Here is a 57,075-nt window from a genome sequence, read left to right as displayed (position 1 = left end):
GCTGCAGGAGACGGCGTTCGGCGTGCGGGTGCTGATCGCGGACGTGCGGGGCAAGGGGCTGCAGGCGGTCGGGGCGGTGTCGGTACCGGGAGGGTTCCCGGTGGCGCCGTCCCGTCGTCCCGCCCTGGCGCCGTCCCGTCACGGCGCCCGTCCCCTCGTCCCGTGCCGGTGCCCCCCGGCCCGGCCGCCGGGTGGGGGCCACCGCCGCGCCGTGGGACCGCGGGGGCGGTGCGGCGCCCGTCGAGAAGCGACCCGTCGTCCGTCGCCCGGCCGCCGGCCGGACCGTCCCCGCCGCGGTAGCGGCCGCGGGCGAGCCGTCCGCTCCGGCACGAGCACGGCCGCGGGCGAGCCGTCCGCTCCGGCACGGTCGCCCCCGGCGCCCACCCCCGCGGCCCACCCCGCCCCCGGGAACCACGAGTGCCCCGCGCCGGTGGCCGGCGCGGGGCACTGCGGGCGGACCCTCACGGACTCAGGGGTTCAGCACCCAGGCGGAGTGGTGGGCGGTGAAGCCGATGTGCGGGTAGTACTCCGTCGCGGCGGGGGCCGACAGCAGGACGATCTTGGCCTGCGGCGCCTCCTTGCGGGTCGCCTCGATCAGCTCCCGCCCGATGCCGGACCGCTGGTGGCTGCGGACGACGGCGATGTCGGACAGGTAGGTCACGTAGGCGAAGTCCGAGACGCTGCGCGCGATGCCCACGAGCTCGCCGTCGACGCGGCAGGTGACGACCAGGTTCGCGTTGCGCACCATGGCCGCCATCCGCTCGGTCTCGTCGACCGGTCGGCGCTCGCCGAGGCCGGACTCCCGGTAGACCCGCAGAACCTCCTCGAGGTCGAGGTCGGGACCGCTCTCCCGCTCAATGCTCCAGCTCACGAAGGCTCTCCAGTCGCTTGTAGATGACGTCATGGTGGACCAGGAAGCGCTCCGGTCCCAGGTGGTCCGTGGCGACCCCCTCGGCCCTGAGCCGGCCGAGGAAGTCCTCCCCGTTCGCGGCGTCCTGGATCATCCGGTAGGTCCGCTCCCGCTCGCTCCCGCCCTCCAGCAGGTCGGCGAGCACCGCCGAGCTGTACACCAGCCCGTTGGTCCGGTCGATCGCGTCGCGCATCCGGCCGGGGAAGACCTGCAGGCCCCGCACCAGGTCGGTCGCCGAGGTCACCTGGTAGTGCGCGACGGTCATGGCGTCCGGCAGGACGACCCGTTCCACGGAGGAGTGGGACAGGTCCCGCTCGTGCCAGAGCGCCACGTTCTCCAGCATCGTCCCGGCGTACCCGCGCAGCAGCCGGGCCAGCCCGGTGAGGCGCTCGCCGGTCGTCGGGTTGCGCTTGTGCGGCATGGCGCTGGACCCCTGGTACGCGACGGTCCGGGGCTCCTCCACCTCGCGGACCTCGCTGCGGGACAGCAGCCGCACCTCGACGGCGATCTGCTCGACGCAGGCGCCGAGCGTGGCGATCGCCGCGACGAGCTGGGCGTGCCGGTCGCGGGCCACGACCTGGCTCGGCGCCGGCTCCACGCCGAGGCCGAGGGCCGCGCACACGTGCTCCTCGACGAAGGGGTCGATCAGCGCGTACGTCCCGACGGAGCCGGAGATCGTGCCGACCGCGACCTGCTCGCGCGCCTGCCTCAGCCGCCCGACCGAGCGGTCGACCGCGAAGGCGAAGCCGGCCAGCTTGTGGCCGAAGGTCGTGGGCTCGGCGTGCATGCCGTGGGTGCGCCCGATGCACGGGGTGTCCCAGTGCTCGACCGCCCTCTCCACCAGCACCCCGCGCAGGCGGGCCGTGGCGCCGATCAGGACGTCGCAGGCCCGGGCCAGGGTGGACCCTAGCGCGGTGTCCACCAGGTCGTAGCTGGTCATGCCGTGGTGGACCCAGCGGGCCGAGTCGTCCGGCAGGTCCTCGCAGAACGCGGCGAGGAAGGAGAGGATCTCGTGGTCCCGCTCGCGTTCGAGCTCCGCGACGCGCGCCGCCGACGGCACCCGCGCCCGCCGGATGTCCGCCAGCGCGCCCTCGGGCACCCGCCCGAGCAGTGCCTGCGCCTCGGAGGCCAGGACCTCCACCTCGGCCCAGGTGGTGTACCGGGCCTGGTCCGACCAGAGCTCCGCCATCTCGGGCAGTGAATAACGGGGTATCAAGACCGACGTACCTCCTCGGGGATGGCCACCGGGCCCCGCGGACGCGAAGGCACGGCGCAGCGGCTTGCTCAGGCGGCCTTGCGGACGATCTCCACGGCCTTGCCGTCCAGGAGGGTCTGCACGGCGTCCTCGCCGGCGATGTCCATCTCCATGTCGTGCAGGCGGCCCAGGACGAACTGGATGACCTTCTCGGTCTGCGTCTCCTCGGTGCCCTCCCAGACGAGGTCCGGGAAAACGGTCAGGTAGACCTTGTCGTTGCCCTGCGAGTAGATGTTCACTTCCATGATGTCGCGCAGCGCCATGCGAGCGTTGTAGATCAGGCTGTTCATGGGTGCCACCGTCTTTCGGTATCGGATTTCCTGCGGCTTCGTCGCCACACGCGGTGACCCCATGGTGGTGGGCCGCCGACGGTGCTGACTTCTTCGATGTTGCCATCGTCGACCCCGTGAAAACGAGGCCCGCGTTCATCCCGTTCAACTGCGCGAAATCCGCAATCGAACACCGCCGCCAATTGCCGGTGATTGACAGAAAAAGCCGCCACTGGGGAACATCGATGCAGCCCATAAATGCGTCAGGCCGTCTCACAAAAAGCATCCGGAGTGCCATGAAAATCCTGTTCATCACCACAGGCAGCCAGGCCACCTACTACGCCGCCGCCCCGCTGGCGACGGCCGCGCGCAACGCGGGCCACCAGGTCATCCTGGCCGCCCACGAGCCGTGGGTGGAGACCGCGGAGGCCATCGGCCTGCCCACGTTCTGCTTCACCGTCGACCCGATCCGGCACTTCATGCGGATCACCAACCCGGGCCGGGGCCTGCGCTTCCCCCGCGAGCTCGGCGACCAGGAGATGATCGGTCAGGGCCGCGGCTTCGCCCGGATGGGTCTGGCCGGCGTGGAGTCCCTCCTGGAGCTGGCGAAGGACTGGACCCCCGACGTGGTGGTCGGCAGCTCGCAGAGCTACGCGGCGATGCTGCTCGCCGCCCACCTCAAGGTCCCGTACGTCCGTCAGGTCGAGTACCTGGGCATCCCGCTCACCGGCATCGACCCCGGCGCCGAGGAGGAGCTCCGCCCCGAGCTGGAGCGCCTGGGCGTGGACGGGCTGCTCAAGCCCGACCTGCTGCTCGACTCGACCCCGCCGTCGCTGCGCCCGTCCCACGACCCCGCCGCCCAGTCCGTGCGCTGGATCCCGAGCAACCCGCAGCGCCGGCTCGAGCGGTGGATGTACACCAAGCCCGAGGGCCGTCGTCGCGTGCTCGTCACCTCGGGCTTCCGCAGCCTGATGTTCCGCGACCCGGGCTGGTCCATGCCGCTGCTGGTCAGCGAGCTGGACAAGCTGGGCGCGGAGGTCCTGATCGCGGCCTCCCCCGGTGCCGCCGAGCGCTTCGGCTCGCAGCTGGGCGACGCCCGCGTCGGCTGGATCCCGGTCGACGTCGCCGCCGCCACCTGTGACCTGGCGGTCCACCACGGTGGCGCCACCACCGCCACGACCCTGATGGCGAACGGCGTGCCGCAGCTGATCATCCCGGAGAACCCGCCGGAGTTCCCGCCGAACTACCACCGGGAGGCCATCGCCAAGGCCATCAGCGACTTCGGCGCCGCCAAGACGCTGTGGCCGCAGGAGCAGGAGCCCGACAAGGAGCCGGGCGCCGTGATCGCCGCGGCCTGCAAGGAGCTGCTGGAGACGCCCAGCTACACCGAGCGGACCCAGTTCCTCGCCAAGGAGATCGCGTCCCTGCCGACCCCCGGCGAGATCGTGCCCAAGCTGGAGGCGCTCGTCTGACCCACCCGGCGGGTTCGCCCCCGGTGACCCGGATCGCCCCGAGACCACGGAGCCCCCTCCGTCGGCTTCGGGGCGATCCGCGTTTTCCCGGCCCGCGCGCCGACGGCGGCCCGTCAGCCCGTCAGCCCGTCAGCCCGTCAGCCCGTCCGGGCAAACGGAATGCCGGCCGGTGAGACTACCGGCCGGCATGGCGACGATCTGGTGCACGGGATCAGGGGGCGACGAGGGCCTCCAGCTCCCGCAGCACCTCGGACGGGGTCGGCAGCGACGCACTCTCCTTCGCGAGCAGCCGGGTCCGCTCGGCGAAGCGCGGGTCCGAGAGGATCTCCCGGCAGCCGGCGGCGATCACCTCGTCGGGGGTCCGGCCCGGTTCCGGCCGGTGCTTGTCGACGATCAGGGCGGCGCCGAAGTCGCGGACGGCCTCCGCGACGGCCTTGCCGTAGCCGTTGTCGGGGATGATCAGCTGCGGCACGCCCGCGTTGATCAGCGTCATGGCGGTGGTCGCGCCGCCGTGGTGGACCGCCAGGTCGCAGGTGGGGGCGACCACGTCCAGCGGGATCCAGCCGATCCGGACGTCGCCGAGCTCCGCGCCGAACTGCTCGGCGGCCTCGGGCAGTGCCGCGATCAGCACCTCGGCCCCGGCCGCGGTGAGCCCGTCGACCAGCCCCCGCAGCGAGCTCCCGGCGGCGTCGAGCACGAGGTTGCGGGTCCCGGCGGTGATCAGCACCCGCTTCCGGCCCTCGGGCCGGGTGTACATCCAGGGCTCGACCCGGCGCTGGCTGACCCGGGGCACCCAGCGCATCGACCGGGCTTCGGGGGCGCCGGCCGGGCGGACGGAGGGCGGGCAGAGGTCGATGAAGAGGTCGGGGGCCGGGAGCTCGGACAGGCCGAGGCGCTCCAGCTCCGGCTGCAGCTCCTCCACCGCCTTGCGGTCGCGGCGCGCCATCGGGGCGATGTGCCAGATGTGCCGGACGTAGGGGACCTTCAGCTTGGCGGCGAGCGCCCGCGGGACGTGGGAGAGGCCGCCGACCACGAGGTCGGGGGTCCAGGCCCCGGTCAGTTCCAGCAGGGCGTCGATGCGGGCGGTGGCGGTCATGGCCTCCTGGCCGTACCGCATGCGCTCGGGGGTGATGCAGACGGCGGGCAGGCCGACCGAGGCCGCGGCGGCCATCAGCGGCTCGTCGGCGGCCACCAGGATCTCGTGGCCGGCGTTCCGGGCGGCCGCGGCGAGCGGGGCGACGCCGAAGACGGCCGCCTGGCTGCCCCCGACGGTGAACAGGATTTTCACGGCGATCGAACCTCTTTCGGTGGGAGGGGAATTCGGTGTTCCGGGACCCCGCTCGGTCAGCCGGCCTGCGCCATTTCCATGATGTATTGGCCGTAGGACGATTTCGCGAGGCGGCTGCCGAGCCGGAAACAGGTCTCCTGGTCGATGTAGCCCATGCGCCAGGCGATCTCCTCGAGGCAGGCGATGCGCACGCCCTGACGGTGTTCCAGGACCTGCACGTAGTCCCCGGCCTCCATCAGCGCGTCGTGGGTCCCGGTGTCGAGCCAGACGAATCCGCGGCCCAGCGGGATGAGCGTGGCCTCGCCGCGCTCCAGGTAGACCCGGTTGAGGTCGGTGATCTCCAGCTCCCCGCGCTCGGACGGCCGGAGTTGCCGCGCGATGTCGACGACCTGGTTGTCGTAGAGGTAGAGCCCGGTGATCGCCATGTTGGTCTGCGGCTTCTCGGGCTTCTCCTCGATCGCGACGAGCCGGCCGCGCTCGTCGACGGTGCCGACGCCGTAGCGCTCCGGGTCGCGCACGGGGTAGCCGAAGAGGACGCAGCCCTCCAGGTCCTGCGCGGCCCGCTGGAGCATGGGCCCGAACTCGTAGCCGTGGAAGATGTTGTCGCCCAGCACGAGGGCCACCGAGTCGTCGCCGATGTGCTCCTCGGACACCAGGAAGGCGTCGGCGAGCCCCCGGGGCTTGTCCTGCTCGGCGTAGGTGAGGGTGATGCCGAGCCAGGAGCCGTCGCCCAGCAGCCGGCGGAACATCTCCTGGTCCTCGGGGGTGGTGATGATCTCGATCTCGGTGATCCCCGCCAGCATGAGGGCCGACAGCGGGTAGTAAATCATCGGCTTGTCGTAAACCGGGAGCATTTGCTTGGAGACACCGAGCGTGATCGGATGGAGCCTCGTACCATTGCCGCCGGCCAGGATGATGCCCTTCACCGTGCCGCCTCCTCAGTGGATTCGTGCCAATTAGGCGAATGACCGCACTTTATATCGGGGGAAGTGGCGACCGAAAGAGACCTTGCGACCCGGGGCCGCGTTTATCCGCGGGTGTTGACGGACAAAGCGGCGGCTACCTACGCTGACCTCATCCCGATTCAGGCACGTGAATTCCTCTTGTCGCTTAGGTGGACCTGTGAAAATCGAAGATCTGTCACCCGTTCACGAATCCGAGCGGGGCCCCGGCATCGGCATCATCGGGTGCGCCGACATCGCCGTCCGGAGGGCCCTGCCGGCGATCCGGCAGTCACCGTTCCACCTGGTGGCGGTGGCCAGCCGCTCCCAGGAGAAGGCCAAGAGCGTCGCGGCCCCGTTCGACTGCGAGGCCGTGGCCGGCTACGACCGGCTCCTCGAGACGCCCGGCGTCGACGCCGTCTACATCCCGCTGCCGAACAGCCAGCACGCGGAGTGGGCGCACCGGGCGCTGAGCGCGGGGAAGCACGTCCTGATCGAGAAGCCCGCGGTGCCCAGCGAGGAGACCGCCCGGTCCCTCGTGGCGCTCGCCGAGGAGCGCGGACTGCTCATCATGGAGAACTTCGCGTTCCTGCGGCACCCCCAGCACGAGCTGGCGCGCTCCCTGCTGGCCGAGGGGGCCATCGGCCGGCTCCGGGCCTTCAACGGCGCGTTCGGCATCCCCCCGACCGACCCGAACGGGATCAAGTACCAGGCCGACCTCGGTGGCGGGGCGCTCTGGGAGGTCGGCTGTTACCCCGTCCGCGCGGCCCAGGAGTACCTCGGGGACTCCGCGCGGGTCCTGGGCGCCGGGCTGGAGTTCGACGGCGGCCTGGGCGTGGACGTCTCCGGGGTGGCGCTGCTGCGCGGCGACGACGGCGTCACCGCGAACTGCTCCTTCGGCCTGTCGCACAGCTACCGGTCGACCTACGACCTCTGGGGCAGCGAGGGCCGGCTCGTGCTGGAGTGGGCCTTCACCCCCTCCCGGGACGCCCGCCCCGTCCTGCGGCTCCAGCAGCGGGACCGCGAGACCCTGATCACCGCCCCCGCCTCGGACCAGTTCCTCGGCGTCTTCACCGCCTTCCACGACGCCGTCCGCGACCCGGCGGCGCGGCCGGCCCACCACCACGAGCTGGTGCGGCAGGCCGCCCTGATGGCCCGGATCCGCGAGCACGCCCTGGGCCAGGAGGGCCCGGTCGGCGGGACCGGGTGAGGCGGTCACGGGAAGGGGAAAGGGAACGGCAGCCGGAGTCCGCGGACTCCGGCTGCCGTTCCCTTTGGCGTCGTGCTGGCGTCGTGCGCCTGCCCGTCCCGCGGTCGTGCGGATGCTCGTGGTGCGGGCGCGTCCCGGTCGGTGGCCGTCCGGCCGGCGGGGTGCTCCGGCGTTCCGGCACGGCCGCTAGCGGCCGCCGTTCACCAGCGCGGGGAAGGGCCGGGGGAGGCACTCCTCGTAGGTGGGCAGCAGGCCGGCCGCCGCCGCCTCGGCCAGGGTGGGCGCCGCGGCGTCCTTGTCCGAGCGGATCGGCTCCTCCTTCAGGTCCCAGGGCAGGCCCAGGGCCGGATCGAGCGCGTCGACGTCGATCATGGTGCCGTGCACGTACTCCTGCGAGCAGAGGTAGCTCATGCAGGTGTCGTCGCTCAGGGCCAGGAAGGCGTGACCGATCCCGTCGGGCAGGTACACCGCCGTCCCCGTCTCCGGGCTCTGGTACGTGACGTCGTAGTGGCCGAACGTCGGCGACCCCACCCTCAGGTCGACGGCGATGTCGAGCGCGCTGCCGCGCACGCAGGTGACGAACTTCGCCTGGCCGGGCGGGACCTTGGTGCCGTGGATGCCCCGGAGGGTGTTCCGCCTCGACACCGAGTAGTTGACCTGGCGGACCGCGAACTCCCAGCCGCTGGCGGCCAGCAGGGCGCTGGTCTTCACCGACTCGAAGAAGTACCCGCGGCGGTCGCTCAGGGTCTCCGGCTCGACGCGGTACGCGCCGGGGACCGTCATTTCCGTGATCAGCACCGAATGCTCCCTCGCTGGCTCAACCGGTCGGGGCCGGACCGGCGCCGGCCGCCTGGGCGATCCGCTGCCGCATGGCCGCGGAGTCGTTGGCGTGCGGGAAGTCCTCCTCGGGGACCTCGACGCCGAGGAAGGCGCAGAGCGGCTCCCACCCCTGCTTGACGTCGTACACGAGGACGTTGTCCGCGCCGAGGGCCCGCACGACCTCCTCGTTGTGCCGGTGGTACGCCTCGATGGCGTGGTCCTTGTCGGTGAACCGGCCGCCGAAGATGCCGTCCCAGACCATCGTGCTGGTGACGCGGAGCAGCCGGTCCTGGTGGGAGCCGGGCTCCGGCGGGTTCTCCGCGCTGCGCAGGACGAACTGGAAGAGGGTGTCGTGGGTGCTGCGGTACCAGCCCTCGGCGTCGCGCACCGTGAGGATCACCTTGGCCTCCGGGAAGGCCTCGCTGATCTGCCGGTAGTAGACGGCGCAGGGGCCGTCCACGGCGGAGGTGCGGCCCTCGAAGAGCGCCGCCCAGTCGGGTTCGGCACCGTCGCAGACGACCTTCTCCCACTCCTTGAGCCGGGTCTCGTCGCCGACGATGTCGAACATGTGAAAGCAGGGGCCGAGACCGAGCCGGTCCAGGGCCACCTGCAGGGACGTGGTGCCGGTCCTGCCCAGGCCGGCGTTGATGAGCTTCAACACGGTGGTCGGGCTCCTTCTCAGCGCCAGACGGCGGGTTCCTGGTTGGTGGCGACGTTGACGCGGTTCCAGAAGTTCACCAGGCCGATGTGCATGACCAGCGCGCCGAGCTGCTCGTCGGTGTAGTACTGCGAGGAGTCCTCCCAGACCGCGTCCGAGGCCATGTCCTGCGGGTCGGTCATCAGGGTGACCGCCTCGGCCATCTCCAGCGCGGAGCGCTCGGCTCCGGTGAAGCAGGACTCCTCGCGCCAGGTGGCGACCTGCGGCAGACGCTCGTCCTTCGGCCCGTCCTTGCCCGGCTCGTCGGTGAGCAGGTAGACCCGGCCGTTGATCTCGCTGACGCGCAGCCGGATGAGGTCGAGGGTCGACTGCGGCACTCCGACCTTGCCGATGACCTCGGTCAGGTCGAGCAGGGGCTGCAGGGTGCCGGGAACGACCAGAGAAGGGTTGTCCATCCGTGGGGTCATCGGGTCTTCTCCTGAGTGATAAGTGCGCCTGAATTACCTTCCGAAACATGCTGCTAGGAGCCCGCCGCATTCGCAAGAAATCCCGTTCAACTGAGGAATGCGCGCAGATGCAACACCGGCAATCGGCAAGTTGCGGGAAATTCGGCCGATGTCCTGTAGTGGACTCGTGTCAGTCCCCACCACAACGACGAGGCAGTCGATCTGCCGCAGCATTCCCGAAACCCGGAAATTCCTCCTCGAAGGTCATTCCACGGTCGCCGGGCACGTGCTGGACGTGCTCGGCGCGATCCGCGCCACGGACCCCTCCCTCGGCGCGTACGTCGAGGTCGCGCAGGCCCGCGCGCTGCGCGAGGCCGAGGCGGCCGACCGTCTGCTGGCCGCCCTCGGCCCGGCCGCCTTCCGCGACCGGCCGCTGCTCGGCGTCACGGTATCGGTGAAGGACCTCATCCAGACAGAGGGCCTCCCCACCAGGCGCGGCTCGCTGCTGCCCAACCGGCGGCCCGCCGCCGACGCCCCGTCCGTGGCCCGGCTGCGGGCCGCGGGCGCCATCGTCGTGGGGAAGACGACGACGTCGGAGTACGGCTGGAGCGCGAGCACCGTGTGCCGGGTCTCCTCCCCCACCCGCAACCCCTGGGCGCTCGGCCGGACGGCCGGCGGCTCCAGCGGCGGCTCGGCGGCCGCGGTGGCGGCGGGCCTGTGCACCGCCTCGCTCGGCACCGACGGTGCCGGGTCGGTGCGCATCCCCGCGGCGTTCTGCGGCGTGGTCGGCTTCAAGCCCTCCTACGGCCGGATCCCCTACGTGCCGCCCTGCCCCGAACGGCTCTCGCACGTCGGGCCGTTGGCGCGGACGGTGGCGGACGCCGCGGCGCTGACGGCGGTGCTCGGCGGCGCCGACCCGCGCGACCCCGACTCGGGGACGACGCCGCTCGTGGCCGCGGCGGAGCCCGCCGGGCTGCGCATCGGCTGGATCGAGTTCCCGGGGACGTCCGGGCCGGTCCGCGACGTCACCGAGGGCGTCCTGCCGGTGCTGGCCGCGCTGGGGCACCGGGTCGACCGGATCGAGGTGCCGTTCCCCGACCCGTACCGCGCCCTGGTGGACATCCTGGCCGCCGCCGACGCCCACGGCACCGCGCCGGAGGACGACCCGGGGTGCGACCCGGGCCGGCTCGCGATCGTGCGCTACGGCCGCTCCCTGGGCGCCGCCGCGGTGGCCCGCGCCGAGGAGACCAGGCTCGCCCTGCGGGCCCGGCTGGCCTCGGTGATGGAGTCCCACGACCTGCTGGCGATGGCGACCGTCCCGATCGAGGCGTTCGCCGCCGAGGCGATCGCCCCGCCGTGGGCGGCCGACCCCGAGGACCTGCGCTGGCTGTCGTGGGCCCCCGCGGCCTACCCGTTCAACCTGACCGGCCAGCCCGCGCTGTCGCTGCCGGTCGGCCTCACCCCGGCCGGGCTCCCGGTCGGGCTCCAGCTCGTGGGCCGGGTCGGTGCCGACGGCCTGGTGCTCTCGACCGCCGAACTCGTCGAGACGGCGCTCGGCCTCACCCTCACTCCCCCCGGCATCACAACGGAAGGAAGATGATCATGGTTTCCAGGTCATGGTCCCTGCACGGCGGCGACGAGAGCGTGGGGCGCCCCTCGTTCGTCGCCGAGTTCGGGCTCTGGGACGAACGGCAGGCCGCCGCCGCCGAGCAGGTCGAGCTCCAGCTGGACGAGGTCGACCTCGTCCGGGTCGTGTTCTGCGACCCGCACGGGCTCGCCCGCTCCAAGACCGTGCCCGCCGGCGTGTTCCGCTCGGTGCTGCGCAACGGCATGGACTTCAGCGCCGGGCCGTTCCTCTTCGACACCGGCCACGCCGTCGCCGTCGACTTCCTCGCCGACGCCGGCGTCGGGGTCGGCGAACTGCGCGGCGCCGGCGACTTCGTGCTCGTCCCGGACCCGCGCACCTTCCAGGTGCTGCCGCGGACCGAGCCGCGGACCGCCTGGGTGCTCGGCGACGAGTACCTGCGCGACGGCACGCCGCACCCGCTCTCCGCCCGCAACGTGCTGCGCCGGGTCTGCGCCGACTACGCCCGGCACGAGCTGTCCCCGGTCATCGGCCTCGAGGTCGAGTGGTACCTCACCCGGCTGACCGGCGGCCCGGTGGGCAACGAGGGCAACGGCTTCGGCCTGCAGGGCCCGGCCCCGCAGGTCGAGGCGGTGAACCCCGGCTACCAGTTCAACCTGGACAGCGCCTACGACTCGGTGGCCCACGTCGCCGACCCGCTGGCCGCGATGCTGATGCGGCTCGGCCTGCCGCTGCGCTCCTTCGAGCACGAGTCCGGCCCCGGGCAGCTGGAGACCACCTTCAACCCGATGCTCGCCCTGGACGCCGCCGACGCCATGCTGCTGTTCCGCACCCAGCTCAAGCAGGAGTGCCGGCGGCGCGGCTACCACGCCTCGTTCATGACGCTGCCCCGTCTGGACAGCTTCGACCCCAGCGGCTGGCACCTCCACCAGTCGGTGACCAGCGCCAAGACCGGCGTCAACCTCTTCGCCGAGGGCGACGGCCTGCAGGACGCCATCTCCGCCGAGGGCCGGGCCTACACCGAGGGCCTGCTGTCGCACGCCCGCGAGTTCTGCCTGCTCTCCGTGCCGACCGTGAACGGATACCGGCGCCTGGCACCGGAGTTCACGCTCGCGCCGACCTCGGTGGACTCGCGGTTCGAGGACCGCAGCGCTATGGTCCGGATACTCAGCGGCGGCAGCTCGACCCACGTCGAGAACCGGATCGGGGAGCCCTGCGCCAACCCCTACCTGGCCATCGCCTCCCAGCTGCACGCGGGCCTCGACGGGCTGCTCGCCGGCGTTCCGGAGCAGCCCGCCGCCCACCGGCCGCTGCCCCGCACCCTGCACGAGGCGCTCGAGGCCTTCCGCGCGAGCGACCGCGCCGAACGACTGCTCGGCGCACCGCTCAAGTCCTGCCTGGCGAAGCTCAAGGAGAGCGAGGCCCGCCGGTTCGACACCTGGTGCGCGGCCGAGCTCCCGGAGAGCGCGCCCGGCGGCGTCACCGAATGGGAGCAGCGCGAGTACTTCGGCGCGTTCTGAGCCACCCGCACGGGCGCCCGGCCGCCGGGCGCCCGCCGCACGAGCAGTCCCGCACGACCTGACGGGCCACCACTTGTGAGGAGAAGACCATGCCATGGGTGAAGGACACTCCTTCAGTCACCACCACCGCGCGTGAGGAACGGATCGCCCGGCGGTCCCGCGACGAGAACTGGAAGAAGCCGCCGCGCCGCATCGAGACGTCCGAGTGCATCACCTGCGACACCTGCCTGCGCAGCTGCCCGGCCGAGTTCGGCGCGATCTTCGACAACGGGCTCAACGTCCAGATCATCCCCGAACTCTGCTCGGGCTGCCCCAAGTGCGTGATGGTCTGCCCCGTCGACTGCATCTACGTGGACGAGGAGTGGACCGCCACCGAGGACCGGATGTGGGACCACGTCGACCTCACCGCCAGGGGCACTTCATGACCCTGCCCACCGAGCGGGACGACACCCTCACCCGCAGCGCGGCGCTGGCCAAGGCCCGGCAGAGCCGGCGGCCCAGCCGGCTCGGCCGCCCCGCCGGCGCCGGCGGGCCCGACTACCTGACCCCCGAGGACTCCGGCTTCCCGGCGCTGCTCGCGCAGACCTGGCGGCGGGCCGCGGCCGCGCCGGACCTCGCCACCGCCGTGGACACGCTGCTCACCCTCGCCGGGCACGTCCCGGCCGACATCCAGCTGCGGGCGCTGCCCGTCGAGGACGAGGCCGCGCTGAAGGTCCTGGTCGGCCGGTCCTGGCGGGACGACGGCCGGGCCCCCGACCGGCCCGGGGACGCCGCCACCGCGTTCCTCGGCGAGATCGGGCTGGACCGCAGCGGCCGGCTCGCCGTCCGCGTCCCGTCCCGGGGCGCACTGAGCGACACCGCCGACCTGGTCGACGGCGTCCTGCGGGTGCCCTGGACCGCCGAGGACCTCGCCGCCTACCGGACCGAACTGGCCCTGGCCGCCGAGCGCTGGCGGCAGTCCGTCGCCGACGGCCGCCGGTGGCTGGCGGCGGCCGGCCCCGAGGGCCGGCGCGAGCTGCTCGACACCCTGAAGGAGGCGGCGCTGCGGACCGCGCCGTTCGTCCTCTACGTCGGCGAACGCCAGTACACCAACTTCCGCGACCGGAACAACCTGACCGGCAAGACGCTGCGGCCGGGCCACCCCGACTGCACGCTCACCAGCCTGGGGACGGTGCCGCTCGACCTGTGGGCGGACGGCGACGTCCTCCTGGTGGTCTGCCTCACCCTGCTGGTCCGCTCGGCCGGCTACGCCCGGATCGAGGAGGCCAACGGGACCCAGCTGACGCTCGACCACGTGGCCCTGCTGCTGGAGCGGACCCGCACCGCCTACAACGCGGCCGCCGGGGAGCTGCCGCCCGTACCGGCCCCGGACGGGCACGGGGTCGCCGCGCTCGACGCCCTCGCCGGGGCCCTGGCCGCGCGGCGCCGGGAGCTCGTCGGGAGGGTGCAGCTCTACCGGGAGATCTACGGCCCGCTGATGCACAAGATCGAGCGGGTCGCGGGCCCGGTCAAGGACGACGCCCGCCGGCTGGAGGCCGAGCTCTGCGCGCGGCTGCGCGAGCGGCTCCCCGTCGCCGGGGACACCCTCGACGAGCTGACCGCCTCCGTCGCGGCGTCGCCGGACTGGCTGGCCGGACCGCACGGCGCCTTCGGCACCGGGCTGGAGTCCCTGGTGCACGAGAGCGTGCGCGCGGCGACCGCGGTGTTCGACGCCGACTTCGCGATGAGCCGGGGGATGCGCTCGCTCCCCGCACTGATCGCGGCGCTGCGCGCCGAGGAGTACGCCAGGATCGCCGAGTGGGAGATCCCGCACTTCTTCTGCTGCGTCGTCCCGTCGGAGGACTCCCGCCGGCTCTTCGGCGGCTCCGCCGCGCACCTGGCCGACACCGCGTGGGCGATCTCCTCGCGGATGCAGTACAACTCGTGGCACTTCCTGGTCGGCAACCTCCCGAAGGTGCCCGAGATCGCCGCGCGCGACCACTTCGTGCCGCCGGTGATCCCGGACGTCGCGTACTACTCCGACCAGCACCACAACGGCCACGTCGCGGCCCGGGTCCGCTTCACCGTCCGCAGCCCGCAGGCCGTGGAGGTGCTGGGGCGGACGTTCAACGGCTTCATGGACCTGCGGCTGCTGCGCTGCGAGGGCCTGCCCTTCGACGAGCAGGACCTGCTGGCGGCCCACCGGCTCTCCGGGTTCGTCGCGCGGGCGACGAGCCGGGCGGCGGCGCTGGTCGCCGCCGGAGCGCAGGTCGAGGTCTCCTCCTTCGACTCCCGGTGGCACTGGGACTCGATCGCCGGCTGACCGCACGAACCCCGAAGGGGCCCCCGGCTGACTGCCGGGGGCCCCTTCGGGGTTCGTGCGGTGCGGGGGTCAGACCGCCACCGGGTCGCCCGCGGAGCGGGTGTGCACCGGGCGGTAGCCGTTCCAGTCGGCGCTGGTGATCAGCGAACCGCGCTTGGCCCCGAAGCCGCTGCGGGCGGTGGACCAGTCGGCCTCGGCCTGGGTGCGGAAGGCGTCGTAGGCCTCCTTGCCGGCCCACTGGGAGTAGACGACGACGAAGTCGTTGTCGGTGCCGACCGTCGCCAGGGTGCTGTCGCCGCCCTGCAGGTTGCGGGACCGGATGCCGCGCAGCACGGTCCGCGAGCGGTAGCCGGGGACGTCCAGCAGCCAGGAGTGGGCGGTGCTCTCGTGGGCGACCAGGGCGCGCTGGTCGGCCGGGTCCACGCCGAGCACCTCGATGACGGTGTAGTCGTCGCGGTCCGGGGAGACCTCGGTGACGTCACCCAGCGACGGGTGGCGCAGGCTCGACTCCACCTCGTTCTGCATCAGCCGGACGTAGGTGGTGATCTCCCGGAAGACCGGGACGGTGTGGTGCTTGAACTCGCTGTCGTTGTACCGGGACTCCAGGTCGTCCATGCCGCGCCACTGGATGAAGTTCAGGGTGCCCGGGGTGTGCTCGCCGCGGTGCACGGTGCTGGAGATCCAGCCCGGGAAGTCCGCGGTGTCGACGATCTTCGACATCTCCTTGACCAGCGTGTCCACGCGGTCGCGGGAGTCGGTCTTGAACAGGTTGAGGACGGTCAGGTGCCCGTCTTCGGGGTTGATGAACGGCATGATTCCTCCTTGGTTAGCGTGGACTTGGTCAGCGTGGACGTGGCTGGCGTGGAACGCCCGCGGTGGCGGGGCGTCCGGTCCTGGTGTCCGTCTCAGTGGGTGTCACGGGGGGCGCCGAAGAAGCGGCCCAGGGCGTCGGTCAGGCCGGCCGCGCCGGAGCCGCCGGAGCCGATCCAGGCGATGTAGCCGTCCGGCCGGACGAGCAGCGCCTCGACGTCCGCGAGCGCTCCCTCCGGCCGGGCCGCCGTGGTGACGACCGGGACCCGGTCGGTCCACGGGGCCGCGGCGGCGGCCAGGGCCTCGTCGCCGCGCAGGTCGAGGACGACGCCGCGCCCGCCGTGCAGCAGCCCGAAGACGGTCGGCGCGCCGTCCGGGCCGTCGGGGAGCGGGAACTCCGGCAGCCGCCGGCCGAGCAGCGGGTGGTCGCCCTCGGCGGCCCCGTAGGTGATGTCCAGGCCGGTGACCATGCCGACCAGGTGCTTGCGGACGTCCTCGTGGGCCATCAGTTCGGCGAAGACCGCGCGCATCGGCGCCATCTCGGGGCCGCCCAGGTACAGGCTGCGCTGGGAGAGCGTGTTGGCGAGGATGCGGTCCCCGACCGGGTGGCGCTCGGTGTGGTAGGTGTCCAGCAGCCCCTCCGGGGCGTGGCCGTGGATCTCGGCGGCGAGCTTCCAGCCGAGGTTGACGGCGTCGCCGAGGCCCGCGCTGATGCCCTGCGCGCCGATCGGCATGTGGATGTGCGCCGCGTCGCCGGCCAGGAAGACCCGGCCCCTGCGGTACTCGGAGGCCTGGCGGGTGGAGTCGGTGAAGTAGCTGAGCCAGCGCGGGGTGCCGCTGCTGATGTCCTCGCCGGTCACCCGCTTGAACGCCTCGGCCACCTCCTGGAAGGTGGGCGGTTCGGTGGTCGGGCGCACGCCCGCGCCGCGCTCGAAGACCACGACCCGGGTGGTGTCCGGGCCGACCGGCAGCACCACGACCATGCCCGCGTCGCCGAGCTCGCCGGTGGGCCGCAGCCGCACCTGGACGTCGGTGACGTCGGCCATCAGCATCTCGATGGTGGCCTCGTGGCCGGGGAAGTCGATGCCGGACAGCTTGCGCACGGCGCTGCGCGCGCCGTCGCAGCCCACCACGTAGCGGGCGCGCAGGGTGCGCGGGCCCTCCGGGGTGTCGGCCCGCACCTCGACGCCCTCGTCCCCGGCGGTCAGGCCGGTGAGCTCCCAGCCGCGGCGGATCCCGGCGCCGAGTCCGGTCGCCCAGGTGTGCAGGATCGACTCGGTGAGCGCCTGCGGCACCCCGCGCACGCCGAAGTTGCCGCCCGGCACGATGGTGTAGTCGAGCGGCATCCCGCCGAAGTGGCCGATCGGGATGACGCCCATGTCGCCGAACCGTTCCAGCAGTCCGCGCTGGCCGAACTCCTCCATGGTCCGGGCCGAGAAGCCGAGTGCGCGGGACTGCCGCATCGGCTCGGTCAGCCGTTCCAGTACGACGGCCTCGACCCCCGCCAGGCGGAGTTCGCCCGCGAGCATGAGACCGGTGGGGCCGGCCCCCACGATGATCACGTCCGTGTCAAAGTCCTGCACTGTCCTCTTCCTGCCTTCCCTGCGCATCCGTTCTTCACAACCGGTCGTTCCTCACGGGCGGGCGTCGAGATTGCTCGCCGTCGCCGTCAGGTGGGCGCGGACCTGCTCCAGGCCGATCAGCTCGGCGAGGACCGCGCGCAGCGGCTCGGCCTCCGGGCCGCCGAACATCAGGTGCTCCTGGGCCGCGACGTGGTCGAGGACGCGCGCCGCGACGGGGCGCCGCTCGTCCTGGTAGGTGTCGAGGAGTCCGGGGGCGGCCGTGCCGTGCACCGTCGCGGCGAGCTTGCGGCCCAGGTCGACGGCGTCCTGGAGGCCGAGGTTGAGCGCCTGGCCGCCGACCGGCGGGTGCCAGTGGGCGGCGTCGCCGGCCAGCAGGACCCGGCCGCGCCGGTAGGCGTCGGCCAGGCCCTTCGCGGTGTCGAAGGCGTCCAGCCAGATCGGGGTGCCCCCGGAGACGTCCTCGCCGGTCACCCGTGCCCAGGCCCGGACGACCTCGTCGAACCCGGGCGCGCCGCGCCGCCCGGTCACGGCGTCGCCGAACGCGTGCACCATCACCCGGGTGACGCCGCCGCGGGTGGACGCCACCGCGAAGCCCCCGGGGAGCCGTTCGAAGCGGCGGTCGCGGATCCGCAGGCCGGTGAGGTCGGCCCGGAGCAGTTCCCTGGTCGCCGCCGTCTCCGTCACCGGGAAGCCGGCCAGCCGGCGCACCGTGCTGCCGGAGCCGTCGCAGCCGACCAGGTACCGCGCCGTGATCCGCCGCGGGCCGTCGGGGCCCGCGGCCTCGCAGCGCACGTGGTCCGGTGCGGCGGTGAGGCCGGTCAGTTCGTGCCCGCGCAGGACGGTGGCGCCCAGTTCGACCGCGCGGGCGCCCAGGGCGGCCTCGGTGCGGTACTGCGGCACCTTCCAGTTGCCCCCGAAGGGGCTGTCCACGGGCGACAGTTCGAAGCCCAGCCCGCCGAAGTGCGTCCGCGGCTCGTGCGCGGCCTCGGCGAGCAGCGCGCCGAAGCCCCGCTCGTGGAGTAACTCCGCCGTACGCGTGGTCAGTTGACTGGCCCGCGACTCGGTCATCGGGGTGGTCAGCCGCTCCAGGACGACCACCGGGACGTCGGCCCGCCGCAGCTCGCAGGCGAGCAGCAGCCCGACGGGGCCGGCGCCGACCACGACGACCGGCGCGGCCCCCCGGGACGGGTTCACGACTCGGCGCGCCCGCTGCGGACACCCTCGGCGTGGGCCTTGGCGAGGCCCAGGGTGGCCAGGCTGTTGGTGCTCAGCGCGGTGCGGACGAACTCCTGCGCGGTCCGCACCGTCGCCTCCGGACCGAGCACCGCGGCGATGTTCTCGGTGTTGATCCGCACGGTGTGCCGCGAGGTCACCGACACCCCGCCGCCGGCCCGCTCCTCGATGAGCCAGCGCCCGGTGTGCAGCGTCATCAGCGCGGGCAGGACGACCTGCTTGTAGACGATCGCGGTGGACGGCCGGCAGACCCGGACGGAGCGGGTGGTGTGGGTGCTGCCGTCCTTGGTGCGGGTGTCCATCTCCAGGATCTGGAGCCCCGGCTCGTCCTCCTCCAGCGACACCCGGGCGACGTGCGGCAGCCGTTCCTGCCAGAGCTGCGCCTCGTTCAGGAAGTCGTAGACGTCCTTGCCGTGGCCGTCGACGGTCACGGTGTCGTCGAAGGTGATCAGCTCGTCGGGGCCGGACGCCTCGGCGCTCGACTTCAGCGCCCGGAGCTCCGAGGCGCTGTTGCGGTCGACGGCCTCGCTGATCCAGTCGAGGTCGGCCGGGTCGTCGGTGGCCGCGTAGAAGTCGTGCAGCAGGCGCACCCGGCAGGAGCTCCCGGAGACGGGCTCCACCACCCAGGCGCCGCCCATGGCGCCGACCGGGTGCTGCGAACGGACCTGGCGGAACGCCACGCTCATCCGCTCCGGGTCGTGCAGGCGGCTGGAGGTCCAGGTCTTCGCGGCGCCGTTCGCCGTCGCCCAGAGCCGGATCAGCTCGGTGTCGCCGTCCTTCTCGACCACCTCGGCGTGCACGGTCGGGGGGAAGATCTCCGGCCACCGGGTGACGTCCGCGATCAGGGCGTACACCAGTTCGGCGGGGGCGGAGACGTTGATCTCGTGCTCGGTCTCACGGACCGCGTTCTCGGTCACGTTGGTTCTCCTCTCGGTTACGAGGCCCGTAGGCCCTGTCTCGGACCCGGGGCGTGTCCGCCGGACGGGCCCTGCCGGGCCTCGCCGAACCAGCGCCGCAGCGCGGCGTCGAGACCGCCCCCGTCCGGCGCCGTCCAGGCGATGTAGCCGTCGGGGCGGACGAGCACCGACTCCGTCGCGGCGCCGCCCTCCTCCGGTCCGGCGGGGAACTCCCGCACCCGGACCAGGTCGACGCGGTCGGACCAGCCGGCGGCGGTGCGGGCGGTCTCCCCCGAGGCGTCGGCGGTGATCAGGACGCCCCGGGCCGGGTGCAGCAGCCGCGCGGCCCGCACGGAGCCGCCGTCGGCGAGCTCCAGCTCGCGGTCGGCCAGCCGGCCGCCGAGCAGCGGGTGCGCCGCCGCCCCGGGCGCCGGCCCGCCGACCGGGTAGCCGATGTCGAGGCCGCTCACCATGCCGGACAGGTGCCGGGCCGCGGCCGGGATCGTCACCAGCTCGGCCATGACGGCGCGCAGCGGCTCGACCGACCGGCCGGCGAGGTTGAGGACGCCCTGGGCCAGGGTGTTGCGCAGCAGCCGCGCGCCCACCGGGTGGCGTTCGGCGTGGTAGGTGTCGAGCAGGCCCTCCGGGGCCCGCCCGCGGACCGTCGCCGCCAGCTTCCAGCCCAGGTTGAAGGCGTCCTGCACGCCGACGCTCAACCCCTGGCCGCCGGCGGGCAGGTGGATGTGTGCGGCGTCGCCGGCCAGCAGCACCCGGCCGCGCCGGTACTCGGTGGCCTGGCGGGTGGCGTCGGTGAAGCTGCTCACCCAGCGCGTCTCGCCGTGGTGGATCGAGTCGCCGGTCAACCGCTGCCAGGCGTCCGCGACCTGGGTGAACGTCACCTCGCGGCCGCGGTCGGGCGGCGTCCCGTTCTCGCAGACGATGATGCGGGTGTAGCCCTGTTCCAGCGGCGCCGACATCACCATGCCGTTCGGCAGCAGCTCGCCGATCATGCGCGGTTTGATGTCGCAGCCCCGGACGTCCGCCAGGTACATCGCGCGGGTGGCGTCGGAGCCGGCGAACTCGAAGCCGGCCAGCCGCCGGACGGTGCTCCGCCCGCCGTCGCAGCCCACCAGGAAGCGGGCCGAGTACTCCCGCTCGCCCTCCGGCCCCCGCACGGTCGCGGTGACGCCGTCCCCGCCCTCGGTCAGCCCGGTGAACCCGTGGCCCCGGCGCAGGGACACGCCCAGCTCCAGCGCCCGGCCCTCGAGCATCTCCTCGACCTTGTACTGGGGGGCGCCGCGGACGCCGAAGTGCGACCCCTCCAGCACCCCGAAGTCGATCGGGATGCCGCCGAAGTGCCCCTGGCGGGTGGTGGTGATGTTCTCCAGCCGCTCCAGGATCCCGCGCTGGTGGAACATCTCGGTGGCGCGCGCGGTGAACCCGATGCCGCGCGACTCCCAGCTCCGCTCGGCCCGCTGCTCGAAGACGATGACGTCGGCGCCGCCGAGGCGGAGCTCGGCCGCGAGCGTCAGTCCCGCGGGACCTGCCCCGATAACAATGACATCGGTATCCATGTTTTCTTGTCCTGAGCCTCGACTTCTGCGATGGGGGACCGGCTCACCTGCCGGGATCAGGCCGGGATCGCCTCGATGATCGAGATCGGCGCGGTGGTCGGGACGGCCCGGGTGAGCGTGAAGCCGGCCTTCGCGAACAGCTCGGAGTACTGCTCCAGCGTGCGGTCCTGGGCGCCGAGCATCAGCATCAGCCAGAGGTCGATGGAGTGGCCGAGGTGGTGCTCGTTGTTCTCCGGGAGCACGTACTCGACGACCAGCAGCTTGCCGCCGGGGGCCATCGCCTCGCGGGCGTTGCGCAGCGCGGTGACGGCGTCGGCCTCGCTGAAGTCGTGGATGATGTGCTTGAACAGGTAGGCGTCGCCGCCGGTCGGCAGCGCGTCCAGGTGGCCGCCGTGCGCGATCGTCAGGCGGTCGGCGACACCGGCCGCCTCGAAGAACGCCGGCGAGTCGACGGTCGCGGCCTCGGAGTCGTACAGCACGCCCTTGACGTCCGGCGACTGCTGCAGGATGCCCGCCAGGAGGCCGCCGCGGCCGGCGACGACGTCCACCACGGTGCCGAACTGCGAGAAGTCGTAGGCGGCCAGGATCGGGTCGGTCTCCGACTCCGAGAGGCGGCCGAACGCGTTGAAGAAGACGCCCGCGTACTCGGGGGTCGCGTGGAAGAACTCCAGCGCGTTCATGCCGCGCAGCTTCGGCAGGTTGGGCTCGCCGGTCTCCACGGCGGTGAAGAGGTGGCCCCACTCCTCCCACAGCAGGGGGTGGCTCATCAGCAGCGCGAAGCCGCGCATCGAGTCGGTCGCGTCCTCGCGGAGCTTCTCGGACAGCGGCGTCTGCTCGTAGCGGCCGTCCGGGCGGACGGCGAACACCCCGTGGCCGGCCAGCGCGCGCAGGATGCGGTGGGTGGACTTGGCGTCGGCACCGGCCCGCTTGGCGATCTCCTCGACGGCCAGCGGCCCCTCGGCGAGGATGTCCGCGACGCCGAGCCGGGCGGCGACGGAGATCGCCTGGGTGATCACCGCGCCCTGGATCAGGTCGAGCAGCGAGTAGGAGTCCGACTGATCACGGACCTCGGGCGATGCGGACATGGCTTTCCCTTCAGAGCGCCTTTTCGTGGATTACCCGACGATAGGTCGGCGCTTATCAGGGCCGCAACCCGGCATTATGGGAATTGACTGTCGAACGTTCAACTGAAGAATTGAGGCAGTTGAACGCGATGACCTCGACCACCCCTCGACCGGGAATCCGGCCCATCTTGTCAGCTTGTTCCGACCCCGCACACACCCCGAAAAGGAGCAGGCGGAATGGCTGACAACGGACAGCAGGTAGCACTGATCACCGGCGGTACCAGCGGAATAGGCCTGGCGGTCGCCGAGACCCTGGCGGGCCAGGGATTCCGGGTCTTCCTCTGCTCACGGAACCCCGAGAGCGTCCGGGCGACGGTCGAGAAGCTGCGCGCGGACGGCCACCGGGCCGACGGCCTGGCCGCCGACGTCCGCAAGCCGGAGGACGTCGCCCGGCTCGTGGACGCCGCCGTGGAGCGGTACGGGCGGGTGGACGTCCTGGTCAACAACGCCGGCCGCAGCGGCGGCGGCGCGACCGCGGAGATCGCCGACGAGCTCTGGTACGACGTGATCGACACCAACCTGAACAGCGTCTTCCTGGTGACCAGGGCCGTGCTCAAGTCGGGCGTGGTCGAACGCGGTTGGGGCCGGATCATCAACATCGCCTCGACCGGCGGCAAGCAGGGCGTGGTGCTCGGCGCCCCCTACTCGGCCTCCAAGCACGGCGTCGTCGGCTTCACCAAGGCGCTCGGCCTGGAGCTGGCGAAGACGGGCGTGACCGTCAACGCCGTCTGCCCCGGCTACGTGGAGACCCCGATGGCGCGGCGCGTCCGCGAGGGCTACGCCGCCCACTTCGAGACCACCGAGGACGCCATCCTGGAGCGCTTCCAGGCGAAGATCCCGCTCGGCCGCTACTCCACCGCCGAGGAGGTGGCCGGCCTGGTCTCCTACCTGGTGTCCGACGTGGCGGCGCCGGTGACCGCGCAGGCGATCAACGTCTGCGGCGGCCTCGGAAACTACTGACCGCGACCGACCGAGACCCCCGAGGAGCCGACCTTGCCGCACGACGAACAGATCCCGGTGGACTTCTGGTTCGACCCGACCTGTCCCTGGGCGTGGCTGACCTCCCGCTGGATCCTGGAGGTCGCACGGCACCGGCCCCTCGACGTCCGGTGGCACCTGATGAGCCTGACCGTGCTCAACGAGGGGCGGACCGACCTGCCCGAACGCTGGCACCGGGACCTCGCGCTGCGGATGGAACCGGTGCGGGTCTGCGCCGCCGCCGCCCGGAAGCACGGCCCGGAGGTGCTGGGCCGGCTGTACACCGAGCTCGGCACCCGGTTCCACCTCGGGAGGGCCCCCAAGGAGCGGTCCACCTACGAGGCGGCGCTGGCGGCGGCGGGGCTCGATCCCGCCCTGGCCGACGCGGCCGGATCCGACGTGTTCGACGGCGCGGTGCGCGCCTCGCACGACGACGGGATCGGCCGCGTCGGCACCGACGTGGGCACTCCGGTCCTCGCGGTGGGGGACGTGGCGTTCTTCGGCCCGGTGGTGACGCCGACCCCGCGCGGCGAGGCGGCCGTGCGGCTCTGGGACGGCGTCCTGGCCGTGGCCGGGACCGACGGGTTCTTCGAACTCAAGCGCACCCGCACCCGCGATCCGATCTTCACCTGAACCCCGCCGTCAGCCCCGGGAGGCGGCCAGCGGGGAGGTCCAGTTGTCGCCCAGCCAGGTCTCCAGGGAGACCAGGTCCGGCCGGATCCGGCGCAGTTCGGGCAGGTCGGCCCGGTAGCCGTCGCGCTCGAACCAGTCGAACATGTTGGCGAGGTCCTCGCGGGCCGCGCGCAGCGGCTCGATGGGCAGCTGCTGGAAGCGGGTCGGCACGCCGGACACCGCCTGGAACGCCGCCGCCATCTGCGGACCGGTCAGCTCCTCGCCGGCGATCTCGACCACCCGGCCGAGCCACGCCTGCGGGTCGTCGAAGGCGTCCGCGGCGAAGGCGCCGATGTCGCTGGTCGCGATCAGCTGCACCGGGGTCTCCGGATCCAGCCACATGGCCAGCACCAGCTCGCCCGCCACCGGGCGCGGGGCGATGTCGAGGAGGATGTCGTGGAACATGACCGGCCGCAGCACGGTCGTCGGCAGGTCCAGCGTCCGCAGGTACTGCTCCACCTCCAGCTTGCTCTCGAAGTGCGGGACCCTGGTGTCCCGGTCCGCACCGCCCACCGAGCTGTAGACGAAGTGCCGCACGCCGGCGCGGACCGCGGCGTCGGCCACCGCCCGGCCCTGGCGCACCTCGGCCTCGCAGCCGCCCGGGCCCCGGAAGGTCTGGACGCTGAACACCCCGTGCACGCCGCGCATCGCCTCGAACAGCGACTCCCCGTCGTCCAGGTCGCCGCGGACCAGGACGGCGCCGGCCTCGGCGAGCGCGCGCGCCTGCGCCTTCTCCGGGTCGCGGACCAGGGCGTGCACGGTGCGTCCGCGGCGCAGCAGCTCACGGGCCACCGCCCCGCCCTGCCGACCGGTACCGCCCAGCACCAGAATCGTTTCTTCTACCGCCACTGTGTGTCTCCGTGTCTCGTGCCCCCCGGGTCCCCGCCCGGTCCGGCGCTCGGTTGTGATGACCGCGAACGGCCGCGACCCCGCGCGGGATCAGGCCGCCGACATGACCTTCAGCTGCAACAGCGAGTTGACGTAGTCGACGAGGTCCCGGGCCGTGTCGACGTCGCCGACCTCGTCCTCGAAGAGCGCTATGCCGAACTCCCGCTCGATCCGGCTGTGCGTCTCGAGCAGGGCCAGCGAGTCGTACCCCAGCTCCTCGAAGGTGCGGTCGGGCGCCTCCTCGAGCGGCAACGCGTCCTCGGCCTCGCCCGCGCACTGGCGCATGATGGTCTGGAGGTCACTGATCGTGATCTGGAGCAAAGCCGTTCCTCTTTCTGGTTGGGGACGTTCCGCGCTACCACGGAATGGATCCGTCGTCCGCCAGGCACTCGCCCGACGGGCCGGCCTCGTCCAGCAGGGCGAGCCGGACCGCGATCACCGCTCCCTCGGCGGGCGTCCGGTGACCTCGGTGGTGGTTGATGTCGGTGGCCACCACTCCGGGGAGGGCGGCGTTGACCTTGATCGGGGTCCCGCGCAGCTCCTTGGCGTACGCGACCGTCACCGCGTTCAGCGCGGTCTTCGAGGACTGGTAGGCGATCATGTTGACCCCCGCCAGCGGGGACCCCGGGTTCGAGTTCAGGGTCAGCGACCCGACGTGGCTGGACAGGTTGACGATGCGCCCGGCCGCGGAACGGCGCAGCAGCGGGAGCATCGCGTTGGTCACGGTGACCACGCCGAAGACGTTGGTCTCGTAGACCTCCCGCAGGTCGTCGGCGGTCGCCTCGCTGGGCGCCCCGGTGAAGCCGCCCGCGACCCCGGCGTTGTTCACCAGGACGTCCAGGCGGCCGTACCGCCGCTCCACCTCCCGGGCCGCCCCCTCCACCGAGTCGCGGTCCGTCACGTCGATCCGCAGCGGCACCGCCGTGACGCCGTCGGCGGCCAGCGCGTCGGCGGCCTGCTTGCCGAGCAGCTCGTCCCGCGCGCCGACGAGGACGACCACCCCCTGCTCACCGAGCTGCCGCGCGATGGCGAATCCGATGCCCTTGTTGGCACCGGTGATGAGCGCGATCTTCTCGACCGGCACGTCTCTTCCTTTCGTGTGGGGCGTTCCGGGCCCGGCGCGCCGCCGCACCGGAGCCGGGGCCACGGAACGCGCGAGACCGGGCGGCCCGCATTCGAGGGCCGAATTGCTCACGCATTCACATTGCTGGTCCGCAATTGCCGGGTGCACCTCCGACATTGCCGTGCCCGATTTCCCGTTCAAACGCGCTGAATCCACAGTCGAACGTTCGACTGCTGCGTGCGCATTCAACTCATTGCAGTCGAACACCGCACTGGGTAGCTTCACCATGGCCAACTATTGCCACAGCGCAGAGGGCCTGAATATGAAAACAGCTGACGTCATCGTGGTCGGTGCCGGGCCGGTCGGCCTGCTGCTGGCCGGAGAACTCCGTCTCGGCGGGGTGAACGTCGTCGTCTACGACAAGCTTTCCGCCCCCACCGACGAGTCCCGCGCGCTCGGCTTCAACCGGCGCGCCGCCGAATCGCTCGGGCAGCGCGGGCTGCTCCCCCGGCTGGGCGAGTTCCGGTGGGGCCCGATGGGGCACTTCGGCGGGGTCCGCTTCGACCTCGACATGCTCGACGAGGACCACAGCGGCGTGCTCGGCCTGTCCCAGGTCAGGACCGAGACGGCACTGGCCGGTTGGCTGGCCGACCTGGGCGTCCCGGTGCGCCGCGGCCGCGAGGTGACCGGACTGCGCGAGGAGGCCGACGGCGTCGTGGTCTCCTTCGAGGGCCCCGACGGCCCCGGCGAGGAGACCGCCGGCTACCTGGTCGGCTGCGACGGCGCGGGCAGCACCGTCCGCGCGCTCGCCGGCATCCCCGCCACCGAGTGGGCCGCCACCCGGGGGATGTACACCGCGGAGATCACCGGCGTGGCCCTGCGCCCGCGGCCGATCGGCGAGCGGCTCCCCGGCGGCAGCATGGTGGTCTGCACCCCGCTGGGCCCCGGCCGCTTCCGCGTCGTCATCCACGACCTGTCGCTGCCCGCCCGCCCCGAACCGGGTGCGCTCACCTTCGCCGAGGTCGCCGACGCCTGGCAGCGGCTCACCGGGGAGTCCATCCACGAGGCGCAGCCCCAGTGGCTCTGGGCCTGCGGCAACTCCGCCGCGCTGGCCGAGGAGTTCCGGCGCGGCCGGGTGCTGCTGGCCGGCGACGCCGCGCACGAGATCCCGCCGCTGGCCGCCTGGGGCCTCAGCGCCGGCCTGCAGGACGCCGCGAACCTCGGCTGGAAGCTCGCCGCCACGATCGCCGGCCGGGCCCCGGAGGGCCTGCTCGACACCTACCACGCCGAACGCCACGCGGTCGGGCGGGAGTTGGTCCGCAACGCCCAGGCGGCGCAGAAGATCTACCTCGGCGAGGCCGCGATGGAGCCGATCCGCGAGGTGATGGGCGAGCTGCTGGCCCACCGGGACGCCGCCGAGCAGATCGCCGGCATCGTGAGCGGCCTCGGCATCCGCTACGAGCTCGGCAAGGGCGACCACCCGCTGCTCGGCCGGCGCCTGGCGCCCGAGCGGGAGCTGACCCTGGCCGACGGCACCCGCACCCGCGTCGCCGACCTGCTGCACACCGGGCACGGCCTGCTGATCACCACCGGCCAGGACGACGGGGCCGCCGCGCACGCCACCGGCCGCACCGGCCTCGACCTCGTCACCGGCACCTGGACCACCACCCCCGACGAGCCCCTCGACACCGTCCTGGTCCGCCCCGACGGCTACGTCGCCTGGACCGCCCCCGGCAGCGACGACGACCTCACCGCCGCTCTCGACCGCTGGTTCGGCCCCGCCCGCGCCCCCCGCACCGCCGGCCGGTGACCGGCCGCATCGATCCGAAGAGGAGCGAACACATGACCAGGGACGTGATCGTCGTCGGCGCGGGCCCGGTCGGGCTGATGACCGCCGGCGAGCTCAGGCTGCGCGGCGTGGACGTCGTCGTCTACGAGCGGCTGGCGGCCCCGACCAGGGAGTCCCGCGGCGCGAGCTTCACCAGGCGCACCGCCGAGTGCTTCGACCAGCGCGGTCTGCTGGGCCGGCTCGGCGCCACCGAACCCGCCGACAGCCACTTCGGCGGGGTGCCGATCGACCTGCGCGGGCTCGCCGAGGACCACCACGGGCACCGCGGGATCTCCCAGTTCCGCACCGAGCGGATGCTCGAGGAGTGGGTCGTCGAGCTGGGCGTGCCGATCCTGCGCGGCCACCGGGTGACCGGCCTCCGGGAGACCGACGGGGGCGTCGTGGTGGCCTTCGAGGGCCCCGACGGGCCCGGCGAGGACACCGCCGGGTACCTGGTCGGCTGCGACGGCGGGCGCAGCACCGTCCGCAAGCTGGCCGGGATCGACTTCCCCGGCACCGAGGGCGTCCGCGGCTTCTTCAGCGCCGACGTCACCGGCATCGACACCCGCAAGCGGCGCATCGGCGAGGACCTGCCGGGCGGCAGCATGGTGATGGCGATGGACCTGGAGAACGGCGTCACCCGGATCGTCGTGCACGAGGCCGGCACTCCGCCGCGCGACCGCGACTCCCTCGTCTTCTCCGACCTCGCCGACTCCTGGCAGCGGCTCACCGGCGAGTCCATCCACCACGGCGAGTGCCGCTGGATCAGCTGCTTCACCGACGCCTCCCGGGCCGCCGCACAGTACCGGCGCGGCCGGGTGTTCCTGGCCGGCGACAGCGCGCACATCCAGCCCCCGGCCATGGCGCAGGGCCTCAGCGTGGGCGTCCAGGACGCGGTGAACCTCGGCTGGAAGCTCGCCGCCACGATCGCCGGCCGGGCCCCGGAGGGCCTGCTCGACACCTACCACGCCGAACGCCACGCGGTCGGCGAGCAGTTGGCGCGCAACGCCCGGGCGGCGATCGAACTACGGCTCACCGGCGCGGACATGGACCCGGTCCGCGGCATCATGTCCGAGCTGGTCGCCCACCGGGACGCCGCCGAGTACCTGGCCGGGATGCTCAGCAACCTCGGCATCCGCTACGAGCTCGGCAAGGGCGACCACCCGCTGCTCGGCCGGCGCCTGGCGCCCGGCCGCGAGCTCACCCTGGCCGACGGCACCCGCACCCGCGTCGCCGACCTGCTGCACACCGGGCACGGCCTGCTGATCACCACCGGCCAGGACGACGGGGCCGCCGCGCACGCCACCGGCCGCACCGGCCTCGACCTCGTCACCGGCACCTGGACCACCACCCCCGACGAGCCCCTCGACACCGTCCTGGTCCGCCCCGACGGCTACGTCGCCTGGACCGCCCCCGGCAGCGACGACGACCTCACCGCCGCCCTCGACCGCTGGTTCGGCCCCGCAGCACGGGACTGACGCACCGCCAGAAAGCACCGCCGAGGGTCCAGGAACCCTCGACCGGGGGTCCAGAGCCCCCGGCCACATTGCCAAGAAACCGTCCCGGCGCCGGCCGTCGGCGCCGGGGCGGCTCTACGACACCGTAACCACGAAGGAGCTGGTGGAATGGCTGGCAGCGAACGGGACCAGGTGAACGGAAAGCCCCACGTGGTCATCATCGGGGGTGGTATCTCGGGCCTGGCGGCGGCGTTCTATCTGCGCAACGAGCCGGTCCGGGTGACCGTCCTGGAGGGCTCGGACCGGATCGGCGGCAAGCTGCTGGTATCCGAGGTGGCGGGTGTCGCGGTCGACGAGGGCGCCGAGTCGCTGTACGCCAACCGCGTCAAGACCACCGGGCTGATCAAGGACGTCGGCCTCGGCGAGCAGATCATGTCGGCGGGCGTCACCGCCTCGGCGATCTGGACCAGGGGCGACATCCGCAACCAGCCCGACCGTCAGTTCATGGGCGTGCCCTGCGACATGGACGACCTCGCCAAGTCCGGCGTGCTGTCCGCGGCGGGCGTCGACCGCGCCCGGCAGGACCTCGCCCTGCCCTCGTTCGACCGGGACGGCGACGTCTCGGTCGCGTCCTACGTCGGCGGCCGGCTCGGCCAGGAGGTCGTCGACCGCCTCGTCGACCCGTTCCTCGCCGGCGTCTTCTCCGGCCGCGCCGAGGACCTGTCGTTCGAGGCCACGCTGACCCCGCTGGCCAAGGCGTCCGGACGGCACGCCTCGCTCGCCGACGCGGCCGGCTCGCTCGTCCCGGAGCTCGCGCCGGGCGAGAAGCCGCCGCCGGTGAGCGTCGCCAAGCTGGCGGGCGGCTTCGGCAGCCTGCCCGCCGCGCTGGTGCGCGAGGTGCTGGCCGTCGCCCCGGACACCACGGTGCGCACCGGCGCCCCGGTCCGCGAGCTGGTCCGCGGCACGGACGGCTGGAAGCTGACGGTGGGCCCGGCCGGCGACCCGGAGCTGATCGAGGCGGACGCCGTCGTCGTCGCCGTGCCGGCCGGCCCCGCGGGCAGCCTGCTCGCCGGGGTCTCCGGGACGTCGGCGGCGGTCTCCGCGCTCACCGAGGTCCCGTACTCGAGCGTCGCCGTGGTCACCCTGGCCTACCCCCGCGCGGCGTTCCCCGGCGGGCTCTCCGGCCGCGGCTACTCGGCCTACCGGGTGCCGGCGGTGGAGGGCAGGGCGGTCAAGGAGGTCACCTTCACGACCGTGAAGTGGCCGCACCTGGCCGGCGAGGTGGAGATCGTCCGCTGCTCCTTCGGGCGCTTCGGCGAGGACCACCTGCTGCAGCGCGACGACGCCGACCTGGTCGCCGTCGCCGCGGCCGAGCTGGCCGAGGCCACCGGCGTCACCGGAGCCCCGGTGGCGTCCCGGGTGAGCCGCTGGGCCGACGCCCTGCCGCAGTACACCGTCGGCCACCTGGACCGCGTGCAGCGGATCCGGGACACCGTCGCGGCCCAGCCCGGGCTCGCCGTCTGCGGCGCGCTGTACGACGGCGTGGGCGTCGGCGTCTGCATGACCACCGCGCGCAAGGCCGCCGACCAGGTCGCCGGCTGGCTGCGGAAGGACGCCGCCGAGCGCTCCGTCGCGGTCGGGGTCTGAGCGGTCTCGCCCGGAACGGTCCGCCGTTCCGGGCGACGGCCTGCCCGGTGTCCCCGGGAGCCGGCACCCCGCCCCCGCCCGACGAGGACGGCGGCGCGGCGGGACCCGCCCGGAGAACGAGAAGTGGCCGTGCCCGATCACCGGGCACGGCCACTTCTCGTCGGTGCTCGCGGGTCAGCGCCCCAGGACGGCGGCGAAGACCCCGGTCAGCACCTGCTCCGGGTCCTCGGCCCCGGCCGGGCTGCGCCAGGCGACGTGCTGGTCGGGGCGGACCAGCAGCGCGCCGGCGTCGGTGATCTGCCGGACGGCCTCCCACCCGCCGTCCACGTCCGCGAACTCGGCGCCCGCGCCGACGACCGCCGTGACGAGCTGGACGTCGAGCCGCTCCGCGATCCGCGCGGCCGCCTCCGCCCACGGGGAGCCCTCCGGCCCGGTGATCAGCGTGAAGCCGGTGCGGCCGGTCAGGTCCAGCGTCGACAGCCGCTTGCCGTCCTTGGTGATCCAGGCGTGCGGCAGCCGGTGCCCGGGGCGGGAGGTCGGCGTGTGCTCGTTGCGCATCGGGACGCGGACCGGCGGCTCGGTCCCGTCCGGCAGCACCGCGCCGGCCTCGTACGCGAAGCCGACCTCCATGTCGAGGGACTGGCAGCCGCCGCGGTGGGTGTGGAAGATCTCCAGGGCGCGGGCCCGCACGGTGTCCCCGAGCCAGGACGGGTCGAAGTACGACTCCAGGCGCTGCTTGCGGCGCCCCGCCGGGATGTTGTGGCCGGCGCCGACCGCGTCGATCACGGCCTGGTGGTGCACGGCCGCGGAGACCGCCCAGTCGACGTTCTGCCGGCCGATCGGCCGGCGCTCGGCCTCGTAGGTGTCGATCAGGCTCTCGGGCGCCCGCCCGCCCAGCACCGCGGCCAGCTTCCAGGCCAGGTTGTGCGCGTCCTGGATGCCGGTGTTGAGGCCCAGTCCGACTGCGGGCGGCTGCTTGTGCGCGGCGTCGCCGGCGATCAGCACCCGGCCGACCCGGTAGCGGTCGGCGAGGATCGCGTCCACGATCCAGTCCGTCACCTTGTGGACGGTGATCTCCAGGTCCGGGATGCGCAGCAGCTCGCGGATCCGGGGGACGACCGTCTCGGCGTCCCAGCGTCCGGGCGGGCCGGGGGCGAAGTGCAGGCCCCACTGCTCGCAGGCCTTGCCCCAGCTCGGGCCCATCTCGATCAGGTTGCTGGAGAGGTCCGGGTCCTCCGGGCTGAGGAAGTGGGTGATGAGGGTGCCCTCCTCCCACCACTCGGACAGGTCGGCGGAGAAGTAGGCGGTCGTGGTGTTGACCAGCCCGGGCGGGCCCTCCATCCGGATGCCGACCGCCGGGCCGACGAAGCGGCCGCCGTCGGCACCGATCAGGTACTGCGCCTTGACCGTGGTGACCTCGCCGGTCTCCACGTTGCGCACCTCGGCGAGCACGTGGTCGCCCTCGTCGGAGAAGGTGGTCACCTCGTGGTTGAAGAGGACCCGGCCGGGGTTGCGCTCCTCCGCGTGGCGGCGCAGGATCGGCTCCAGCCACATCTGCGGGAGCTTGGCCGGCAGCACCGGGCCGATCGCCGCGTAGGACTCCTCCAGCTCGCCGCCGCCGAAGGCGTCCATCTCGTGGATCAGCCGGCGGTCCAGCGGGCCGTCGCCCGCGAGGGTGGTCTGCCAGCGCACCTTGCCGAAGTACTCCAGCGGAGCGGCCTCGGCGAGCACGTCGTCGGCGACGCCGTGCTGGCGGTAGATCTCCATCGTGCGCTGGTTGAGGTAGTGGGCCTTCGGAATCCTCGACGTCTCCGGATGCCGTTCCACCAGCAGATGCTCAACGCCCTGGTCGGACAGGAAGACGGAGGCGGACAGACCGCATCCGCCGCCGCCGATGATCAGGACCGGAACCTCGATTGCTCCCATATTCGACCTTCCAGAAATGACGGATGCCTTGCCCCGCAGCCTGGCAAGGCGCTCTTCAGCTCCGGTCAAGAACGGGTCGACTCCGGGTGGGCGCACCCCGGCGCCGCAGCGCCTCCGTCCCACCGCGGCACCGCACCTCCGCCGCTCGGCCCCGGGCCCCGGGCCCCGGGCCCCGGTGCAGCGCGCCCCGGCCGGGCGGTCACCGCGGTGACCGGCCGACCGGGGCGCGGGGCGCCCGGGCGCGGGTCAGCCGGCCCAGACGCCGTCGCGCATCATGCCGCGGCCCGCCAGCTCGTTGGCCTCCCGCCAGGCCTGGATGCGCCGCGGCCGGATCCGGAAGTACTGGTAGGGCTCCTTGAGTTCGCGCGGGTCGAACCCGGTCTTGGCGGCGAACGCGTCCCCGGTCTCCCGGCCCAGCTCGGTGAGGTCCACCGGCTCCGCGACGCCGTCGACGATCACCACGTCGCGGGTCGGGCCGAGGCCCAGCCGCACCCGGCCGTCCGCCAGCAGGTTGCGGCCGGTGACCGAGTCGCGCGGCGTCGAGACGAGGATCGCGCTGCCGTCCCAGAGGTAGGACAGCGGGATCAGGTGGACGCCGCCCGGGCCGTCCGGGGAGCCCGAGGACGCGACCCAGAGGTCGACGTCCTCCTCCAGGCGGGCCCGGGTGTCCCGCAGCCGCTCCTCCAGTCCACGCGGTGGCACGTCCGTCATGCTTCCTCCATCGATGTCAGGGAGGCTCCCCGGCCGGGGAGTTCTCCGTCGGTCGCCGGTTGCGCGGTGGCCGCCACGGCCGCGAACGCCCGGACGGCGGCGCGCACTCCGATGATGTCGTGCGCGCGGTGCACCGCGAAGCGCACATGGCCGTTCGGCAGCGGCAGGACGCGGACCCCGTGGCCGGCGAGGCGTGCGGCGCACTCGCCCGCGGCCAGCCCCGGCACCCGCGCCATGACCATGTTGGTCGGCCGGGGCGGGCCGATCAGCTCGACGCCCGGCACCGCGGCGAGCCCGGCGGCGAGCGCGGCGGCCGTCCGGTGGTCGGCGGCCAGGTCGGGGAGGCGGCCGAGCGCGACCAGGGCGGGCGCCGCGAGGACGCCCGCCTGGTGCAGGGAGCCGCCCAGCCAGGTCCTCAGCTCACGGGCCCGCGCGATGAACTCGCCCGTCCCGCACAGCAGTCCGCCGACCGGCGCGCCGAGCCCCTTGGAGACCGAGAAGGCGACGCTGTCCGCGGGCTCCGCCAGCTCCGCCGGCCGGACGCCGAGCGCCACCGCCGCGTTCGCCAACCGGGCGCCGTCGAGGTGCAGGTGCGCGCCGTAGCGGTGGGCGAGCGCGGCCACCGCGCGGGTCGCCCCCGCGTCGAGGGCGTTGCCGCAGCGCATCATGCTGGTGTTCTCCAGGCAGACCACCGTCGGCCGGCCCGCCCCGGCGGCCAGCAGCGCGGCCAGCGCCCCGGGTTCGGGTCGGCCGTCGTCCAGCTGGGGCACCGTCAGCAGCTCCGCGCCGCCGAACCGGCGCAGCCCGTCGGACTCCAGGAAGGCCATGTGGGCGCCGGATCCGACGATCAGCCGCGGACCGGGGGCGCCGGGCGGGCCGAACGCCGCGACCGGGGCGAGCAGGTTCGCCATCGTGCCGGTGGGGGTGAGCAGGGCGTCCTCGGTGCCGAGCAGTTCGGCCACCGTCCGCTCCAGCCGGGTGACCGTCGGGTCGTCGCCGTAGACGTCGTCGCCGACGGCCGCGCCGGCCATCGCCGCGCGCATCCGCGCGTCCGGCACGGTCCGGGTGTCGCTGCGGAAGTCGAGCCCGGCCCCGGGCGGCGCCACCGCGGCCTACCGCCCCGGCCGGTGGGCCACCCAGACGGCGCGGGGCCTGGTGTAGCCCTCCACCGCGTGGACGCCCAACTCGCGCCCGTAGCCGGAGCTCCCGAGCCCCCCGACGCTGACCGACTCCTCGGTGTCGCCCCAGGTGTTGACCCAGACCATGCCGGCCCGCAGGCCGCGGCCGAAGCGCTCGACCCGGTCCGCGTCCGAGCTCCAGACCGAGGCCGACAGGCCGTACCCGGTGTCGTGGGCGAGCGCCAGCGCCTCGTCCTCGCCGCCGAACGGGACGACGGACAGCACCGGCGCGAAGAGCTCCTCCCGCCAGGCCCGGCACCCGGACGGCGTGCCGTCCAGGACGACCGGGTCGACGTAGAACCCGCCGTCGAGGTCGCGCCGCACCCCGGAGCGCCCGGGCGGCAGGATCACCTTGGCGCCCCGCAGCGCCGCCTCCTCCACCGCCTCGGCGGCGCGGGCCGCGGCGGCCGCGCTGATCAGCGGGCCGAGGTCGGTGTCCGGGTCCTCCGGCCGGCCGACCCGGAGGGCGGCGGCCAGCCCGGCCACCCGCTCGACGAACTCCGCGTGCACGGCCCGGTCGACGACCAGCCGCGTCCCGGCCACGCACATCTGGCCGGTGTTGCCGGTGAACCCGGTGACGACGGCCCGGGCGGCCGCGTCGAGGTCGGCGTCGCGGAACACCACGACGGGGCTCTTGCCGCCCAGTTCCAGCGTGACGGGCTTGAGCCCGTCCGCGCAGCGCCGCGCGACCTCGCGCCCCGCCGCCGTCGAGCCGGTGAACGACACCATGCCGACGGCCGGGTGGTCGCAGAGCTGCCGTCCGGTGTCGGCGCCGCCGTACACGGCGCCGAGCACGCCCTCCGGGAAGAGCCCGGCGGCCCGCCCGACCAGGTGGCGGACGGAGAGCGGGGTCTCCGGCGCCGGCTTGACCACGACGGTGTTGCCGTAGGCGAGCGCCGCGGCGACCTTCCAGACGGCCAGCAGCAGCGGGTAGTTGTTCGGGGCGATCGCCGCGCACACCCCGACCGGCACCCGGTCGGTGTAGCTGCGCACGCCCGGGCCGGCCGGGTGGGTCTCCCCCACCGGGTACCGGGCCGCCGCGGCGAACCAGTCGACCACCCGGGCGGCGAAGTCCACCTCGCCGAGGGCGCGCCCGGTGGGCTTGCCGGTGGTGCGCCGCTCCAGTGCCGCGAGTTCGGTGCGCTCCGCGCGCAGCAGGCCGCCGAGCTCCCGCAGGAGGTCGCCGCGGCGGGCCGGGGAGGTGTCCGCCCAGTCGCCGTGCAGCGCCGCCCCGGCCCGGCGCACCGCCTCGGCGACGCCGGGGGCGTCGGTGTCCGGCAGACGGGTGACCGGCCCGCCGGTGGCGGGGTCGAGGAGCGTCCGCCCCCCGGCGGTCATCCGAGGACCCCGGCGCGGCCGGCGAGCCGCAGCCCGGCGTCGAGCGCGGCGACCAGGCCGCGGAAGTCCGCGGGCCCCAGACCGGCCCCGGCGCTGCCGAGCAGCCGCAGCCGGTAGCCGTCCGGGTGCTCCCACCAGGCGTCGCAGGCGCCGAACTCCGCGCTGACGTAGCCGAGGTGGAGGGGCCGGCCGTCGAGGTCGTGCAGCTCCTCGGTGGCGGGGTGCTTGTCCCGAACCGGCGGGAACTCCAGGCGCCCGCCGCCGCCGCGCTGCGCGGTGAGGCGCAGTTCGCCGCCGTCCGCGCAGGTGTAGACGACCTCCAGCTCGCGCACGGCGGCGCCGTCGCCGAAGGTCGCGGCGCTGTCGGCGCGGTACCCGGCGACCGACAGCGGCACCCCCTGCCCGGTGAGGAAGGCGTCGACCTCCCCGGCGGGGACCCACTCGCCCTCGTGCTCCCGCCCCCGGCGGTGGAACAGGAAGACACCGGTGGGCACCGACACCATGTCGGCCCGGTGCCGCGCCCAGTAGCTCAGCTCGGAGAACGGCGTGGCCAGTACCCGCGGCACCGCCTCCGGCACCGCCGGCCGCAGCCCGGCGAACAGGGCGACCAGCTCCTCGTCGGTGAACTCGCCCTCCAGCACGGAGAGTTCGACGGTCGTCCCGGCCAGGCGGGCGCTGCCCGCACGGTTGCGCAGGTAGTCCGTCCCGAGCCACGCCACCCGGCCCCCGCCGATCCCGGACGCCCGGTTCTCGCTGCCCCACAGGCAGGGGTGGTCCGCGGCCGGGAAGGCCCAGTCGTACCGGAACTGCTTGAGCCGCAGCCGGCGCCCGCCGCCGGCGACCTCGGTGCGGTAGCCGGCCGGGTTGGCGTCGCTCCACGGGCTGCGGCCCTCGGCGTCGACCCGCCCGGGCGGGGCCTCGCGGCGGAGGGTCCCGGCGCCGGCGGTGCAGCCCGCGGGCAGCACGGTCGGCCGCCAGACCACGAAGTTGCACCAGTCCTGTGCCAGTTCCTCCGCGATCACCGGGGGCACCGGGTCAAGGTCGGCGGGGCTGTCCAGGATCTGCCAGCGCCACTGCGGGACGGAACTGCTCACCGTGACTCCTCGGGTGGGTTCTGAACTCCGCGAGGTGGTCCAGCCAGGCGGAGGTTGAGGCCAGGAACATCCATTCGCCGACGCCCAGTTCGGCGCGGAGCCCGGCCGGAAGCGGCGGCAGGCCGAAGGGCGCGCCGAAGCCGTCGGCGAGCTCGGTCAGCCGGCGCAGGTAGCCGGGGTCGGTGGGGGTCGGGAACCCCTGCTTGCGGCGGTGCCGCACCGACTCGGGCATCAGGTCGGCGAGCGCCTCCTTCAGCAGCCCCTTGTGGCTGCTGCCGGGCTCGCCGGTGTCCTTCAGGTGCTCGGGGCAGCGGAAGGCCAGTTCGGCGAGGGCGACGTCCTGGAAGACCGGCCGGTCCTCCAGGGTGAAGGTCGACGAGGTGGCGTCCACCATGTCGTTGACGTAGACCAGGAAGCGCCGCAGCAGGTGGTGCCGGCCGCGCTTGAGCGGGGACGCCGTCTTCAGCGCCCGGTACTCGTCCATGGTGCGGGCCCACACATGGTCGGTGACCGCGGACATGTCGACGCCCAGCTCCTGCGCCATCCAGCCGACCAGCCGGGCCCAGACCGGCCGTTCGTCGGCGTGCAGCCGGTGGGTCAGGTAGTGGCGCCCGTGGATGTGGGTGGGTGCGTACGGGTCGACGACGGGGAAGTAGCGGCCGGCCTGGTAGCCCCAGAGCTCGTCGGCGCCGTGGCCCGAGTAGACGACCACGTTCCGGTCGGCGGCGACGGTCCCGTAGAGGTGGTGCATGGCCAGTTCGGCGCCGTGCAGCAGCGGCCGCATCAGCCGGGTGGGCAGCACCGGCACCAGGTCGGCGGCGGCCTCGCGGCCCAGGTCGCAGACGGTCAGCGGGACGCCGAGGCCGGCGGCGACCTCGGCGGCGTACGCCACGTCGTCGCCCGAGCCGCCGATGCCGTCCTGGTAGCGCAGCACGTACCCGTCGACGGGCACGCCCGCCCTGGTCAGGGCCGAGACGACGGCCGTGCTGTCGACACCGCCGCTGATCACCGCCGCCCGCGGGACGTCGGAGACGGCGCGCTCGGCGACCGCCCGGTCGAAGGCGTCCCGGATCTCCTCCGGGGAGACCAGGCCGTCCACCGGGGTGGGCATCCAGTAGCGGTGCGTCCGGGTGTCCGGCCGGTCCACCACCAGGTACTCGGCGGGCTGCAGGGACCGCACGCCGCGCAGCCAGGTGTGGTCGTCCGCCGCGTCCATCCGGATCCAGGAGCGCAGCACGTACTCCTCCGGGTCCACCTCGGGGGTGACCAGGCCGGTGCGCAGCAGCACGCCCTGCTCGGAGGCGAACAGCAGTCCGCCGTGGGTGAAGGCGTAGAACAGCGGCTTCACCCCGAAGTGGTCACGGGCCAGCACCACGCGGCCGGTCGCGGTGTCGTGCCAGGCGAGGGCGAACATGCCGGACAGCGGGCGCAGCGCGGCCGCCGGGTCGGACTCGCGGCAGACCTGCTGGAGCGCGAACTCGGTGTCGCAGGTGGTGCGGCGGGGCCACAGCGGCGCCCCGGGCGCCCGGGAGCCGTAGACCTCGCCGTTGTGCACCAGCACGACCCTGCCGCCGGGGTCGGTCATCGGCTGGGCCCCCGCGTCGCTGCGGTCGCGCACCGCCAGCCGGGTCGCGCACAGCATGACGGTGCCGCACGAGGAGACGTACGGGGCGCCGGCCCCCTCGCCTCGGTGCGCCATGGCCGCGGTCATCGTGCGGCCCAGGGCGTCCAGCCACCCCGGGTCGCGCCGCCCGTCCAGGCTGATGAAGCCCGCTATGCCGCACATGCGTCACGCTCCGGTTCCGGCCACACCCGCCACAGCCCGGCCAGCGCGTCGGTGAAGACGTGCTCGATGCCGTGGTGCCCGCCCTCGTGCTCCCGGTAGTCGTGCGGGACGCCGTGCGCCTCCAGGGCGGCGTGCAGCGCGCGGACCCCCCAGTGCATGCCGTACTCGTCGCGCTGCCCCACGCTCAGGTGGAGCAGGCCGAGGCGGGACAGCCGGTCGGCGTGGGCGGGCAGCATCCGCACCGGGTCGTGCTCCAGCCAGCGCCGCCAGACCGCGTCCCGGAACAGGCCGGTGCCGGGGTCGCAGGGCAGCGCGTCCGCCGGGGTCGTCGCCGGGTCGTCGGCGTAGCACATGCCCATCGCGATGATGCTCATCGCGACCATGAACGGGACGTCGTGCGGGCCGCTCGCGCGGCGGGCCAGCAGCGCGTCGACCCCGCCGGCCGCCCGGACGGTGTCGAGCGTGCCGGGCACCAGCGGCAGGTAGCAGTGCTCGAAGCCGGCGTCGGGCGAGCAGGCGACCACCGAGCCGAACAGCTCGGAGGTCATCCCGGCGACCAGCGCGCCGTAGCCGCCGCTGGACTTCCCGCCGACGGCCCGCCGGGCCGGCTCCGCCAGGGTCGCGAACCGCCGGTCCACCTCCGCCACGACCTCGGCGAGGAACCCGGCGTACCGGCCGGAGGCCGCGGAGTCGAGGTACTGCGAACCGCCGTACGCGGTCGTGCAGTCGGGGACGACGAGCAGCGCGGCCGGCACCCGGCCGTCCGCCATGGCCTCGCGCAGGCGGTCGGCGACGGAGGCGCCGAAGGACAGCGCCCGGCCGCCGAGGCCGGGGTACGCGCCGAAGCCCGGCAGCCAGTACACCACCGGGAAGCGGCGGATCCCGTCGTACCCGGGCGGCAGGTGCACCTCGACCCGGCGCCGGTGCGGGTCGCCCAGCGGGTTGCCGCGCAGGCTGCCGCTGTCGAGGTCGAGGACGACCGGGGCGTTCACGTGCCGCTCGCCTCCCTCAGCGCGCGGTCCACGTGCCGCGTGTAGAACGACGGGTGGTGGAAGACCGCGGAGAGCAGGACGCCGTCGCTGGCCCACAGCGCGAAGGAGCTGCCGAACAGCAGCTCGCCGGAGAGCAGGGCCTCCAGCGTGCTGGCCGCGATCTCGGTCCAGCCCTCCGCCCCGGTCAGGTGGCTGCGGGCCGGCCCGGCGCCGAGCCTGGTCACCCGGCCGGCCACCGGGTCGAGCAGGAAGGAGCTCTCGCCGCCGGGGTTCTCGTACAGCGAGACGACGTGCCGTCCGGCGCCGCCGTCCATCGCCCGGTACCAGTAGTCGGTCGCCACCAGGCGGTCCAGCAGTTCGCGCAGCAGGTCCTCGCAGTTGCGGGTCTGCCGGCCGACCCGGTCCGCGGCGGCGTCGAACGGCGGCACCCGCACTCCGGGGTCGAGCGTCACCGCGGCGTAGACCTGCTCGAAGTCGTACCCGTCGGGCCCGACCGGCCCGTCGACCAGGGCGGTCTTGCCGTCCGCCACCTCCAGCACCTGGCCCGGGCCCCACAGCAGGCCGTCGCGGCCCAGGTCGGCGAGGCGGCGCAGGGCCTGGACGGGCGTGAACGGGAACATCGCCCGGTTGCACCAGTCGTAGTCGTGCCCGTCCTCGCCGCTGACCCGCCAGCCGAACGAGGAGGGCACCGTGACGGCGGCCGGGATCGACGCGACGTAGCGGTCGAAGTTGGCGACGGCGCGGGCGCGGACGGCGTCCGGGTCGGTCAGCGGGCGGCGCTCGGTGAGCACGCCGGGCGGCGAGACGCTGTGCGCGGGCACCAGCACCGCGTCGAGCCGGGGGGTGTCCTCGCGGCGGAAGGCGGCCACGGTCGCCTCGTGCAGGAGGGCGTCCCCGCAGAGCATGACGGACGCGTCGGCGGTCTCCACCAGCACGCTCATCTCGGGGAAGGACACCGCCGAGGGGAAGGTCCGCAGGACGGCGCCGCCGAGGGTCACGGTGTCGCCCGGCGTCACCGGGTGCAGGCGCTCGAAGCCGAGCCGGCGCAGCGTCCAGGCCATCGCCTGGTGGCCGAGCCCGGAGGCGGTGAGCTGCGGCGGCACCGGGCCGGCCGGGTACAGGCAGGTGACCCCGGTGCTCCGGCGCGGGCTGTCGTCGAAGTCCACGTCGGCGCCGTCGACCAGGCGCCGCAGGGAGGGGAAGTGGTGGTGGTCGAAGTGGTGGTGGCTGAGGACGACGTAGTCGACGCCCTCGTCCAGCACCTCCCGGACCAGGTCGTCGCCCAGCGGCGGGTGGTGCTCCCAGAAGCGGTCCAGGCGCTGGGTGAGCCACGGGTCGAAGAGGATCCGCTCCGTCCCCGTCTCGACCAGGACGGCGGCGTGCCCGAGGGAGGTGAGCCGCATCAGTCCGCCGCCTCGTACACGCAGCGGAAGCCGACCTCGTTGTGCCGGTCGGTGATCAGGTCCTTGCCCCGGTAGAAGGTGGTCAGGCAGGCCGGGGGCGAGGTCCAGGTGCCGCCGCGCAGGACGTGGAACGCCTCCTTGCGGTTCATGAAGTCCAGCGGGTGGCGGCCCTTGAAGAAGGGGTCCATGTCCTCGCCGGTGTAGAAGTTCGTCCGGGTCAGCTCCCAGACGTTGCCGGACATCTGGAGCACCCCGTACGGGCTGGCGCCCTGCGGGAGGGCGTCCGCGGGCAGCACCGGGTGCTCGGGGTTCGCGCCCTGCTCGATGGTGATCAGCAGGGCCTCCAGCGAGTCGAGGTCGGCCACCTGCTCGCCGAAGGACCGCTCGACGTAGTTCACCCGCTCCGGGTCCCACTGCTGGCCCCACGGGTAGCGGCGGCCGTCCACGCCGCGGGCGGCCTTCTCCCACTGCACCTCGCTGGGCAGCGTGCCGCCGGCCCACCGGGCGAAGGCGTACGCGTCGTACCAGTCGACGCCGACGACCGGGAAGTCGGGCGCGTTGAAGCGCGGGTCGTGCCAGTGCACGGGGCGGTGCGAGCGCTCCAGCGGCTGGTCGGGGTGGTCGAACTCGCCGGAGTCGCCGACCTCCTCCAGGAACTCGCGGTAGCGCGCGTTGGTCACGGTGGTGCGGTCGACGAGGAACGCGGGCACGTCCACGGCGCGCAGGGTGCTGTCGTCCTGCGCCATCCGGAAGGCGTCGGGCTTCTCGTCGGCGCCGATGATCGCCGGGCCGCCGGGCACCAGGACGACGTCGGGGTTGCGCCGGGGGCGCTTGCGCACGGCGTCCAGCCGGGCCCGCATGTCGGTGAAGTACTCGTCCTCCAGGCGGCGCAGTTCGGCGGGGTCGCGGGTGCCGAAGATGCTGATCAGGGCGCGCTTGGTGAGCGCGGCGCCGCAGCCGACGGGCTTGCGCGCCCAGTCGGGCCGGGTGAAGTTGCTGGGCCAGCCCGAGATGCGGATGAGGTCGGGGACGGCGGTGGCGATCCGGTGCTCGGTGATGACCTTGAGCGCGGTGAACGCGACCCAGTCGACGGTGTCGTGGGTCGCGGCGGCCACGGCGGTGTCCGCGGCGGAGTCGCCGAGGTGGTGCTCGGCGAGCAGCCGCACCGCGCCGGCCCGCACCGGCCACTCCGGGTGGGAGACCACGAGGCTCGCCAGCAGCGGCACCCCGTCGGCGGCCCGGCCCTTCTCCTCGGCCAGGCCGAGGACGCGCTCGACCGAGGCCCAGTAGCGGTCGTCGGCGGAGTCGTCGATCACCAGCAAGTCGGCGGGGACGTCGATGACCTGTGTTACGCGATTTCCTACCATCTCAACCTCTCTCGGACGACGTGCCGCCCGTACGGAATCGAATTCCATACGGGCGGCGCATTCGCTGGTCAGCGGATTACCACTTGCTGGTCTCCTGCTGGGCGTCGCGGCTGTCCATGAAAGTACCGTCGGACATGTTCCACTCCTTCCTGAACCAGTTTTCACGAGGCCGGACGACCTCATGGCCCGAAAGCTTAGGCAGGGCCGCCGGAACGCGGCAACGGCCGCATTCCGGCATCACTTGAACATGAACGGTCCGGTATTCCTGTGGGTGGGTCCGCGAGGATCCGACATCAGCGAGGGAGAGAGAGAAATGGTTGATCCCCATTCCCCTGACCTGCGGGAGAACGGGTTCGCCCGGCTCCCCGGGCTGGCCGCCGGCGAGGTGCTCGACCGGCTCCGCGGCGCGGCGGGCCGGCTGGCCGACCTCGTCCGCGACCGCACCGTCTCCACCGGGGACTTCGTGCTGGAGGCGCCCGGCATCGGCGGCTGGGCGGCCTGGCAGCAGGGCTCCGGCGCCCTGCCCGGAGTGCTCCGGTCGGCCGACCGGATCCACGAGCACGTCCCCGAGTTCGACGCCGTGCAGCGCTCGCTCGGCCTGGCGGACGACGTGGTCGGGCGCGCCGTCGGCGGACCGGGCACGCTGGTCAACGCCTTCCTGTGGGCCAAGCCGCCCGTGGTGGGCTCGGCGAAGCCCTGGCACCAGGACATGGCCTTCGCGCCGCCCGGCTTCGGCACCGGCGAGCACGGCATCGTGACGGTCTGGATCGCGCTGGACCCGGCCACCGAGCGCAACGGCTGCCTGGAGTTCCACCCCGGCTCCCACCTGCTCGGGCTGCTCCCGCACTCCGGGGACCGCGAGCGCCTGCCCGGCGAGGCGCCGCTGGCCCGGGCGGTCGAGCCGCACGTGGCGGACGAGCACCTGCCGCGCACGACCGAACCGGTCCCGGTGCCGCTGGAACCCGGTTCGGCCGTCGTGTTCGACGGTCTGGTGCTGCACCGCTCGGCGCCCAACACGACGGCGGCGGAGCCGCGCACCGCGGTCAGCTTCGTCTACCGGGTGCCGCTGCCGTCCTGGTCGAGCCTGGAGCCGGCCGCCGTCCACCGCTGAGGTTCGACTGCGGCCGGTCCGCGCTCGAACGCCGCCTCAGCCGCGCTCGAGCCCGTAGAACGCGGCCCCGTCGAGGTGCCGGATGGTGTTGAGGTCGCGCTGCACGACCTCGTCGAGGTCGTGCAGCAGCGTCACGATCACCGGGTACGTCAGGTCGTCGACCGTCCGCCGGATCGGCTGGCCCGGTTCCACCAGGGTCGCCAGGGCGTGGAAGCCCTCCAGCGCCTCGATCCGCTCGATCCCCCGGTACTCCTCCAGCAGTCCCTCCACCGGCGAGACCATGCCGAAGATCGCGCAGTACCTCCGCACCCGGTACGGGCGGCCCGCCCGGGCGTGGAAGCGCTCGGGCCGCAGGTAAGCGTCCACGGTCCACTCCGGCTGGGACTCGCCGATCGCCAGCCCGGCGGTCGCCGGGATGCCGCCGCCGGCCATCCGGGCGCCGACCTCGACCAGGCACGGCCCGTCGGGGGTCATCCGGATCTCCAGGTGCGCCGGGCCGTGCGCGATGCCGAGGGCGTCCAGCACCCGGAACCCGTACGCGGTGAGCGGCTCGACGACCGGGCTGTCGGAGTCGATCAGCGACAGCGCGTCGCAGAGGTCGACGACGCCGTTGGCGCTGACCCGGCTGGTCCGCCAGACGTCGCAGACGTGGTGGCGGCCGTCCCGGCTCACCGTGTTCACCATGTACTCGGTGCCGGCCAGGTACTCCTGCGCCACCGCCCCGCGGTTGGGCCGGGAGAAGACGTCGTCGGCGCCGACGAGGGAGCGGAAGGCGGCGACCGACTCCTCCGGGGTGTCGCAGAAGTGGACGCCCTGGCTGGCCGCGCCGCGCGGCGGCTTGACCACGACCCGCCCGCCGAGCTCCGCGTGCCAGGCGGCCAGCTCGTCCGCGTCGGTGGCCCACAGCTGCCGGGCCGCCCGCAGGCCGGCGGCGCGCACCGCCTCGACCATGAGGTGCTTGTCCCGCCTGGCCGCGCTGAGCGCGGTCCCGTTCCCGGGCAGGCCGAGCCGCTCGGCGAGCTCGTCCGCCAGTTCCACCCCGACCTCGCCGCCGGAGAGCACGGCGACCGGCGAGTACGCCGCGACGGCCGCGGCGGTCGCCGCCGGATCGCCGTCGTGCACGATGTCCGCGATGAAGTCCCCGGGGACGTGCGGCGAACCGCGGTACGCGGCCGGGACATCCCGCGTGCTCTGCACACGGACGACCGAACATCCCTGCTCACGGAATTCCAGGACGAGCGAGCGGACCCCGGCGTAGGCGTCCACCAGCACGATGCACGGGTTTTCCCCAATAGCTGCTGTCATGTGTTCAACGATAGACAGGATCGGCCATCGCCGATATCCGTTCAGCTCTGCCATCCTCCACCCCTGAAGGGGGACGCAAGGAGGAAGAGATGACGTTGTTTCCCACGGCGCTGCGCTCGCCGAATTCCACTCCCGCATTACTGTTCGTCAATACCTGCGGGAGTTTCCTGCTGCTCGTGAGCCTCTCCACCCGGGTCGGTTCCGACACCGGCTCCGGGCTGCTCGCCGGAGCCCTGCTCAGCGCGCCCTGGCTGCCCGCCCTGCTGCTGGCCGCCCCGCTCAACCGACTGCTCGCCCGCCCCGCCCCCGAGCGGCTGGTCCGGCTGGCCGAGGCGGCGAGCCTGGCCCTGACCGCGGCCGCCCTGCTGGCGCCGGGCCGCGCGCTGCTGGTGACCGCCACCGTGCTCGTGGTCGTCCGCGGGTACTTCGAGGCGATCACCCGCTCGGCCACCGCGGTCGTGCTGCGCGGCGCCGTGCCGCCGGAGCGGCTGGACCGGGCCAACACCGTCGCCGAGATCGGCAAGCTGACCGGGGTCAGCGTCGGCGCCGCACTCGCCGGGCCGGCCGCCTCGATCCTGTCCCTGCGCGGGCTGGTCGCGCTGAACGTGGCGACGCTGGCGCTCTCCGCGCTGCTCGCCTGGGCGCTGCCCCCGGCCACCGCGGTGGCATCCGACGGCGGCCGGGCCGCCGCGGGCGCCACGGGCGGCACCCGGCTGCGGGTGGACGACCCCGCGCTGCGCCGGCTGCTCGGGCGGTTCCTGCTGGTGGCGTTCTGGCAGGGCTTCCACACCGTGGCCGTGACCGTCGTCCCGCTCGACCTGCTGCACGGCGGGACCCGTCTGGTGGGGGTGTTCGTCGCGGTCTCGGCGGTCGCCGTCTTCGCCGGCTCGCTCGCCGCCCTGCCGGTCCAGCGCCACCTCGACCGGGTGCCCTCCGCCGCCTGGGCGCTGCTCCCGCTGCCGCCGCTGCTGGCGGCGGTGCTGATCGGCCGGACGGTGCCGACCCTCGTGCTGTACGCGCTCTTCCTGGTGTTCTTCGAGATCGCCTTCGTGCACTACAACAACCGGCTGCTGGCCACCGCCTCGGCCGAGGAGCTGTCCTCGGTGGTCACGCTGCGGGCCACGCTGCTGCCGTCGGGCGTGGCGGTGTCGATCCTGCTCGTGGGCGCGCTCTGCGACCTGACGGGCCCGCTGCCGGCGACCCTCGTGATCGCCGCCGTCACCGTCCTGGTGACCGCGGCGACCGGGAGCACCAGGCAAGTCTGGAGAAGATCTGTAGCGGACGCGTCAGGATGATGGAAGCGGCGGTGAGCGAGGCGTTCGCCCGCGAATTCTTCCGCCCCTGAAGCTAAGGACGTCCGCCATGCGCGTTCTCATCGTGCCGTTCCCCTGGAAGACCCACCTCTTCAACCTGGTGCCGCTGGCGTGGTCGCTGCAGACGGCGGGGCACGAGGTCCGGGTGGCCGGCTGGCCCGACCTCCTCGACGCCGTCACCGGGGCCGGGTTGATGGGTCTGGGCGTCGGGCCCGGCGAGACCCCGGAGGAGCGGAAGCGGCGGGACCAGCGCAGGGCGGGTCCCGCGCCGGCGGCGGGCGGTCCGGCCGGGGGCAGCCCGGCCGGCGGCGGCCCGGGCCGAGGGGGTCCCGCACAGGGAGGTCCCGCACAGGGGAGTCCCGCACAGGGGGGTCCCGCGAAGGGGAGTCCCGCACAGGGGGGTCCCGCGAAGGGCGGCCCGGCCGGCAACGACCTCGGCCCGCTGTTCGACGCCGACCCCGGCCGGGAGCGGCTCGGCTGGGAGGCCGTCACCAAGGTCTTCGACGACCTGGTGCTGCCGCAGGCCCGGCGCTCCAACGACTCGATGATGGACGACCTGGTCTCCTTCGCCCGCGAGTGGCGGCCCGACCTCGTCCTCTGGGGCGCGAAGGCCTTCGCCGGTGCGGTGGCCGCCGCGGCGGTCGGGGCGGCGCACGCCCGGGTGCTGTACTCGGTCGACGTCTACACCCGGATGCGCGAGGACTACCTGCACGCGATGGCCCAGCAGCCGCCGGAGGAACGCGTCGACGGGCTGCGCGAGTGGCTCGGCGGCTGGGCCGGGAAGTACGGCTTCGAGTTCTCCGAGGACCTGGTGAACGGGCAGTTCACCATCGACCCGCTGCCGGAGGCGTTCCGCCCCGACCCGCGCCCGACCACGCTGCCGATGCAGTTCGTCCCCTACAACGGGCCGACCGTCATGCCGCGCTGGCTGGCCGAACCGCCGCGGGTGCCACGGGTGCTGATGACCTTCGGGGACTCCGTCAACGACGGCCCGGTGCAGCACCTGCTGCCGGTCGAGAAGATCCAGGAGATCCTGGACTCGGTGGGCGACCTGGAGATGGAGCTGGTCCTGACGCTGCCCGAGGAGTCCCAGCGCAAGCTCACCGAGGTGCCCGCCAACACCCGCCTGGTGGAGTCCGTCCCGCTCTCCGAGGTCCTGCCGGGCTGCGCGGCCATGGTGCACCACGGCGGGACGTGGTCCTTCGGCTGCGCACTGCGCTACGGCGTCCCCCAGCTGCTGATCAGCCGGGCGTTCGACCTCCCGCTGAAGCTCCAGTGCCTCGAACGGTCCGGCGCGGGGCTCTCCATGAAGCCCGCCGAGGTGGACGGCCCCGGGGTCAGGGAGGCGATCGTCCGCCTGCTGGAGGACGAGGGCCTCCGGGCGAACGCGCAGCGGCTGCGCCAGGAGGTGCTCTCCATGCCGTCGCCCAACGAGTTGACCCGCACCCTGGAGGTGCTGGTGCTCGCCCACCGGGCCGGCGCCGCCCCCGCCGGCGCACGCTGAACACCCGTCCGCCCGCACGCTGAACACCCGTCCGCCGAAGCCGGGCTGATCATCGGTCACCAGCCCCCCCGTGCAGGCGGCCCCGCATGTCTGTCCCATGCGGGGCCGCCCGGCGGACGGGTGCCGGAGCCGGACCGGGAGCCCGGCCGGGATCCGGATCAGGAGGCGGTCGGGACCGGGTCCGGCGCCGCCGCGCAGGTGGCGTCGACGAAGGCGCCGGCCGCGGGGCGGGTGCCGTCGCGCAGGTAGTCGCTGGCGTAGGCGTTGAGGCAGGTGTTGCCGTTGGCGGAGAGCGCGGCGCCGACGTTGTGGCCGTCCTTCTCCACGATCAGGCGGGAGTTCGGGAACAGCCAGTGGGTCTCGTAGGCGCCGTAGACGCCGTGCGCGGTGTCGTACTGGGGCTGCACCAGCAGCACGTCCACCTGGCGGTTGCCGATCCGCGGCGTGGGCTGGGCCTTCACCGGCCAGAAGGCGCACGGGGCGTTGTACCAGGCGTTGGTCCAGGTGATGAAGCGGTTCCCGTCGGCGTACTGGCCGGCGTAGTCGTCGTGCCAGGTGTCCCAGTCACGCGGCGAGGAGGCGTCGGTGCACTGGGAGGCGTTGTTCATCGCCTGCCGGTTCTGGTGCGGGAAGCCCGGGACGGTGAAGGTGGCCTTCAGCGAGGTCCCGTCCCCCTTGACGACCCAGTCGGAGAGCACCTTCGCCCGGGATATCCAGGTCCAACTGCGGTAGAGCACCGGCTCGAAGACGTCCGTCCACTCGGCCGGGCCGATCTTGCCGTCGAGCGGCGTGGCGCGCAGCGCGTCCTGGCCCTTGTAGTAGTTCGCCTCGACGGCCTGCTCGGTGGTGCCGAGGTGGTAGACCGAGTCGTACTTGGCGACCCAGGTGAAGAAGATCTTCGCGTTCTCCTCCGAGGTCTCGTTCTTGTCGACGTTGTCGTCGTACCAGGCGCCGCCGGGGCTCACCACGCTGTCGAGCAGCATCCGGCGGACCCGGTTCGGGTACATCGAGGCGTAGATCGAGCCGAGGTAGGTGCCCCAGTCGGTGCCGAAGTACGTGATCTTGTCCTGGCCGAGCGCGATCCGCATCCGGTCCAGGTCGCGCGCGGCGTCCTTGGTGCTGAGGTGCTTCAGGACGTCGCCGTACTTGTCCCCGCAGCTCTTGGCGTAGGCCTTGGCCTGCTCCACCAGCGCCTGCTCGGCGGCGGGCGAGCTCGGCACCGGGTCCGGCTTGGCGTGGCCGGGGTCCACGTAGTCGGGGTCGCAGACGACCGACGGCTCGCTGGCCCCGACACCGCGCGGGTCGAAGCCGATCCAGTCGTAGGCGGCGCCCACGTCCTTGGCCAGCCCGGTGGTCCCCTTGGCGTAACGGGTCGGCAGGTCACGACCGATGCCGCCGGGCCACTGACCGCGGTTGAGGATCACGACGCCCTGGTACTGGGCGTCGGGGGCGGTGTGCTTGGCCCGGGTCAGCGCGAGGCTGATCTTCTGGCCGTTGGGCTTGTCGTAGTCGAGCGGCACCTGCACCGAGCCGCACTCCAGGCCCTTGAGCAGGGCGCCGAGAACGGGGTCGTTGTCCGGACACAGCGTCCAGGAGACGCTGCCGGCGGCCGGCGCGGGAGCGTCCGCCGCGGCCGGGGCGACGGTCGACCCCACCAGACTGGCCGCGATCACCGTCGTGACCAATGCGAGCTTTTTCACGTGATTCCCCTTCTGGATGCAACGCGCTCGCAGCCTGACAAGGACGTCTTTATTTCCGGTCGACGGCGGCTGGACCGGCACTGGAGTGAGCACAAATGGAGAAGCGCCGCGTCTGGAATGCTCCCTAGCATCAATTGACATGATCTCAACCCCAGGAGTGACCATGGCTGACACCGCCACCCAGGGAATCAAGACCGTTCTGCATCCCGTCAAGGACCTGGCAACGGCCAAGAAGCTCTACACCGCCCTGCTCGGCGTCGAGCCGCAGACCGACGAGGACTTCTACGTCGGCTTCGACATCGCGGGTCAGCACATCGGTCTGGTGCCCGGGGCGGGGACGCAGGGCATGACCGGGCCGGTCGCCTACTGGCACGTCCCGGACATCCAGGCGAAGCTGGCCGAGGTGACCGCCGCGGGCGCCACCGTGCAGAACGCCACGGCCGACGTGGGCGGCGGCCGGCTGGTGGCCACCGTCACCGACGCCGACGGCAACGTGCTCGGGCTGCTGCAGGACCGCTGACCCGGGGCAACGCCTCGAATCCCCCTCGAGCGCCCCTCGAGCGTTCCTTGAGGGGGAATCGAGGGCGGCGCCGCAGGCTCGCCGGACGGGGCCGGGCGCGCACGGTCCCCATCCCGCGAGATGGAGAGACCATGGGCAAGGACACCGGGGCGGACCAGGCCTCCACCGAGACCGGGCCGCACCCCGCGGACCGCCACGACCTGATCCGGGTGCACGGGGCCCGGGTGAACAACCTCAAGGACGTCAGCGTCGAGCTCCCCAAGCGCCGGCTGACGGTGTTCACCGGCGTGTCCGGCTCGGGCAAGAGCTCCCTGGTGTTCGGCACCATCGCCGCCGAGTCCCAGCGGCTGATCAACGAGACCTACAGCGCCTTCGTCCAGGGCTTCATGCCGACGCCGGCCCGCCCCGAGGTCGACGTCCTGGACGGGCTGACCACCGTGATCACCGTCGACCAGCAGCGGCTGGGCGGCGACCCGCGCTCCACCGTCGGCACCGCCACCGACGTCAACCCGATGCTGCGGATCCTGTTCAGCCGGATCGGCCGGCCGCACGTCGGCCCGCCCAGCGCCTTCGCCTTCAACGTCCCGCGGCGCACCGCGAGCGGGGCGATGAACGTCGACAAGGGGCGGGGCGAGCGGGTCGTGGTGCGCAAGGCCGTCTACCACGGCGGCATGTGCGCGCGCTGCGAGGGCCGCGGCACCGTCTCCGACATCGACCTCACCCAGCTCTACGACGACTCCAGGTCGATCGCCGACGGCGCGTTCACCATCCCCGGCTGGACGCGCGACAGCTTCTGGACCACCCGGGTCTACGCCGAGTCGGGCATCCTCGACCCGCACAAGCCGATCCGTGACTTCACGGCCCGGGAGATGCGGGACTTCCTGCACGGCGAGCCGACCAAGGTGAAGGTCGACGGGGTCAACCTGACCTACGAGGGCCTGATCCCGAAGATCCGGAAGTCGATGCTCTCCAAGGACCGCGAGGCGCTGCAGCCGCACGTCCGGGCCTTCGTCGACCGGGCCGTCACCTTCGCCACCTGCCCCGGGTGCGACGGCTCCCGGCTCAACGAGGAGGCCCGCTCCGCCCGGATCGGCGGCACCGGCATCGCCGAGGCCTGCGCGATGCAGATCAGCGACCTCGCCGCCTGGGTCCGCGGGCTGGACGAACCGTCGGTGGCACCGCTGCTGGCCAAGCTGCTGCACACCCTGGACTCCTTCGTGGAGGTCGGGCTCGGCTACCTCTCGCTCGACCGGCCCGCGGGCACCCTGTCCGGCGGCGAGGGCCAGCGCGTCAAGATGATCCGCCACCTCGGCTCCTCGCTCACCGACACCACCTACGTCTTCGACGAACCGACCACCGGCCTGCACCCGCACGACGTGCAGCGGATGAACGGCCTGCTGCTGCGGCTGCGGGACAAGGGCAACACGGTGCTGGTCGTGGAGCACAAGCCGGAGGCGATGGCGATCGCCGACCACGTCGTCGACCTCGGGCCGCGGGCCGGCTCCGAGGGCGGCGAGGTGGTGTTCGAGGGCACCCTCGAAGGGCTGCGGGCCAGCGGCACCGTCACCGGCCGCCACCTCGACGACCGGGCCGCCCCCAAGGCGGCGGTGCGCACGCCGACCGGCCGGCTGGAGATCCGCGGCGCCACCCGGCACAACCTGCGGGACGTCGACGTGGACGTCCCGCTCGGCGTGCTGTGCGTGGTCACCGGCGTGGCCGGCTCCGGCAAGAGCTCGCTGATCCACGGCTCGGTCGCGCGCCGGGAGGGCGTGGTGGCGGTCGACCAGTCGCCGATCAAGGGCTCACGGCGCAGCAACCCGGCGACCTACACCGGCCTGCTCGACCCGATCCGCACCGCCTTCGCCAAGGCCAACGGCGTCAAGCCCGGGCTGTTCAGCGCCAACTCCGAGGGCGCCTGCGGCACCTGCAACGGCGCCGGCGTGATCTACACCGACCTCGCCGTGATGGCCGGGGTCGCCACCACCTGCGAGGACTGCGAGGGCCGGCGCTTCGAGCCGGCCGTCCTGGAGCACCTGCTGGGCGGCCGCGACATCAGCGAGGTGCTCGCCATGCCGGTCGACGAGGCGCTGGAGTTCTTCGGCGCCGGCCCCGCTCGGATCCCCGCGGCGCGGCGCGTCCTGGAGCGCCTCGCCGACGTGGGCCTCGGCTACCTCGGCATCGGCCGGCCGCTCACCTCGCTGTCGGGCGGCGAGCGGCAGCGGCTGAAACTGGCCGCGCACATGGCCGACAAAGGGGGCGTGTACGTCCTGGACGAGCCCACCGCCGGGCTGCACCTGGCCGACGTCGAGAACCTGCTCGGACTGCTGGACCGGCTGGTGGACGCCGGGAAGTCGGTGATCGTCGTCGAGCACCACCAGGCCGTGATGGCGCACGCCGACTGGATCATCGACCTCGGCCCCGGCGCCGGCCACGAGGGCGGCCGGGTCGTCTTCGAGGGCACCCCGGCCGAGCTGGTCGCCGCCCGTTCGACCCGCACCGGTGAACACCTCGCCGCCTACGTCGGCCGGTAGCGCCCGGTCAGGGGGGTGGTGGCGGGGGCCGTGGCCCCCGCCACCACCCCCTGCGGCGTTTTCGGCGGCTGAACGCAATTTGAAAGATGCCCGGAATCAGGCGATTCTTTAGCGTAATTGCACGGCATCCACCCCCCTCACCGAAAAGGGCAAGCACATGCTTCGATCGTGGAATTCCGACTGCGGCGTGGTCTCATGAAAATCCTCGTCACCGGCGGCGCCGGATTCATCGGCTCGCATTATGTACGGACCATGCTCGACGGGGGATACCCGGGTTACGAGGACGCGCACGTCACGGTGCTGGACGCGCTGACCTACGCGGGGAACCGCGACAACCTCCCGGCCTCCCACCCCCGGCTCACCTTCGTGCACGGGGACATCCTCGACCGCGGGCTGCTGCGCTCGGTGCTGGAGGGGCAGGACGCGGTGGTGCACTTCGCCGCCGAGAGCCACGTGGACCGTTCGATCGAGAGCGGCGCCGCGTTCGTCCGCACCAACGTCGAGGGGACCCAGGCCGTGCTCGAGGCCTGCCTGGCGCTCGGTGTCGAGCGGGTCGTGCACGTCTCGACCGACGAGGTCTACGGCTCGATCGACGAGGGGTTCTGGACGGAGGAGTCCCCCCTGCTGCCGAACTCCCCCTACGCCGCGTCCAAGGCCGCCTCCGACCTGATCGCGCTGGCCTACTTCCGCACCCACCGCCTGAACGTCTCGGTCACCCGCTGCTCCAACAACTACGGCCCCTACCAGCACCCCGAGAAGTTCATCCCGCTGTCCGTCACCAACCTGCTGGAAGGGCGCCCGATCCCGGTCTACGGGGACGGCGGCCAGATCCGCGAGTGGCTGCACGTGGACGACCACTGCCGCGCGGTGCACCGGGTGCTCACCGGCGGCCGGGCCGGCGAGGCCTACAACATCGGCTCCGGCACGGCCGTGCCGAACCTGACGCTGGCGCACCGGCTGGTCGAGCTGTGCGGGGCGTCCCCCGACCTCGTCCGGCACATCGCCGACCGCAAGGGCCACGACCGGCGGTACGCCCTCGACCAGACCAAGATCGAGCAGGAGCTCGGCCACCGGCCGCTCACCGCCTTCGACCGCGGCCTCGCGGAGACCGTCGCCTGGTACCGGGAGAACCCGCAGTGGTGGAAGCCGGTCAAGGAGAGCGGTGGTCGGTCGTGAGCACCCTGCTGATCCCGCGTTCCAGCGCCTCGGTCGCCGACCGGCTGGCCCGGTCCGCCGCCGCGGCCGAGGGCGTCCACATCGCGACGGCCGACGTCACCGGCTGGCTGGACCACCACCGGCGCAGCTGCGGCACGGAGATCCGCCGGATCCCGTTCGCCGAGCTCGACGCCTGGTCGTTCGCCCCGGAGACCGGCGACCTGCGGCACCGCAGCGGGAAGTTCTTCACCGTCGAGGGCCTGCACGTCGTCCGCCCGGAGGCCGAGTGGCAGCAGCCGATCATCGTGCAGCCGGAGATCGGCATCCTCGGCATCCTGGCCAAGGAGTTCGACGGCGTCCTGCACTTCCTGATGCAGGCGAAGATGGAGCCCGGCAACCCGAACCTGGTGCAGCTCTCCCCCACCGTGCAGGCCACCCGCAGCAACTACACCAAGGCGCACGGCGGGGCGGAGGTGCGCTACCTGGAGCACTTCCTCGACCCGGACCGGCGCCGGGTGCTCACCGACGTCCTGCAGTCCGAGCACGGCGCCTGGTTCTACCGCAAGCGCAACCGCAACATGATCGTCGAGGTGCACGGGGACGTGCCGGTCGCCGAGGACTTCCGCTGGCTGACGCTCGGCCAGATCGCGGCGCTGCTGCGGCTGGACAACGTGGTCAACATGGACGCGCGCACCGTGCTGGCGAGCGCCCCGATGGCGCCCCCCGAGCCTGGCGCGCTGTCCTCCGACGCCGACCTGCTGGCCTGGTTCACCGGTGAGCGGTCCCGGCAGGACGTCCACGTCCGCCGGGTGCCGCTGCGCGGGATCTCCGGGTGGCGGCGCGACGAGCACTCCGTCCACCGGGTCGACGAGCGGTTCTTCCGGGTGGTGGCGGTCTCCGTCGAGGGCGCCGGCCGCGAGGTCGCCGGCTGGACCCAGCCGATCATCGAACCGGTCGGCACCGGGGTCGTCGGGTTCGCCTACCGGGAGTTCGGCGGCGTCCCGCACGTCCTGGTGCACGCCCGGGTCGAGGGCGGCTTCCTCGACACCGTCGAGCTCGCGCCGACCGTGCAGTACGTCCCGGAGAACTACGCCCACCTGCCGGCCGGGCACCGGCCGCCGTTCCTGGACCTGTTCCTGAACGCCGCCCCGGACCGCGTCCGCTACTCGGCGGTCCACTCCGAGGAGGGCGGCCGGTTCCTCGACGCCGAGAGCCGCTACCTGGTCGTCGAGACGGACGAGGCCACGACGCCCACCCGGGCCCCGGCGGGGTACCAGTGGGTCACCCCGGGCCAGCTGAACGTGCTCACCGGGCACAGCCGCTACGTCAACGTGCAGGCGCGCAGCCTGCTCGCGGCGATCAACACCGGTGCCGTCGGCCGCGCCCCGCTGCCGCGCTGATCCTGCTGCCCGGCCGGGCGACCGGCCGGGCACACCAAGAGGCCCTGTTCGGTGGCGGAATCACCGGACAGGGCCTCTTGGGGTGGAGCGCTTACTTGGTGGTCGTGGCGAGCCGAGAGGTCATCGGGGTCCACTTCTTGGGGTTGATCCGCCAGTCCACCGGCTCCTGCTTGGTCACGACGTTGACGCGGTTCCAGAGGTTGACCAGGCCGATGTGCAGGACCACCGCACCGAGCTGCACCTCGTTCCAGTGCTTGGCGGCCTCGTTCCACACCTCGTCCGTCACCGGGTTCTCCCGGTCGGCGATGCGGGTGGCACCCTCGGCCAGCGCCAGCACCGAGCGCTCGGCGTCGGTGAAGCAGGTCTGCTCCCGCCAGGTCGCCACCAGGGGGAGGCGGAAGTCCTCCTCGCCGGCCTCCTCGAACTCGCGCTGCTTCACGGGGATCTGGACCTCGCGGCCGTTGATCTGGCTCACCCGCAGGTGGATGAGCACGAGGGTCTGCAACGGCACGCCGACATTGTTGACGGCCTTGACCAGCTCGCGCATGGGCGGCAGGACATCGGGAACCACCAGTGACGGGTTAGGCATCCGCGGCGACATCTGCAATTCTCCTTCGGATTGGGATCAGGAAACAGCTTGCCCTCAGGGCCGCCTTTTTCTCAAGTATCCGAATTTCGGCGGCTAGTTGTTTTTCGGGCGACCTGCGGCTCGTGCGAGTGCTTGATGGAGTCGTTTGTCGGCGGTGTGCCCGGATTCCCATTGCACACCGATCGCGAAGGGGTGGTCGGTGACCTCGACGACCTCGACGGTGCCGTCCTCCGCCCAGCCGGTGGCGGTGAGACCGGCACCGAGCCGGTGGACGGCCTGGTGGTGGTGGCAGGCCGTCTCCGGCTCATCCTCGTCGAGGACGCCGGCGATCCGGCTGCCCGGCTGGAGCTTCAACCGGTGCCGACCGAGCGTAAAGGACGGATCCGCCGGGCGGTGGCCCTCGTGGCCGGTGACCTCCGGCAGGTGCTGGTGCAGGCTGCCCCCGTGCAGCACGTTCAGCAGTTGCATGCCGCGGCAGATCGCCAGGACGGGCAACCCGGCGTCAAGTGCCGCTCTGACCAAGGCCAGTTCGACGCGATCGGCGTCCGGGGTCACCGCCCGGGTCACCGGGTGCGGGGCCTCACCGTACAGCGTCGGATCGAGATCGGGGCCGCCCGGGACGAGCAGGCCGTCGAGCCGGTCGACCACCTCCTCGACACCGGGCAGCAGCGGGAGCAGCAGCGGTGTGCAGCCCGCCCCGGCCAGGAAGGCCAGGTGCGCCTGGAGCGCGAGGCTGACGACCATGTCGGTGCCCTGGAGCGTGACCGGCGCCGTCCGGGCGCAGACCCCGATCACCGGCCGCCGGGCGGCGGCCGGATCACTCACGACTGAATTCATGACATCCTCATGGGTTCCGGGTTCAACTGAGGAAAACGAGCAGATGAAACGGCCGCTCGGGCCGGCCGTCACCGCCGTCAAAATTGCCACGCCGACGCGGCCGAGGCCATCGTGGGCGGCGGCCGCCGTTCACGGCGGAGCGGGCCGGCCCCTACTGAACGGATTCGGATTCCTGGTACCACAGGTGGGCGGGGCGGATTTATCCCCCGGAATCTCTCGCAGCCCCTTCAACCGAGGTGACCATGATCGAGGCCAAGAACCTCACGAAACGCTACGGCGACAAGACCGCGGTGAACGACCTGTCGTTCACCGTCGAGCCCGGCCGGGTCACCGGCTTCCTGGGCCCCAACGGCGCGGGCAAGTCCACCACGATGAGGCTGCTGCTGGGCCTGGACCGCGCCGACGCCGGCACGGCCACCGTGAACGGCGTGCCGTACCGCGAACTCGCCGCCCCCATGCGGGTGGTGGGCGCGCTCCTGGAGGCACGTGCGGTCCACACCGGGCGCAGCGCCTACGACCACCTGCTCTGCCTGGCCCAGACCCAGGGCTTCGGCAAGCGCCGGGTCGACCAGGTCATCGACCAGGTCGGCCTGGGCTCGGTGGCCCGCAAGCGGGCCGGCGGGTTCTCGCTCGGCATGGGGCAGCGGCTGGGCATCGCCGCCGCGCTGCTGGGCGACCCCGCCGCGCTGATCCTGGACGAACCGCTCAACGGCCTGGACCCCGAGGGCATCGTCTGGATCCGCAACCTGATGAAGTCGCTCGCGGCGGAGGGCCGCGCCGTCTTCGTCTCCAGCCACCTGATGAACGAGATGGCCGTGACCGCCGAGCACCTCATCGTGATCGGCCGGGGCCGGCTGGTCGCCGACTGCTCCACCGAGGAGTTCATC

49 protein-coding genes (1 of these 49 cut by a window edge) are annotated in these 57,075 nt (G+C 73.2%); 19 read left to right on the top strand and 30 right to left on the bottom strand.

Annotated elements, in window-relative coordinates:
* Positions 1 to 469: 469 nt before the first annotated feature.
* The 3 genes from AB0N04_RS22700 to AB0N04_RS22690 form a co-directional block, all read right to left on the bottom strand.
* Entirely contained in the window at positions 470 to 871 is a 402-nt protein-coding gene (locus AB0N04_RS22700) for a GNAT family N-acetyltransferase (RefSeq protein WP_360217303.1), read from the bottom strand.
* A complete protein-coding gene (gene purB, locus AB0N04_RS22695) occupies positions 855 to 2,126 on the bottom strand; it encodes an adenylosuccinate lyase (RefSeq protein WP_360217306.1) in 1,272 nt (423 codons plus the stop codon). Before purB ends, AB0N04_RS22700 begins: the two co-directional genes overlap by 17 nt.
* 68 nt (positions 2,127 to 2,194) lie before the next feature.
* Positions 2,195 to 2,455, bottom strand: a complete 261-nt coding sequence (locus AB0N04_RS22690; RefSeq protein ID WP_360217309.1) for a hypothetical protein — start codon at positions 2,453 to 2,455, stop codon at positions 2,195 to 2,197.
* 275 nt (positions 2,456 to 2,730) lie between these two features.
* Between AB0N04_RS22690 and AB0N04_RS22685 the strand changes: the two genes are divergently transcribed.
* Positions 2,731 to 3,906, top strand: a complete 1,176-nt coding sequence (locus AB0N04_RS22685; protein WP_360217312.1) for a nucleotide disphospho-sugar-binding domain-containing protein — start codon at positions 2,731 to 2,733, stop codon at positions 3,904 to 3,906.
* Positions 3,907 to 4,117: 211 nt separating this feature from the next.
* On the opposite strand, the gene AB0N04_RS22680 is transcribed toward AB0N04_RS22685, so the two are convergent.
* A complete protein-coding gene (locus AB0N04_RS22680; RefSeq protein WP_360217315.1) occupies positions 4,118 to 5,194 on the bottom strand; it encodes a nucleotide disphospho-sugar-binding domain-containing protein in 1,077 nt (358 codons plus the stop codon).
* Positions 5,195 to 5,250: 56 nt separating this feature from the next.
* Positions 5,251 to 6,120 carry a glucose-1-phosphate thymidylyltransferase RfbA gene (rfbA, locus tag AB0N04_RS22675; RefSeq protein ID WP_360217317.1) on the bottom strand — a complete coding sequence of 290 codons (870 nt, stop codon included), beginning with the start codon at positions 6,118 to 6,120 and terminating at the stop codon, positions 5,251 to 5,253.
* 196 nt (positions 6,121 to 6,316) lie between these two features.
* Between rfbA and AB0N04_RS22670 the strand changes: the two genes are divergently transcribed.
* On the top strand, positions 6,317 to 7,345 hold the full coding sequence (locus AB0N04_RS22670) for a Gfo/Idh/MocA family oxidoreductase (RefSeq protein ID WP_360217320.1): 1,029 nt from the start codon (positions 6,317 to 6,319) through the stop codon (positions 7,343 to 7,345).
* Between the two features lie 186 nt (positions 7,346 to 7,531).
* Here AB0N04_RS22670 and AB0N04_RS22665 read toward each other — a convergent pair whose 3' ends face one another.
* Genes AB0N04_RS22665 through AB0N04_RS22655 form a run of 3 tightly spaced genes read right to left on the bottom strand, consistent with a single transcriptional unit; the run spans position 7,532 to position 9,289 of the window.
* Positions 7,532 to 8,143 carry a dTDP-4-dehydrorhamnose 3,5-epimerase family protein gene (locus AB0N04_RS22665; RefSeq protein WP_360217323.1) on the bottom strand — a complete coding sequence of 204 codons (612 nt, stop codon included), beginning with the start codon at positions 8,141 to 8,143 and terminating at the stop codon, positions 7,532 to 7,534.
* Positions 8,144 to 8,162: 19 nt separating this feature from the next.
* Positions 8,163 to 8,825 (bottom strand): sulfotransferase family protein, encoded by a 663-nt coding sequence (locus AB0N04_RS22660; protein WP_360217326.1) that lies wholly within the window; start codon positions 8,823 to 8,825, stop codon positions 8,163 to 8,165.
* 17 nt (positions 8,826 to 8,842) lie between these two features.
* The gene (locus AB0N04_RS22655) at positions 8,843 to 9,289 is read right to left on the bottom strand and encodes a carboxymuconolactone decarboxylase family protein (protein ID WP_360217329.1); all 447 of its coding nucleotides are present in this window, start codon (positions 9,287 to 9,289) and stop codon (positions 8,843 to 8,845) included.
* A 265-nt stretch (positions 9,290 to 9,554) separates the two neighbouring features.
* Here AB0N04_RS22655 and AB0N04_RS22650 point away from each other — a divergent pair, with 265 nt between their 5' ends.
* From AB0N04_RS22650 to AB0N04_RS22635, 4 genes are all read left to right on the top strand, one after another.
* Entirely contained in the window at positions 9,555 to 10,868 is a 1,314-nt protein-coding gene (locus tag AB0N04_RS22650; protein WP_360217332.1) for an amidase family protein, read from the top strand.
* 2 nt (positions 10,869 to 10,870) lie between these two features.
* Complete coding sequence (locus tag AB0N04_RS22645) at positions 10,871 to 12,373, top strand: glutamine synthetase family protein (RefSeq protein ID WP_360217335.1); 1,503 nt, start codon at positions 10,871 to 10,873, stop codon at positions 12,371 to 12,373.
* Between the two features lie 89 nt (positions 12,374 to 12,462).
* The gene (locus AB0N04_RS22640; protein WP_360217338.1) at positions 12,463 to 12,798 is read left to right on the top strand and encodes a 4Fe-4S dicluster-binding protein; all 336 of its coding nucleotides are present in this window, start codon (positions 12,463 to 12,465) and stop codon (positions 12,796 to 12,798) included.
* Positions 12,795 to 14,675 carry a hypothetical protein gene (locus AB0N04_RS22635; protein ID WP_360217341.1) on the top strand — a complete coding sequence of 627 codons (1,881 nt, stop codon included), beginning with the start codon at positions 12,795 to 12,797 and terminating at the stop codon, positions 14,673 to 14,675. Before AB0N04_RS22640 ends, AB0N04_RS22635 begins: the two co-directional genes overlap by 4 nt.
* 69 nt (positions 14,676 to 14,744) lie before the next feature.
* Here AB0N04_RS22635 and AB0N04_RS22630 read toward each other — a convergent pair whose 3' ends face one another.
* The 6 genes from AB0N04_RS22630 to AB0N04_RS22605 all read right to left on the bottom strand — a co-directional run bounded on the left by AB0N04_RS22630 (position 14,745) and on the right by AB0N04_RS22605 (position 21,856).
* Positions 14,745 to 15,488 (bottom strand): antibiotic biosynthesis monooxygenase, encoded by a 744-nt coding sequence (locus AB0N04_RS22630; protein WP_360217343.1) that lies wholly within the window; start codon positions 15,486 to 15,488, stop codon positions 14,745 to 14,747.
* A gap of 92 nt (positions 15,489 to 15,580) precedes the next feature.
* Positions 15,581 to 17,068, bottom strand: coding sequence for an FAD-dependent monooxygenase (locus tag AB0N04_RS22625; protein WP_360217345.1), 1,488 nt, complete (start codon positions 17,066 to 17,068; stop codon positions 15,581 to 15,583).
* 51 nt (positions 17,069 to 17,119) lie between these two features.
* Positions 17,120 to 18,262 (bottom strand): FAD-dependent monooxygenase, encoded by a 1,143-nt coding sequence (locus AB0N04_RS22620; RefSeq protein ID WP_360217347.1) that lies wholly within the window; start codon positions 18,260 to 18,262, stop codon positions 17,120 to 17,122.
* Positions 18,259 to 19,218 (bottom strand): aromatase/cyclase, encoded by a 960-nt coding sequence (locus AB0N04_RS22615; RefSeq protein ID WP_360217350.1) that lies wholly within the window; start codon positions 19,216 to 19,218, stop codon positions 18,259 to 18,261. Before AB0N04_RS22615 ends, AB0N04_RS22620 begins: the two co-directional genes overlap by 4 nt.
* Positions 19,219 to 19,235: 17 nt before the next feature.
* Positions 19,236 to 20,771, bottom strand: coding sequence for an FAD-dependent monooxygenase (locus AB0N04_RS22610; protein WP_360217353.1), 1,536 nt, complete (start codon positions 20,769 to 20,771; stop codon positions 19,236 to 19,238).
* Positions 20,772 to 20,827: 56 nt separating this feature from the next.
* Positions 20,828 to 21,856 carry a methyltransferase gene (locus tag AB0N04_RS22605; RefSeq protein WP_360217356.1) on the bottom strand — a complete coding sequence of 343 codons (1,029 nt, stop codon included), beginning with the start codon at positions 21,854 to 21,856 and terminating at the stop codon, positions 20,828 to 20,830.
* Between the two features lie 216 nt (positions 21,857 to 22,072).
* Here AB0N04_RS22605 and fabG point away from each other — a divergent pair, with 216 nt between their 5' ends.
* Both fabG and AB0N04_RS22595 read left to right on the top strand, forming a co-directional pair.
* Positions 22,073 to 22,855 carry a 3-oxoacyl-ACP reductase FabG gene (gene fabG, locus AB0N04_RS22600; RefSeq protein WP_360217359.1) on the top strand — a complete coding sequence of 261 codons (783 nt, stop codon included), beginning with the start codon at positions 22,073 to 22,075 and terminating at the stop codon, positions 22,853 to 22,855.
* Positions 22,856 to 22,888: 33 nt separating this feature from the next.
* Complete coding sequence (locus AB0N04_RS22595) at positions 22,889 to 23,506, top strand: DsbA family protein (RefSeq protein WP_360217362.1); 618 nt, start codon at positions 22,889 to 22,891, stop codon at positions 23,504 to 23,506.
* A gap of 9 nt (positions 23,507 to 23,515) precedes the next feature.
* On the opposite strand, the gene AB0N04_RS22590 is transcribed toward AB0N04_RS22595, so the two are convergent.
* The 3 genes from AB0N04_RS22590 to AB0N04_RS22580 all read right to left on the bottom strand — a co-directional run bounded on the left by AB0N04_RS22590 (position 23,516) and on the right by AB0N04_RS22580 (position 25,517).
* The gene (locus tag AB0N04_RS22590) at positions 23,516 to 24,394 is read right to left on the bottom strand and encodes an NmrA/HSCARG family protein (RefSeq protein WP_360217365.1); all 879 of its coding nucleotides are present in this window, start codon (positions 24,392 to 24,394) and stop codon (positions 23,516 to 23,518) included.
* Between the two features lie 90 nt (positions 24,395 to 24,484).
* Positions 24,485 to 24,754, bottom strand: a complete 270-nt coding sequence (locus AB0N04_RS22585; RefSeq protein WP_360217368.1) for an acyl carrier protein — start codon at positions 24,752 to 24,754, stop codon at positions 24,485 to 24,487.
* 34 nt (positions 24,755 to 24,788) lie between these two features.
* On the bottom strand, positions 24,789 to 25,517 hold the full coding sequence (locus AB0N04_RS22580; protein ID WP_360217371.1) for an SDR family oxidoreductase: 729 nt from the start codon (positions 25,515 to 25,517) through the stop codon (positions 24,789 to 24,791).
* A gap of 301 nt (positions 25,518 to 25,818) precedes the next feature.
* Between AB0N04_RS22580 and AB0N04_RS22575 the strand changes: the two genes are divergently transcribed.
* The 3 genes from AB0N04_RS22575 (at position 25,819) to hemG (ending at position 30,428) form a co-directional block, all read left to right on the top strand.
* Entirely contained in the window at positions 25,819 to 27,306 is a 1,488-nt protein-coding gene (locus AB0N04_RS22575; RefSeq protein WP_360217374.1) for an FAD-dependent monooxygenase, read from the top strand.
* A 32-nt stretch (positions 27,307 to 27,338) separates the two neighbouring features.
* Positions 27,339 to 28,802: an FAD-dependent monooxygenase gene (locus AB0N04_RS22570; protein ID WP_360217377.1), complete on the top strand. Its 1,464-nt coding sequence runs from the start codon at positions 27,339 to 27,341 to the stop codon at positions 28,800 to 28,802.
* 147 nt (positions 28,803 to 28,949) lie between these two features.
* Positions 28,950 to 30,428, top strand: a complete 1,479-nt coding sequence (hemG, locus tag AB0N04_RS22565; RefSeq protein ID WP_360217379.1) for a protoporphyrinogen oxidase — start codon at positions 28,950 to 28,952, stop codon at positions 30,426 to 30,428.
* Positions 30,429 to 30,602: 174 nt separating this feature from the next.
* On the opposite strand, the gene AB0N04_RS22560 is transcribed toward hemG, so the two are convergent.
* The 9 genes from AB0N04_RS22560 to AB0N04_RS22520 all read right to left on the bottom strand — a co-directional run bounded on the left by AB0N04_RS22560 (position 30,603) and on the right by AB0N04_RS22520 (position 42,223).
* Entirely contained in the window at positions 30,603 to 32,354 is a 1,752-nt protein-coding gene (locus AB0N04_RS22560; RefSeq protein WP_360217382.1) for an FAD-dependent monooxygenase, read from the bottom strand.
* A 246-nt stretch (positions 32,355 to 32,600) separates the two neighbouring features.
* Entirely contained in the window at positions 32,601 to 33,065 is a 465-nt protein-coding gene (locus AB0N04_RS22555; RefSeq protein ID WP_360217385.1) for a pyridoxamine 5'-phosphate oxidase family protein, read from the bottom strand.
* Positions 33,062 to 34,171, bottom strand: coding sequence for a GntG family PLP-dependent aldolase (locus tag AB0N04_RS22550; protein WP_360217388.1), 1,110 nt, complete (start codon positions 34,169 to 34,171; stop codon positions 33,062 to 33,064). Before AB0N04_RS22550 ends, AB0N04_RS22555 begins: the two co-directional genes overlap by 4 nt.
* 6 nt (positions 34,172 to 34,177) lie before the next feature.
* A complete protein-coding gene (locus tag AB0N04_RS22545; RefSeq protein ID WP_360217391.1) occupies positions 34,178 to 35,581 on the bottom strand; it encodes an aldehyde dehydrogenase family protein in 1,404 nt (467 codons plus the stop codon).
* Complete coding sequence (locus AB0N04_RS22540) at positions 35,578 to 36,675, bottom strand: hypothetical protein (RefSeq protein WP_360217394.1); 1,098 nt, start codon at positions 36,673 to 36,675, stop codon at positions 35,578 to 35,580. The genes AB0N04_RS22545 and AB0N04_RS22540 overlap by 4 nt, the downstream gene beginning before the upstream one ends.
* Entirely contained in the window at positions 36,617 to 38,461 is a 1,845-nt protein-coding gene (locus AB0N04_RS22535; protein ID WP_360217397.1) for an asparagine synthase-related protein, read from the bottom strand. The genes AB0N04_RS22540 and AB0N04_RS22535 overlap by 59 nt, the downstream gene beginning before the upstream one ends.
* A complete protein-coding gene (locus AB0N04_RS22530; protein WP_360217400.1) occupies positions 38,449 to 39,453 on the bottom strand; it encodes an alpha/beta hydrolase-fold protein in 1,005 nt (334 codons plus the stop codon). Before AB0N04_RS22530 ends, AB0N04_RS22535 begins: the two co-directional genes overlap by 13 nt.
* Entirely contained in the window at positions 39,450 to 40,856 is a 1,407-nt protein-coding gene (locus AB0N04_RS22525; RefSeq protein ID WP_360217403.1) for an MBL fold metallo-hydrolase, read from the bottom strand. The genes AB0N04_RS22530 and AB0N04_RS22525 overlap by 4 nt, the downstream gene beginning before the upstream one ends.
* A complete protein-coding gene (locus AB0N04_RS22520) occupies positions 40,856 to 42,223 on the bottom strand; it encodes an SUMF1/EgtB/PvdO family nonheme iron enzyme (protein ID WP_360217406.1) in 1,368 nt (455 codons plus the stop codon). Before AB0N04_RS22520 ends, AB0N04_RS22525 begins: the two co-directional genes overlap by 1 nt.
* Positions 42,224 to 42,536: 313 nt before the next feature.
* Here AB0N04_RS22520 and AB0N04_RS22515 point away from each other — a divergent pair, with 313 nt between their 5' ends.
* Complete coding sequence (locus AB0N04_RS22515) at positions 42,537 to 43,334, top strand: phytanoyl-CoA dioxygenase family protein (RefSeq protein WP_360217409.1); 798 nt, start codon at positions 42,537 to 42,539, stop codon at positions 43,332 to 43,334.
* 36 nt (positions 43,335 to 43,370) lie between these two features.
* Here AB0N04_RS22515 and AB0N04_RS22510 read toward each other — a convergent pair whose 3' ends face one another.
* Positions 43,371 to 44,639, bottom strand: a complete 1,269-nt coding sequence (locus tag AB0N04_RS22510) for an ATP-grasp domain-containing protein (protein WP_360217412.1) — start codon at positions 44,637 to 44,639, stop codon at positions 43,371 to 43,373.
* Between the two features lie 89 nt (positions 44,640 to 44,728).
* On the opposite strand from AB0N04_RS22510, the gene AB0N04_RS22505 reads away from it, so the two are divergent.
* Positions 44,729 to 45,934, top strand: a complete 1,206-nt coding sequence (locus tag AB0N04_RS22505) for an MFS transporter (RefSeq protein ID WP_360217415.1) — start codon at positions 44,729 to 44,731, stop codon at positions 45,932 to 45,934.
* Positions 45,935 to 46,001: 67 nt separating this feature from the next.
* Complete coding sequence (locus AB0N04_RS22500) at positions 46,002 to 47,456, top strand: nucleotide disphospho-sugar-binding domain-containing protein (protein WP_360217418.1); 1,455 nt, start codon at positions 46,002 to 46,004, stop codon at positions 47,454 to 47,456.
* Between the two features lie 158 nt (positions 47,457 to 47,614).
* Here AB0N04_RS22500 and AB0N04_RS22495 read toward each other — a convergent pair whose 3' ends face one another.
* Positions 47,615 to 49,156, bottom strand: a complete 1,542-nt coding sequence (locus AB0N04_RS22495; RefSeq protein ID WP_360217421.1) for an alpha/beta fold hydrolase — start codon at positions 49,154 to 49,156, stop codon at positions 47,615 to 47,617.
* 163 nt (positions 49,157 to 49,319) lie between these two features.
* Between AB0N04_RS22495 and AB0N04_RS22490 the strand changes: the two genes are divergently transcribed.
* The 4 genes from AB0N04_RS22490 to AB0N04_RS22475 all read left to right on the top strand — a co-directional run bounded on the left by AB0N04_RS22490 (position 49,320) and on the right by AB0N04_RS22475 (position 54,762).
* Positions 49,320 to 49,676 (top strand): VOC family protein, encoded by a 357-nt coding sequence (locus AB0N04_RS22490; RefSeq protein ID WP_360217424.1) that lies wholly within the window; start codon positions 49,320 to 49,322, stop codon positions 49,674 to 49,676.
* A gap of 131 nt (positions 49,677 to 49,807) precedes the next feature.
* Positions 49,808 to 52,207 carry an excinuclease ABC subunit UvrA gene (locus tag AB0N04_RS22485; protein ID WP_360217427.1) on the top strand — a complete coding sequence of 800 codons (2,400 nt, stop codon included), beginning with the start codon at positions 49,808 to 49,810 and terminating at the stop codon, positions 52,205 to 52,207.
* Between the two features lie 195 nt (positions 52,208 to 52,402).
* Positions 52,403 to 53,383, top strand: coding sequence for a dTDP-glucose 4,6-dehydratase (rfbB, locus tag AB0N04_RS22480; RefSeq protein ID WP_360217063.1), 981 nt, complete (start codon positions 52,403 to 52,405; stop codon positions 53,381 to 53,383).
* Positions 53,380 to 54,762 (top strand): NDP-hexose 2,3-dehydratase family protein, encoded by a 1,383-nt coding sequence (locus tag AB0N04_RS22475; protein ID WP_360217066.1) that lies wholly within the window; start codon positions 53,380 to 53,382, stop codon positions 54,760 to 54,762. Before rfbB ends, AB0N04_RS22475 begins: the two co-directional genes overlap by 4 nt.
* 91 nt (positions 54,763 to 54,853) lie before the next feature.
* Here the strand turns inward: AB0N04_RS22475 and AB0N04_RS22470 are convergent, their stop codons facing one another.
* Both AB0N04_RS22470 and AB0N04_RS22465 read right to left on the bottom strand, forming a co-directional pair.
* On the bottom strand, positions 54,854 to 55,333 hold the full coding sequence (locus AB0N04_RS22470; protein WP_360217069.1) for a carboxymuconolactone decarboxylase family protein: 480 nt from the start codon (positions 55,331 to 55,333) through the stop codon (positions 54,854 to 54,856).
* A 111-nt stretch (positions 55,334 to 55,444) separates the two neighbouring features.
* Entirely contained in the window at positions 55,445 to 56,188 is a 744-nt protein-coding gene (locus tag AB0N04_RS22465) for a gamma-glutamyl-gamma-aminobutyrate hydrolase family protein (RefSeq protein WP_360217072.1), read from the bottom strand.
* A 242-nt stretch (positions 56,189 to 56,430) separates the two neighbouring features.
* On the opposite strand from AB0N04_RS22465, the gene AB0N04_RS22460 reads away from it, so the two are divergent.
* On the top strand, positions 56,431 to 57,075 hold the 5' portion of the coding sequence (locus AB0N04_RS22460) for an ATP-binding cassette domain-containing protein (RefSeq protein ID WP_360217075.1). The gene runs 282 nt beyond the window's last position; only the first 645 of its 927 coding nucleotides appear in the window; the start codon lies at positions 56,431 to 56,433; its stop codon lies beyond the right edge, outside the window.

It is taken from the genome of Kitasatospora sp. NPDC051702 (assembly GCF_040681575.1).
Taxonomy (GTDB): domain Bacteria; phylum Actinomycetota; class Actinomycetes; order Streptomycetales; family Streptomycetaceae; genus Kitasatospora.
This window is presented reverse-complemented; position numbering and strand designations above follow the sequence as displayed.

Excerpts from the sequence above, each read along its gene's own strand:
- AB0N04_RS22690 (WP_360217309.1), bottom strand. The coding sequence starts at position 2,455 with ATGAACAGCCTGATCTACAACGCTCGCATGGCGCTGCGCGACATCATG.
- AB0N04_RS22685 (WP_360217312.1), top strand. The coding sequence starts at position 2,731 with ATGAAAATCCTGTTCATCACCACAGGCAGCCAGGCCACCTACTACGCC.
- AB0N04_RS22655 (WP_360217329.1), bottom strand. The coding sequence starts at position 9,289 with ATGACCCCACGGATGGACAACCCTTCTCTGGTCGTTCCCGGCACCCTG.
- AB0N04_RS22645 (WP_360217335.1), top strand. The coding sequence starts at position 10,871 with ATGGTTTCCAGGTCATGGTCCCTGCACGGCGGCGACGAGAGCGTGGGG.
- AB0N04_RS22640 (WP_360217338.1), top strand. The coding sequence starts at position 12,463 with ATGCCATGGGTGAAGGACACTCCTTCAGTCACCACCACCGCGCGTGAG.
- AB0N04_RS22635 (WP_360217341.1), top strand. The coding sequence starts at position 12,795 with ATGACCCTGCCCACCGAGCGGGACGACACCCTCACCCGCAGCGCGGCG.
- AB0N04_RS22630 (WP_360217343.1), bottom strand. The coding sequence starts at position 15,488 with ATGCCGTTCATCAACCCCGAAGACGGGCACCTGACCGTCCTCAACCTG.
- AB0N04_RS22610 (WP_360217353.1), bottom strand. The coding sequence starts at position 20,771 with ATGGATACCGATGTCATTGTTATCGGGGCAGGTCCCGCGGGACTGACG.
- AB0N04_RS22605 (WP_360217356.1), bottom strand. The coding sequence starts at position 21,856 with ATGTCCGCATCGCCCGAGGTCCGTGATCAGTCGGACTCCTACTCGCTG.
- fabG (WP_360217359.1), top strand. The coding sequence starts at position 22,073 with ATGGCTGACAACGGACAGCAGGTAGCACTGATCACCGGCGGTACCAGC.
- AB0N04_RS22575 (WP_360217374.1), top strand. The coding sequence starts at position 25,819 with ATGAAAACAGCTGACGTCATCGTGGTCGGTGCCGGGCCGGTCGGCCTG.
- AB0N04_RS22570 (WP_360217377.1), top strand. The coding sequence starts at position 27,339 with ATGACCAGGGACGTGATCGTCGTCGGCGCGGGCCCGGTCGGGCTGATG.
- hemG (WP_360217379.1), top strand. The coding sequence starts at position 28,950 with ATGGCTGGCAGCGAACGGGACCAGGTGAACGGAAAGCCCCACGTGGTC.
- AB0N04_RS22560 (WP_360217382.1), bottom strand. The coding sequence starts at position 32,354 with ATGGGAGCAATCGAGGTTCCGGTCCTGATCATCGGCGGCGGCGGATGC.
- AB0N04_RS22555 (WP_360217385.1), bottom strand. The coding sequence starts at position 33,065 with ATGACGGACGTGCCACCGCGTGGACTGGAGGAGCGGCTGCGGGACACC.
- AB0N04_RS22545 (WP_360217391.1), bottom strand. The coding sequence starts at position 35,581 with ATGACCGCCGGGGGGCGGACGCTCCTCGACCCCGCCACCGGCGGGCCG.
- AB0N04_RS22535 (WP_360217397.1), bottom strand. The coding sequence starts at position 38,461 with ATGTGCGGCATAGCGGGCTTCATCAGCCTGGACGGGCGGCGCGACCCG.
- AB0N04_RS22525 (WP_360217403.1), bottom strand. The coding sequence starts at position 40,856 with ATGCGGCTCACCTCCCTCGGGCACGCCGCCGTCCTGGTCGAGACGGGG.
- AB0N04_RS22520 (WP_360217406.1), bottom strand. The coding sequence starts at position 42,223 with ATGGTAGGAAATCGCGTAACACAGGTCATCGACGTCCCCGCCGACTTG.
- AB0N04_RS22515 (WP_360217409.1), top strand. The coding sequence starts at position 42,537 with ATGGTTGATCCCCATTCCCCTGACCTGCGGGAGAACGGGTTCGCCCGG.
- AB0N04_RS22510 (WP_360217412.1), bottom strand. The coding sequence starts at position 44,639 with ATGACAGCAGCTATTGGGGAAAACCCGTGCATCGTGCTGGTGGACGCC.
- AB0N04_RS22505 (WP_360217415.1), top strand. The coding sequence starts at position 44,729 with ATGACGTTGTTTCCCACGGCGCTGCGCTCGCCGAATTCCACTCCCGCA.
- AB0N04_RS22500 (WP_360217418.1), top strand. The coding sequence starts at position 46,002 with ATGCGCGTTCTCATCGTGCCGTTCCCCTGGAAGACCCACCTCTTCAAC.
- AB0N04_RS22490 (WP_360217424.1), top strand. The coding sequence starts at position 49,320 with ATGGCTGACACCGCCACCCAGGGAATCAAGACCGTTCTGCATCCCGTC.
- AB0N04_RS22485 (WP_360217427.1), top strand. The coding sequence starts at position 49,808 with ATGGGCAAGGACACCGGGGCGGACCAGGCCTCCACCGAGACCGGGCCG.
- rfbB (WP_360217063.1), top strand. The coding sequence starts at position 52,403 with ATGAAAATCCTCGTCACCGGCGGCGCCGGATTCATCGGCTCGCATTAT.
- AB0N04_RS22465 (WP_360217072.1), bottom strand. The coding sequence starts at position 56,188 with ATGAATTCAGTCGTGAGTGATCCGGCCGCCGCCCGGCGGCCGGTGATC.